At 59.5% G+C, this 55,517-nt stretch carries 59 protein-coding genes and 2 pseudogenes (2 of these 61 cut by a window edge); 33 read left to right on the top strand and 28 right to left on the bottom strand.

The window, feature by feature from the left end:
* A protein-coding gene (locus tag RT21_RS00535; RefSeq protein ID WP_046161169.1) for a CopD family protein crosses the window boundary here: on the top strand, positions 1–89 show its end. Its footprint begins 325 nt before the window's first position; only the last 89 of its 414 coding nucleotides appear in the window; its start codon lies off the left edge, out of view; it ends in the stop codon at positions 87–89.
* 74 nt (positions 90–163) lie between these two features.
* Here the strand turns inward: RT21_RS00535 and RT21_RS00530 are convergent, their stop codons facing one another.
* Positions 164–628: a DUF2231 domain-containing protein gene (locus tag RT21_RS00530; RefSeq protein ID WP_019339276.1), complete on the bottom strand. Its 465-nt coding sequence runs from the start codon at positions 626–628 to the stop codon at positions 164–166.
* A 144-nt stretch (positions 629–772) separates the two neighbouring features.
* Between RT21_RS00530 and coxB the strand changes: the two genes are divergently transcribed.
* Genes coxB through RT21_RS00515 form a run of 3 tightly spaced genes read left to right on the top strand, consistent with a single transcriptional unit; the run spans position 773 to position 4,553 of the window.
* Positions 773–1,666, top strand: coding sequence for a cytochrome c oxidase subunit II (gene coxB / locus RT21_RS00525; protein ID WP_046161429.1), 894 nt, complete (start codon positions 773–775; stop codon positions 1,664–1,666).
* The gene (gene ctaD / locus RT21_RS00520) at positions 1,663–4,194 is read left to right on the top strand and encodes a cytochrome c oxidase subunit I (protein WP_046161168.1); all 2,532 of its coding nucleotides are present in this window, start codon (positions 1,663–1,665) and stop codon (positions 4,192–4,194) included. The genes coxB and ctaD overlap by 4 nt, the downstream gene beginning before the upstream one ends.
* Positions 4,194–4,553: a hypothetical protein gene (locus tag RT21_RS00515; RefSeq protein ID WP_046161167.1), complete on the top strand. Its 360-nt coding sequence runs from the start codon at positions 4,194–4,196 to the stop codon at positions 4,551–4,553. Before ctaD ends, RT21_RS00515 begins: the two co-directional genes overlap by 1 nt.
* Before the next feature lie 27 nt (positions 4,554–4,580).
* On the opposite strand, the gene tusA is transcribed toward RT21_RS00515, so the two are convergent.
* Both tusA and rlmM read right to left on the bottom strand, forming a co-directional pair.
* On the bottom strand, positions 4,581–4,832 hold the full coding sequence (gene tusA, locus RT21_RS00510; RefSeq protein WP_045427723.1) for a sulfurtransferase TusA: 252 nt from the start codon (positions 4,830–4,832) through the stop codon (positions 4,581–4,583).
* A 50-nt stretch (positions 4,833–4,882) separates the two neighbouring features.
* Positions 4,883–5,932 carry a 23S rRNA (cytidine(2498)-2'-O)-methyltransferase RlmM gene (gene rlmM, locus RT21_RS00505; RefSeq protein ID WP_046161166.1) on the bottom strand — a complete coding sequence of 350 codons (1,050 nt, stop codon included), beginning with the start codon at positions 5,930–5,932 and terminating at the stop codon, positions 4,883–4,885.
* A 309-nt stretch (positions 5,933–6,241) separates the two neighbouring features.
* Between rlmM and acnA the strand changes: the two genes are divergently transcribed.
* From acnA to RT21_RS00495, 3 genes and pseudogenes are all read left to right on the top strand, one after another.
* Complete coding sequence (gene acnA / locus RT21_RS00500; RefSeq protein WP_046161165.1) at positions 6,242–8,917, top strand: aconitate hydratase AcnA; 2,676 nt, start codon at positions 6,242–6,244, stop codon at positions 8,915–8,917.
* A 197-nt stretch (positions 8,918–9,114) separates the two neighbouring features.
* Positions 9,115–9,486: pseudogene (locus tag RT21_RS24305) on the top strand (PAS domain-containing protein); the annotation flags it as partial.
* Positions 9,487–9,648: 162 nt separating this feature from the next.
* A complete protein-coding gene (locus RT21_RS00495) occupies positions 9,649–10,722 on the top strand; it encodes a methyl-accepting chemotaxis protein (protein WP_371263593.1) in 1,074 nt (357 codons plus the stop codon).
* Positions 10,723–10,790: 68 nt separating this feature from the next.
* On the opposite strand, the gene RT21_RS00490 is transcribed toward RT21_RS00495, so the two are convergent.
* Positions 10,791–11,480: an alpha/beta family hydrolase gene (locus RT21_RS00490; protein ID WP_046161163.1), complete on the bottom strand. Its 690-nt coding sequence runs from the start codon at positions 11,478–11,480 to the stop codon at positions 10,791–10,793.
* Positions 11,481–11,562: 82 nt separating this feature from the next.
* Here RT21_RS00490 and ccoN (RT21_RS00485) point away from each other — a divergent pair, with 82 nt between their 5' ends.
* From ccoN (RT21_RS00485) to RT21_RS00430, 12 genes are all read left to right on the top strand, one after another.
* A complete protein-coding gene (ccoN, locus tag RT21_RS00485; RefSeq protein WP_046161162.1) occupies positions 11,563–12,987 on the top strand; it encodes a cytochrome-c oxidase, cbb3-type subunit I in 1,425 nt (474 codons plus the stop codon).
* Positions 12,988–12,998: 11 nt separating this feature from the next.
* The gene (gene ccoO / locus RT21_RS00480; RefSeq protein ID WP_046161161.1) at positions 12,999–13,610 is read left to right on the top strand and encodes a cytochrome-c oxidase, cbb3-type subunit II; all 612 of its coding nucleotides are present in this window, start codon (positions 12,999–13,001) and stop codon (positions 13,608–13,610) included.
* A 99-nt stretch (positions 13,611–13,709) separates the two neighbouring features.
* Positions 13,710–14,645: a cytochrome-c oxidase, cbb3-type subunit III gene (gene ccoP, locus RT21_RS00475; RefSeq protein WP_046161160.1), complete on the top strand. Its 936-nt coding sequence runs from the start codon at positions 13,710–13,712 to the stop codon at positions 14,643–14,645.
* Between the two features lie 345 nt (positions 14,646–14,990).
* Positions 14,991–16,418, top strand: coding sequence for a cytochrome-c oxidase, cbb3-type subunit I (ccoN, locus tag RT21_RS00470; RefSeq protein ID WP_045427746.1), 1,428 nt, complete (start codon positions 14,991–14,993; stop codon positions 16,416–16,418).
* 12 nt (positions 16,419–16,430) lie between these two features.
* On the top strand, positions 16,431–17,042 hold the full coding sequence (gene ccoO / locus RT21_RS00465; RefSeq protein WP_046161159.1) for a cytochrome-c oxidase, cbb3-type subunit II: 612 nt from the start codon (positions 16,431–16,433) through the stop codon (positions 17,040–17,042).
* Between the two features lie 6 nt (positions 17,043–17,048).
* Positions 17,049–17,231: a CcoQ/FixQ family Cbb3-type cytochrome c oxidase assembly chaperone gene (locus RT21_RS00460; RefSeq protein WP_045427751.1), complete on the top strand. Its 183-nt coding sequence runs from the start codon at positions 17,049–17,051 to the stop codon at positions 17,229–17,231.
* The gene (ccoP, locus tag RT21_RS00455; RefSeq protein WP_045427752.1) at positions 17,232–18,149 is read left to right on the top strand and encodes a cytochrome-c oxidase, cbb3-type subunit III; all 918 of its coding nucleotides are present in this window, start codon (positions 17,232–17,234) and stop codon (positions 18,147–18,149) included.
* Positions 18,150–18,288: 139 nt separating this feature from the next.
* Complete coding sequence (gene ccoG, locus RT21_RS00450; RefSeq protein ID WP_046161158.1) at positions 18,289–19,701, top strand: cytochrome c oxidase accessory protein CcoG; 1,413 nt, start codon at positions 18,289–18,291, stop codon at positions 19,699–19,701.
* Positions 19,702–19,712: 11 nt separating this feature from the next.
* Entirely contained in the window at positions 19,713–20,216 is a 504-nt protein-coding gene (locus tag RT21_RS00445) for a FixH family protein (protein WP_046161157.1), read from the top strand.
* Positions 20,217–20,223: 7 nt separating this feature from the next.
* On the top strand, positions 20,224–22,653 hold the full coding sequence (locus RT21_RS00440; RefSeq protein WP_046161156.1) for a heavy metal translocating P-type ATPase: 2,430 nt from the start codon (positions 20,224–20,226) through the stop codon (positions 22,651–22,653).
* Positions 22,654–22,718: 65 nt separating this feature from the next.
* A complete protein-coding gene (gene ccoS / locus RT21_RS00435) occupies positions 22,719–22,928 on the top strand; it encodes a cbb3-type cytochrome oxidase assembly protein CcoS (protein WP_045427761.1) in 210 nt (69 codons plus the stop codon).
* Positions 22,921–23,655 (top strand): sulfite exporter TauE/SafE family protein, encoded by a 735-nt coding sequence (locus RT21_RS00430; protein ID WP_046161155.1) that lies wholly within the window; start codon positions 22,921–22,923, stop codon positions 23,653–23,655. The genes ccoS and RT21_RS00430 overlap by 8 nt, the downstream gene beginning before the upstream one ends.
* Before the next feature lie 61 nt (positions 23,656–23,716).
* Here the strand turns inward: RT21_RS00430 and nadE are convergent, their stop codons facing one another.
* Positions 23,717–24,544 (bottom strand): ammonia-dependent NAD(+) synthetase, encoded by an 828-nt coding sequence (gene nadE, locus RT21_RS00425; protein WP_046161154.1) that lies wholly within the window; start codon positions 24,542–24,544, stop codon positions 23,717–23,719.
* A gap of 194 nt (positions 24,545–24,738) precedes the next feature.
* Here nadE and hemN point away from each other — a divergent pair, with 194 nt between their 5' ends.
* The 4 genes from hemN (at position 24,739) to RT21_RS00405 (ending at position 28,141) form a co-directional block, all read left to right on the top strand.
* Positions 24,739–26,121, top strand: a complete 1,383-nt coding sequence (gene hemN, locus RT21_RS00420) for an oxygen-independent coproporphyrinogen III oxidase (protein WP_046161428.1) — start codon at positions 24,739–24,741, stop codon at positions 26,119–26,121.
* Between the two features lie 106 nt (positions 26,122–26,227).
* The gene (gene fnr, locus RT21_RS00415) at positions 26,228–26,962 is read left to right on the top strand and encodes a fumarate/nitrate reduction transcriptional regulator Fnr (protein WP_045427770.1); all 735 of its coding nucleotides are present in this window, start codon (positions 26,228–26,230) and stop codon (positions 26,960–26,962) included.
* Between the two features lie 10 nt (positions 26,963–26,972).
* On the top strand, positions 26,973–27,521 hold the full coding sequence (locus tag RT21_RS00410; protein WP_045427773.1) for an adenine phosphoribosyltransferase: 549 nt from the start codon (positions 26,973–26,975) through the stop codon (positions 27,519–27,521).
* Between the two features lie 2 nt (positions 27,522–27,523).
* On the top strand, positions 27,524–28,141 hold the full coding sequence (locus RT21_RS00405) for an SCO family protein (RefSeq protein ID WP_046161153.1): 618 nt from the start codon (positions 27,524–27,526) through the stop codon (positions 28,139–28,141).
* Between the two features lie 21 nt (positions 28,142–28,162).
* Here RT21_RS00405 and RT21_RS00400 read toward each other — a convergent pair whose 3' ends face one another.
* The 8 genes from RT21_RS00400 to pdxB all read right to left on the bottom strand — a co-directional run bounded on the left by RT21_RS00400 (position 28,163) and on the right by pdxB (position 36,076).
* Positions 28,163–28,870 carry a type 2 periplasmic-binding domain-containing protein gene (locus tag RT21_RS00400; RefSeq protein ID WP_101153228.1) on the bottom strand — a complete coding sequence of 236 codons (708 nt, stop codon included), beginning with the start codon at positions 28,868–28,870 and terminating at the stop codon, positions 28,163–28,165.
* A gap of 9 nt (positions 28,871–28,879) precedes the next feature.
* Positions 28,880–29,653, bottom strand: a complete 774-nt coding sequence (locus RT21_RS00395) for an ABC transporter permease (protein WP_045427779.1) — start codon at positions 29,651–29,653, stop codon at positions 28,880–28,882.
* Positions 29,653–30,396 (bottom strand): ABC transporter ATP-binding protein, encoded by a 744-nt coding sequence (locus tag RT21_RS00390; RefSeq protein ID WP_045427782.1) that lies wholly within the window; start codon positions 30,394–30,396, stop codon positions 29,653–29,655. Before RT21_RS00390 ends, RT21_RS00395 begins: the two co-directional genes overlap by 1 nt.
* 93 nt (positions 30,397–30,489) lie before the next feature.
* Positions 30,490–31,479, bottom strand: coding sequence for an ABC transporter substrate-binding protein (locus RT21_RS00385; RefSeq protein ID WP_046161151.1), 990 nt, complete (start codon positions 31,477–31,479; stop codon positions 30,490–30,492).
* A 204-nt stretch (positions 31,480–31,683) separates the two neighbouring features.
* Positions 31,684–32,283 carry a recombination mediator RecR gene (gene recR, locus RT21_RS00380; protein WP_046161150.1) on the bottom strand — a complete coding sequence of 200 codons (600 nt, stop codon included), beginning with the start codon at positions 32,281–32,283 and terminating at the stop codon, positions 31,684–31,686.
* A 135-nt stretch (positions 32,284–32,418) separates the two neighbouring features.
* Positions 32,419–32,745, bottom strand: coding sequence for a YbaB/EbfC family nucleoid-associated protein (locus RT21_RS00375; RefSeq protein ID WP_019339308.1), 327 nt, complete (start codon positions 32,743–32,745; stop codon positions 32,419–32,421).
* 15 nt (positions 32,746–32,760) lie between these two features.
* A complete protein-coding gene (dnaX, locus tag RT21_RS00370) occupies positions 32,761–34,818 on the bottom strand; it encodes a DNA polymerase III subunit gamma/tau (protein ID WP_046161149.1) in 2,058 nt (685 codons plus the stop codon).
* Between the two features lie 112 nt (positions 34,819–34,930).
* A complete protein-coding gene (gene pdxB, locus RT21_RS00365; RefSeq protein ID WP_046161148.1) occupies positions 34,931–36,076 on the bottom strand; it encodes a 4-phosphoerythronate dehydrogenase PdxB in 1,146 nt (381 codons plus the stop codon).
* Positions 36,077–36,196: 120 nt separating this feature from the next.
* Between pdxB and RT21_RS00360 the strand changes: the two genes are divergently transcribed.
* On the top strand, positions 36,197–37,582 hold the full coding sequence (locus tag RT21_RS00360; protein ID WP_045427798.1) for an MATE family efflux transporter: 1,386 nt from the start codon (positions 36,197–36,199) through the stop codon (positions 37,580–37,582).
* Positions 37,583–37,603: 21 nt separating this feature from the next.
* Here the strand turns inward: RT21_RS00360 and RT21_RS00355 are convergent, their stop codons facing one another.
* The gene (locus RT21_RS00355; protein WP_046161147.1) at positions 37,604–38,359 is read right to left on the bottom strand and encodes a sulfite exporter TauE/SafE family protein; all 756 of its coding nucleotides are present in this window, start codon (positions 38,357–38,359) and stop codon (positions 37,604–37,606) included.
* 101 nt (positions 38,360–38,460) lie between these two features.
* Here RT21_RS00355 and RT21_RS00350 point away from each other — a divergent pair, with 101 nt between their 5' ends.
* Entirely contained in the window at positions 38,461–39,417 is a 957-nt protein-coding gene (locus tag RT21_RS00350) for a LysR family transcriptional regulator (protein ID WP_046161146.1), read from the top strand.
* A 12-nt stretch (positions 39,418–39,429) separates the two neighbouring features.
* Here the strand turns inward: RT21_RS00350 and RT21_RS00345 are convergent, their stop codons facing one another.
* Together RT21_RS00345 and speE are read right to left on the bottom strand one after the other, a co-directional pair.
* Positions 39,430–39,771: a ribonuclease E inhibitor RraB gene (locus RT21_RS00345; protein ID WP_045427804.1), complete on the bottom strand. Its 342-nt coding sequence runs from the start codon at positions 39,769–39,771 to the stop codon at positions 39,430–39,432.
* Positions 39,772–40,144: 373 nt separating this feature from the next.
* On the bottom strand, positions 40,145–41,005 hold the full coding sequence (gene speE / locus RT21_RS00340) for a polyamine aminopropyltransferase (RefSeq protein ID WP_045427808.1): 861 nt from the start codon (positions 41,003–41,005) through the stop codon (positions 40,145–40,147).
* A 157-nt stretch (positions 41,006–41,162) separates the two neighbouring features.
* Between speE and RT21_RS23110 the strand changes: the two are divergent.
* Positions 41,163–42,097: pseudogene (locus tag RT21_RS23110) on the top strand (DNA-3-methyladenine glycosylase).
* Here the strand turns inward: RT21_RS23110 and RT21_RS00330 are convergent.
* From RT21_RS00330 to aroC, 8 genes are all read right to left on the bottom strand, one after another.
* A complete protein-coding gene (locus RT21_RS00330) occupies positions 42,054–42,644 on the bottom strand; it encodes a histidine phosphatase family protein (protein ID WP_371263589.1) in 591 nt (196 codons plus the stop codon). The pseudogene RT21_RS23110 and the gene RT21_RS00330 sit on opposite strands and share 44 nt — an antisense overlap.
* Complete coding sequence (locus tag RT21_RS00325; RefSeq protein WP_046161143.1) at positions 42,610–42,801, bottom strand: PLDc N-terminal domain-containing protein; 192 nt, start codon at positions 42,799–42,801, stop codon at positions 42,610–42,612. The genes RT21_RS00330 and RT21_RS00325 overlap by 35 nt, the downstream gene beginning before the upstream one ends.
* A gap of 3 nt (positions 42,802–42,804) precedes the next feature.
* Positions 42,805–43,014: a PLD nuclease N-terminal domain-containing protein gene (locus RT21_RS00320; RefSeq protein WP_045427813.1), complete on the bottom strand. Its 210-nt coding sequence runs from the start codon at positions 43,012–43,014 to the stop codon at positions 42,805–42,807.
* A 73-nt stretch (positions 43,015–43,087) separates the two neighbouring features.
* The gene (mtnC, locus tag RT21_RS00315; protein ID WP_046161142.1) at positions 43,088–43,771 is read right to left on the bottom strand and encodes an acireductone synthase; all 684 of its coding nucleotides are present in this window, start codon (positions 43,769–43,771) and stop codon (positions 43,088–43,090) included.
* Positions 43,771–44,319, bottom strand: a complete 549-nt coding sequence (locus RT21_RS00310) for a 1,2-dihydroxy-3-keto-5-methylthiopentene dioxygenase (RefSeq protein WP_046161141.1) — start codon at positions 44,317–44,319, stop codon at positions 43,771–43,773. The genes mtnC and RT21_RS00310 overlap by 1 nt, the downstream gene beginning before the upstream one ends.
* Before the next feature lie 77 nt (positions 44,320–44,396).
* Positions 44,397–45,017: a methylthioribulose 1-phosphate dehydratase gene (locus tag RT21_RS00305; RefSeq protein WP_046161140.1), complete on the bottom strand. Its 621-nt coding sequence runs from the start codon at positions 45,015–45,017 to the stop codon at positions 44,397–44,399.
* Positions 45,014–46,162, bottom strand: coding sequence for an MFS transporter (locus RT21_RS00300; protein ID WP_046161139.1), 1,149 nt, complete (start codon positions 46,160–46,162; stop codon positions 45,014–45,016). The genes RT21_RS00305 and RT21_RS00300 overlap by 4 nt, the downstream gene beginning before the upstream one ends.
* A 91-nt stretch (positions 46,163–46,253) precedes the next feature.
* Positions 46,254–47,345 (bottom strand): chorismate synthase, encoded by a 1,092-nt coding sequence (gene aroC / locus RT21_RS00295; protein ID WP_045427828.1) that lies wholly within the window; start codon positions 47,343–47,345, stop codon positions 46,254–46,256.
* Positions 47,346–47,499: 154 nt separating this feature from the next.
* Here aroC and RT21_RS00290 point away from each other — a divergent pair, with 154 nt between their 5' ends.
* Together RT21_RS00290 and RT21_RS00285 are read left to right on the top strand one after the other, a co-directional pair.
* Positions 47,500–48,465: an alpha/beta hydrolase gene (locus RT21_RS00290; protein ID WP_046161427.1), complete on the top strand. Its 966-nt coding sequence runs from the start codon at positions 47,500–47,502 to the stop codon at positions 48,463–48,465.
* Between the two features lie 64 nt (positions 48,466–48,529).
* Entirely contained in the window at positions 48,530–49,318 is a 789-nt protein-coding gene (locus tag RT21_RS00285; RefSeq protein ID WP_046161426.1) for a hypothetical protein, read from the top strand.
* A gap of 24 nt (positions 49,319–49,342) precedes the next feature.
* On the opposite strand, the gene prmB is transcribed toward RT21_RS00285, so the two are convergent.
* Positions 49,343–50,263: a 50S ribosomal protein L3 N(5)-glutamine methyltransferase gene (prmB, locus tag RT21_RS00280; RefSeq protein ID WP_046161138.1), complete on the bottom strand. Its 921-nt coding sequence runs from the start codon at positions 50,261–50,263 to the stop codon at positions 49,343–49,345.
* 188 nt (positions 50,264–50,451) lie between these two features.
* Here prmB and RT21_RS00275 point away from each other — a divergent pair, with 188 nt between their 5' ends.
* The 4 genes from RT21_RS00275 (at position 50,452) to folE (ending at position 52,750) form a co-directional block, all read left to right on the top strand.
* Positions 50,452–51,045 carry a cysteine hydrolase family protein gene (locus tag RT21_RS00275; protein ID WP_046161137.1) on the top strand — a complete coding sequence of 198 codons (594 nt, stop codon included), beginning with the start codon at positions 50,452–50,454 and terminating at the stop codon, positions 51,043–51,045.
* An 84-nt stretch (positions 51,046–51,129) separates the two neighbouring features.
* Positions 51,130–51,447 (top strand): hypothetical protein, encoded by a 318-nt coding sequence (locus RT21_RS00270; protein WP_046161136.1) that lies wholly within the window; start codon positions 51,130–51,132, stop codon positions 51,445–51,447.
* A 92-nt stretch (positions 51,448–51,539) separates the two neighbouring features.
* On the top strand, positions 51,540–52,097 hold the full coding sequence (locus RT21_RS00265) for a Smr/MutS family protein (protein ID WP_046161135.1): 558 nt from the start codon (positions 51,540–51,542) through the stop codon (positions 52,095–52,097).
* 107 nt (positions 52,098–52,204) lie between these two features.
* Positions 52,205–52,750 carry a GTP cyclohydrolase I FolE gene (gene folE / locus RT21_RS00260; protein WP_045427837.1) on the top strand — a complete coding sequence of 182 codons (546 nt, stop codon included), beginning with the start codon at positions 52,205–52,207 and terminating at the stop codon, positions 52,748–52,750.
* Between the two features lie 88 nt (positions 52,751–52,838).
* On the opposite strand, the gene RT21_RS00255 is transcribed toward folE, so the two are convergent.
* A complete protein-coding gene (locus tag RT21_RS00255) occupies positions 52,839–53,444 on the bottom strand; it encodes a glutathione S-transferase family protein (protein ID WP_045427839.1) in 606 nt (201 codons plus the stop codon).
* A 34-nt stretch (positions 53,445–53,478) separates the two neighbouring features.
* Positions 53,479–54,645: an aminotransferase-like domain-containing protein gene (locus RT21_RS00250; RefSeq protein ID WP_046161134.1), complete on the bottom strand. Its 1,167-nt coding sequence runs from the start codon at positions 54,643–54,645 to the stop codon at positions 53,479–53,481.
* 79 nt (positions 54,646–54,724) lie between these two features.
* Between RT21_RS00250 and RT21_RS00245 the strand changes: the two genes are divergently transcribed.
* A complete protein-coding gene (locus RT21_RS00245; RefSeq protein WP_045427844.1) occupies positions 54,725–55,168 on the top strand; it encodes a MarR family winged helix-turn-helix transcriptional regulator in 444 nt (147 codons plus the stop codon).
* Positions 55,169–55,354: 186 nt separating this feature from the next.
* On the opposite strand, the gene rpsA is transcribed toward RT21_RS00245, so the two are convergent.
* A protein-coding gene (gene rpsA, locus RT21_RS00240; RefSeq protein ID WP_045427846.1) for a 30S ribosomal protein S1 crosses the window boundary here: on the bottom strand, positions 55,355–55,517 show its final stretch. Its footprint extends 1,523 nt past the window's final position; the window shows 163 of its 1,686 coding nt (coding positions 1,524–1,686); its start codon lies off the right edge, out of view — the gene reads right to left on this strand; the stop codon is at positions 55,355–55,357.

Below are 55,517 nucleotides of genomic sequence, written 5' to 3'. Positions count from 1 at the left end.
GCGTCAGCATTCGTTGTCGTTTTCTCGGCGTAGTCGCCGCAACGTTTATCACCGCGACGCTTTGGCTAGTGCTGGCGAAGCCTTTTTAGCCCATGCCCCGAACCGCTCGATCAACTCGAAGATGCCCATGACCGAACGATCCCAAGCCCCGTCTTATTCTGGATCAGACCTTATCCAGATCGACCCCGACCGCATGCTCGTAGACCAGCCGGCCGCCGAGATACGCCGCGAGGGAAATCAGCACGGCAGTGATCGCCGACAGGTACAGCGCCCAGAGCTGCATGCTTTGGGCATCGTTCTGGTAGCGCAGCAGCCAGTTCAGCGAAGCCAGCGACAACATCATCACCGCGAGGATCGCATGGCACCACGCCGTGATCTTCTGACGGATCTCACGCACGGTCACCAGATCGATCAAACCAAAAATGCTGGCGACCCAGCCACCCAGTGCACCCACACCGGACAGCCACAAGCCGGCACGCCACCAGAAATCGTCAAGGGTCCAGAGGTGGGCGAGATCGACCGGCAGCAAGCCGGTCAGAGCGGCAACTGGAAAGTGGATCAGCATCGGGTGCAGCGGGTGGCCGGCTATCGCAGCGCGGCTGTGGATGGAGTCTCTGTATCGGGCCATTCGACGCTCCGGCAGCATTTTTCGGGAGTAGGCAGCCGAGCCAGACGAGCCGGCAACCTCTTGAAATGGACCACGCTGGCGCTATCAGTTCCTTTTTTGACCGCCTGCGGCGGTCCGCTGTCATCGCTCAACCCAGCCAGTCATATGGCACGCCAGATCGCTCATGTCTGGTGGGGCATGTTTGCCTTCGCCACGCTGGTTCTGGTGGCGGTCAGCGCCATCTGGATCTATGCCCTGGCACGCAAGCCGCGGGAGACCAGCAAAGAACAGGCAGTGAGGATCAACCGACGCTGGGTCATTGGTGGCGGTATCGTGCTGCCGAGCCTGAGCATCGTTGTTCTGCTGATCTTCGGCATCCCCACCGGGCGCAGCATGATGCCGTTGCCGGTCGAGGGTCAGCAGCCGTTGAAGATTGAAGTCACCGGTCACCAATGGTGGTGGGAGGTGCACTACCCGGACAGCGGCGTCACCACCGCGAACCAGCTGATCATCCCGGCAGGACGGCTGATAGACGTAAACGTCACCAGCGCCGACGTCATCCATTCGTTCTGGATTCCGCGACTCGGCGGCAAAATGGACATGATCCCAGGACGCACCAACGTCATTCGCCTGCAGGCGGGTCATACCGGCGTCTTCCACGGTCAGTGTTCGGAATTCTGCGGCTTGCAGCACGCGCACATGAAGCTGCATGTCGAAGCGCTGGACGATGCCGGTTTCGACAACTGGATCGCAGCGCGGGAGAACCTCAGTTTTACCCAGCGCGCACCGGGCGAAGCCGGCCAGGTATTCGATGAGCGCTGCGGTCAGTGCCATCGTGTCGCGGGGATCAGCAACGGCAGTCGCGCGCCGGACCTCTCAGACCTTGCCACACGGCCAAGCCTCGGCGCTGGCGTGATCGACAACGACCATGACGGATTGCGTCAGTGGCTCCGCGAACACAAGACGCTCAAATTCGGCAACGGTATGCCTGCGCATGACGACGTTCCGCCGCAAACCCTCGATCAGATTGCCGATTGGCTGGAGACGCTCGCTCCATGACTCAACTCGACCAAAGCAGCAAACCCAGCACGGATCCGGATCAACTGCACGACCAGTTCAACGAAGTCTGGGGCAATCCGCGCGGCTGGCGCGCGCTGACCATTGTCAACCACACCACCATTGGCCTGCGTTTTCTGGTCACCGGCGCCGTGTTCTTTTTGATTGGCGGGCTGATGGCCATGCTCATCCGCACACAACTGGCCCTGCCCGGTTATGTGCTGATGGAGCCGGAGGTTTACAACCAGGTCTTCACCATGCACGGCTCGGTGATGATGTTCCTCTTCGCCGTGCCAATGATGGAAGGCCTGGCGGTCTACCTGATCCCGAAGATGATCGGCGCACGGGACTTGATCTTCCCGCGTCTTTCGTCACTCGGCTACTTCTGCTACCTGTTCGGCGGCATCATCCTGTTGTCCAGCGTGTTTCTCGGCGTCGCGCCAAAAGCAGGCTGGTTCATGTATACGCCGCTGTCGAGTTCGGCACACATGCCGGGCGTCAACTCGGACTTCTGGCTGCTCGGCATCACCTTCGTGGAGATCTCTGCGGTCAGTGCCGGCGTCGAGCTGGTGGTCTCGATCCTGCGCACGCGTACCAATGGCATGGCGCTGCACAAGATGCCGCTGTACGCCTGGTACATCCTGGTCATGGCGTTGATGATCGTGTTCGGCTTCCCGCCACTGATCCTGGGCAGCATTCTGCTGGAGCTGGAACGTGCTGCCGGGCTGCCCTTTTTCGATGCGTCCAAAGGCGGCGACCCGGTGCTCTGGCAACACCTCTTCTGGCTGTTCGGCCATCCGGAGGTGTACATCATCTTCTTGCCCGGGGCCGGCATCGTCTCGACCCTGCTACCGGTGTTTTGTCAGCGACCACTGGTGGGGTATCGCTGGGTGGTGCTCGGCGTGCTGACCACCGGGTTCCTGAGTTTTGGGTTGTGGGTGCATCACATGTTCACCGTCGGCATTCCGGCATTGGCGCTGGGGTTCTTCTCCGCGGCGAGCATGCTCGTGGCAATACCCACTGGCGTGCAGATCTTTGCCTGGATCGCGACGTTATGGCTGGGTAAACCGGTCTATCACGTACCGATGCTCTGGCTGGTCGGCTTCCTGATCGTGTTCGTCTGTGGCGGCTTGACCGGGGTGATGGTGGCGCTGGTGCCCTTCGACTGGCAGGTGCATGACACCCACTTCATCGTCGCGCACATGCATTACGTGCTGGTGGGCGGGATGTTCTTTCCGTTGATGGCCGGGCTCTACTATTGGCTGCCGCACTTCTCCGGCCGTATGCCCTCCGTGCGTCTGGGCCGTTGGGGCTTCTGGCTGGTGTTCATCGGCTTCAACACCACGTTCCTGATCATGCACTGGACTGGCCTGCTCGGCATGCCGCGACGGGTCTACACCTACGACACCGGTCTGGGCTGGGACCTGCCCAACCTGATTTCCTCGATCGGCAGCTTCATCATGGCCATCGGCATCGGCACCATTTTGCTGGATATCGTGCTGCACTTTCGCTTCGGTCAACCGGCAAAAACCAACCCCTGGAATGCCGACACCCTGGAGTGGGCCACGTGCCTGCCGCCGAGCCCGTACAACTTCGTCAGCTTGCCAGACATCACCGACCGTCATCCGCTATGGAAAGACCCCGACCTGCCCCACAGCATCGCCCGCGGCGAGCATTCCTTGAAGGCTATCGACCATGGTCGTCGTGAAACCTGGGGCTCGGACCCGCTGAGCGGCAAAGTCCGCGAAATCATTCATTTGCCCGGCAACAGTTGGTGGCCATTCGTGGCTTCGGTGTTTCTGGCGGTGCTCTGCCTGAGTTTGCTGAACAAGTTCTATTGGGTCGCGTTGATCGCTACGGTCGCCACCTTGATCGTGCTGTTCCGCTGGTCCTGGGAGAACGGTGCCCACCCCGCCGCCGCGCCCGATGCGCAAACGCAACCTGGCGAGCCACCGCTGCACTCGCGGACCTTTGACGGACCCGGCCTCTGGGGAATGGGCGTCACCCTACTGGCCGACGGCACCCTTTACTTGTCGTTGCTGTTCGGCTGGTTCTACCTGTGGACAGTCTCACCCGAATGGATGGTACCGGAGCATTCCGACCTGAACGGCTGGCTGATGCTCGCAAGTGCGGTGCTGCTGACGATTGGGACGATGTGGATGCGACTCGTGCCCGGCCGGTTGCGTCGGGGAAGCGGCGGGCAGTTAATGCTCAACCTCGGCGCCATCACGGCGATAGGCGCCGTGCAGTGGGCAATGTTGCTGTGGCTGCTGCTGACGGCGAACCTGAAGGTGACTGAGACGGCGCACGACGCGGTGGTCTTCGTGATACTGGCCTACGGCCTGATCCATTGCGGGCTGGCGACGATTCTCACGCTACTGCAGACCCTGCGGGTGATGTACGGCTACGTCGGCGACAAAGCGCCCTATGAAGTGGTGGTCGTCGAGCAGCTCTGGTACTACAACCTCGGCGTGATATGGAGCGCGTACGCCGCGATTGTCCTGTTCCCGAATGCGTGGGGAGGTGCCTGATGAAGTACAACCGCACGTCCGTCTTTCATCCCATTCAGATTCCGTTTGGGCTGACCATCTGGAGCCTCTGGTTTGCCGCCATGTACGGATCGCACGCGGTGGTCTGCGGCATCGCACCACCGGACCCCAGCCAGGGAGTATTCAACTGGCTGAATGCAAGCTTCGGCCTGTTCACGGTGCTGGTGATTGTGCTGCTGCTGTGGCTAGGGCGCCGGACCTGGAAACTGGCACACGAACCCAACGATCTCAATGATCGGCAGGTTTTCGTGCTCAAGGTGTCGTCCGGGATTCACTTCATCGCGGCTTTGGCGACGGTCTTCGTCGGCATGCAGCTGGTGTTTCTGCCTCCCTGCGTCTGAACGAGGCGCCCGTATGTTGCGAGGCGTTCAGTCGAGCTTCTTGCGGATCCAGTACAGATAAGTGCCGTCGTCAGCCTGCTGGTCGACCAGCTCATGGCCAAGAAACACGCAAAACTTGGGAATATCGCGCTGGGTCGATGGATCGGTCGCAATGACTTTCAAGACGTCGCCCGCAGGCAGATCGCGCACCTTGTTGTGCAGCATCATGACCGGCTCAGGGCAGTTGAGGCCGCTGGCATCGAGCAGCGCATCAGCGGACAGTTCGGTAGTTCGAGACATCAGGGGCTCCAGAAAACAGGACGGTATTGTCGCGCAGCAGGCGGCAGTGGTTACAACCGACGCAGATGGCAAGTCACTTCCTCGCGGTCATGGTATAGCTGTTTGCAGCCGATGCTCGCCTTCACTCCTCGTTCGGCAAGCCCGTCGGCGATGCGTTCCAAGAGCCGCTTCACCTCGGCGTAGCGCTGCTTCATTGGAAGCTTCAGGTTGACCACAGCCTCACGGCACAAACCCTCGCCGATCCAGGTTTCAAGCAAAGCGGCATTCTTTGCGGGCTTCTCGACGATGTCGCAAACCATCCAATTCACAGGGCGCTTGGGGCGAAAGGCAAAGCCATCCGCACGGTAATGGCCGACCAGACCGGACTCGAGCAGCTCTTCGTTCATTGGCCCGTTGTCCACCGCCATTACCTCGATTTCCCGGTTGACCAGCTGCCACGTCCAGCCGCCCGGGGAGGCGCCGAGGTCAACGGCTGTCATGCCTGGGGCCAAGCGCTCATCCCACTGCTCGCGAGGAATAAAATGGTGCCACGCCTCCTCGAGTTTCAAAGTCGAACGACTCGGCGCCTGGCGGGGGAATTTCAGCCGAGGGATACCCATCGGCCACATAGCGCTGTTGTCCGCCTCGGCCAGGCCAACAAAGACCTCACGACCACTCTTGAACGTAAGCAACAGGCGCGGCCCCTGACCGCCCTCCTTCAATCTGCCGGCCTTTTCCAGCGCCTTGCGCAACGGACCCTCGAATTTTCTGCAGAAGTTGGAAAGCTCCTTGCCATCATTGGTGTCCACTACTTCCAGCCACAGGCTGCTGCACACCGGCATTGATTTGAGGCGTTCGAGCAACACACCGATCCGGTCGGTTTCCGGCAACGCCAGCCATTCGCCGCGCGCCCACTGCCGGGGAAATATCAGCCGAGCGAACCGCGCACCACGCATCATGCGCTCTGGTCCTGCTGCGTCGTTGCAGATGAACTCGGCACAGGCACTGTCGGCTTTGGCCTTGGCGTAGCCGGCCACATCGAGGCGAGCGGCCTGGTCGCTGATTTCGGCGCACACCTCGTTCTCGAAACCGGGGCGGCAATGCAGCAGCAATGTATTCATGATACGAACCCTATAAGCGGCGCAAAGCGCATCGGCGCCAGCACCCCCTACGACAAAAGGCGCACATGATAGCCGAGTGGGGAACCACGGGCTTACTGGTTCGGTCCAGTGAACAGTTGCAGGAGTCGTTTGCACCCCGGCAAGCAGCGCCTTTAGGCGGCTGCAAACACGCTGTCGCGGCCCGACTCCCGCACTCTTCGCCATTTCGATTGGCGGCCAGTTTCGTGGCGAACCCTTTCGCCAGGCGCTAGGTTCTAAAGAACGCTCCCGACTCAATCAGCCCGGCCGTGCGGGCACAAGGAGAGACCAATGCCATCCCTGGACAGCCTGAATTGCCGTCGCAGCCTCGACGTTAACGGCAAAACCTACCACTACTACAGCCTCCCCGAAGCGGCGAAGCAGCTCGGCGACATCAGCCGTTTGCCGACCTCGCTCAAGGTGCTGCTGGAAAACCTGCTGCGCTGGGAAGATGACGTGACGGTTCGCGCCGATGACTTCAACTCGCTGGCGGTGTGGCTTCAGACGCATACCTCCGAACGAGAGATCCAGTACCGCCCGGCACGTGTATTGATGCAGGACTTTACCGGCGTGCCCGCCGTGGTCGATCTGACTGCCATGCGAGATGCGGTTTCCCGTGCCGGTGCCGACCCACAGCGGATCAACCCGTTGTCGCCGGTGGATCTGGTAATCGACCACTCGGTGATGGTCGACCGCTTCGGTACCGACAAGGCGTTCGAGCAGAACGTCGATATCGAGATGCAGCGCAACGGTGAACGTTACGAGTTCCTACGCTGGGGCCAGCAGGCCTTCGACAATTTTCGCGTGGTACCGCCGGGCACCGGCATCTGTCACCAGGTGAATTTGGAATATCTAGGCCAGGTCGTCTGGACCAAGGAAGAGAACGGCGAAACCATTGCCTACCCTGACACGCTGGTGGGCACCGACTCACACACCACCATGATTAACGGCCTTGGCGTTCTGGGCTGGGGCGTGGGCGGCATCGAGGCGGAAGCGGCGATGCTCGGCCAGCCGGTCTCGATGCTGATCCCGGAAGTGATCGGCATGCGCCTGACCGGCAAGCTCAACGAAGGCGTGACGGCCACCGATCTGGTGCTGACCGTGACGCAGATCCTGCGCAAGCACGGTGTGGTGGGCAAGTTCGTCGAGTTCTTCGGGCCCGGTCTGGATCACCTCCCCCTCGCCGACCGCGCCACCATCGGCAACATGGCGCCGGAATATGGTGCGACCTGCGGCTTCTTCCCCGTCGACCAGATCACCATCGATTACCTGCGTCTGACCGGTCGTGACGAAGACCGCATTGCGCTGGTCGAGGCTTATAGCAAGGCTCAGGGCATGTGGCGCGACACCAACTCGCCGGATCCGGTATTTACCGCCACGCTGGAACTGGATCTGGCCGAAGTCAAACCATCGCTCGCCGGCCCGAAGCGTCCGCAGGACAGGGTAACGCTCGGCGATATCGGCGCGAATTTCGATCTGCTCCTGGAAACCAGCGGCAAGACGCAGCAGATCGACGCATCGTTCCCGGTTACCGGCGAAGAATACGGCCTCAAGCATGGCGCTGTGGTCATTGCAGCCATCACCTCTTGCACCAACACCTCCAACCCGAACGTGCTGATGGCCGCAGGCCTGGTGGCCAAGAAGGCGCTGGAACGTGGCTTGCAGCGAGCGCCATGGGTGAAGTCCTCGCTCGCCCCAGGCTCCAAGGTAGTCACCGATTACCTTGAACGCGCTGGGTTGACCACCTACCTCGACCAGCTGGGCTTCAATTTGGTCGGCTATGGTTGCACCACTTGCATTGGCAACTCCGGCCCACTGCCTGACGCCATTGGCCAGGCCATCACCGACAACGATCTGGTGGTGTCTTCGGTGTTGTCCGGCAACCGCAACTTCGAAGGCCGCGTGCATCCGCTGGTCAAAGCCAATTGGCTGGCTTCGCCGCCACTGGTAGTGGCTTTCGCCCTGGCCGGCACCACGCGGATCAATATGGACAAGGATCCGATCGGCTACGACAAACAGAACCAGCCGGTCTATCTCAAGGACATCTGGCCGACCAGCGCGGAGGTGGACGAAGCGGTCAGCAAGATCGACGGACAGATGTTCCGCACGCGCTACGCCGATGTGTTCAGCGGCGACGAGCACTGGCAGTCCATCGAGTTCACCGAAGGCGACACCTACACATGGAACAACAACTCCAGCTATGTGCAGAACCCGCCGTTCTTCGAAGATATTGGGCAACCCCTGACGCCGCCCGCGGACGTCGAGAATGCGCGGATTTTGGCCCTGTTCGGCGACTCCATCACCACTGACCACATTTCCCCGGCAGGCAATATCAAGGCCAGCTCTCCGGCCGGTGTTTATCTTCAGGAGCTGGGCGTGCAACCGGAGGACTTCAACTCCTATGGTTCCCGCCGCGGTAACCATGAAGTGATGATGCGTGGCACCTTCGCAAACATCCGCATCAAGAACGAGATGCTCGGCGGCGAGGAAGGCGGAAACACGCTGTACCAGCCAAACGGGGATCGCATGTCGATTTATGACGCCGCCATGCGCTACCAGGCTGAAGGCGTGCCGCTGGTGGTCATTGCCGGCAAGGAGTACGGCACCGGCTCCAGCCGCGACTGGGCCGCCAAAGGCACTAACCTGCTAGGCGTGAAAGCCGTTATTGCTGAAAGCTTCGAGCGTATCCATCGATCGAACCTGATCGGCATGGGTGTATTGGCGTTGCAGTTCGTAGGTGACCAGACTCGGCAAACGCTGGGTCTGACCGGTAACGAAAAACTATCGATCCGCGGTCTGAGCGCGGACATCAAGCCTCGCGAACTGCTGACCGTCGACATCGAGCGCGCCGACGGTGCACGCGACAGCTTCCAGGTCCTGTGCCGTATCGACACGCTCAACGAAGTGGAGTACTTCAAGGCCGGCGGCATTCTGCACTTTGTGCTTCGTCAATTGATCGAAGGTTGATCGGCGAGCCGCTACTGCGCCACACAAAACCCGCTACAGAGCCTGCAGCGGGTTTTTTTATTTCCGCCGATTGTCGGGTTGACGCTTAAGTCCTTGGTAAATCAGCCGTTACGTTGCTCAGCACACCGGTCACAGATTTGACGTCAATTTGACATCACTCTGAAGACGCCGATCAAACGGCCGGACCAGGACGATACATGTGGCTACGGCCACCTCGACTGCCAGGCGTACCCCTCATGCGAAACAACCAGCCCGTCACCCAGCGCGAGTATGCATTTCCCGATCAGCAACGGCTGATCTCAACCACCGATCTCACCGGGACCATCACCTACTGCAACGATATCTTTGCGGAAGTCAGCGGTTTTGAACGTGGCGATCTGATCGGCGCGCCGCACAACCTGATTCGCCATCCTGACGTCCCTTCGGCCGTATTCGCGCACATGTGGGCCACGCTCAAGGACGGCAAGCCGTGGATGGGGATCGTCAAGAATCGACGCAATAACGGTGACCACTACTGGGTCAACGCTTATGTCACGCCGGTACTGGATGTTCAGCGCAAGGTCATCGGGTATGAGTCGGTCCGCACCAAGCCAACCCGTGAACAAGTCGGGCGTGCCGAAGCGCTCTATGCACGACTCAACGCAGGGAAAAGTGGCGTTCCGCAGCGCGACAAGTGGCTGCCCATCGTAGTTAATTGGCTGCCTTTTATCGTCGTTAGCCAGATCGGTTTCATGATCGGCGCCTGGCACGATCATGGCTGGGGTTTCGCGCTTGCTGCTTTGCTATCGATACCACTCGGTCTCGCCGGCCGTCATTGGCAGATGCGCGGGCTACGGCGGCTGTTGCGCCTGGCCGAACAGTCGAACAGCGATCCGCTGATTGCGCAGATGTATACCGACAGCCAGGGTGACGAAGCACGGCTGGAGATGGCTCTGCTCAGCGAGCATGCACGCCTGAAGACCTGCCTGACCCGCCTGCAAGACAGCGCCGTACAACTGCAACAGCAGGCCAAGCGCGCAGAACAACTTGCCCACAGTTGCTCCGAAGGGCTTTCGCGCCAGCATCACGAGACCGAACAGGTCGCTGCGGCGATTACCCAGATGGCGGCTACCACACAAGAAGTCGCCAGCAACGTAGCACTGGCCGCAGAGGCAACCGAGCAAGCCAATCAGCTCACCGCGCATGGCCAGAAAATTGGCTCGGATACCCGCAAAGCCATCGAGCTGTTGGCCGCGGCCGTCACCGAAACCGGCGATGCCGTTTCCGCACTGGCACAGAACAGCAACGAGATCGGCACCGTGGTCGATGTGATCAAGAGCATCGCCGACCAGACCAACCTGCTCGCACTGAACGCAGCCATCGAAGCGGCACGGGCGGGTGAAAGCGGCCGTGGCTTTGCTGTGGTGGCGGATGAAGTACGTCAACTGGCCCAACGTACCGCAGCGGCCACCGGGCAGATCCATCAGTTGATTGAAAAACTGCAACACCAGGCACGCCAGGCGGTTGAGACGACAGAGCAAGGGCGCAGCCAGGCTAACCAAGGGGTCAAGCGGGTAGTCGACGCCGACAAAGCGCTGGTCGGCATCAGCGAGGCGGTGGGTCGCATCATCGACATGACCTCACAGATCGCCTCCGCTACCGAACAGCAAAGCGCAGTGGCCGACGAGATCAGCCAGAACGTCGGCAACATCGCCCGGCTCGCCGATCAGACCTCAGGCGACGCCCAGAGCTCAGCGCTGCTGTCAGAAGACCTCGCGGCCACTGCGCAGTCACAATACAGCCTGGTGGAACGCTTCAACCGGTAACTGAAGCGAGCGCCGGTGCGCCATCATCAGTGCCCGCCTACGGCATTGCAGTAGCGGGCATTCGGTGTTTACCGAGAAGGACAACCAAGGAATGCCGCAACGGCATCGGCGGCACTGTCCAGGTGTTGTCCGTGCGTGATTCCGGACCGCTTAAGCGGCTTGAGATCGTGGTCCGCCTCAGCCAGCCAATCAAGACGAATCGCCGGCGATAGGGCGTAGCCGGCCACGGTACTGCGGCAGCCCAAGGCGTCGCGTTCACCCTGAATGATCAGTGTGGGCGTTTGCAGCTCCGCCAGGTGTGCCACGCGTGGCTTTTCCGGCTTGCCTACGGCATAGAACGGATAGCCCAGGCATACCAGCGCATCAGCCGCGAGCTCATCGGCCAGCAAGCTCGCCATCCGACCACCCATCGACTTGCCGCCAACGGCCAATCGCCCTGCGGCCTGCTGTCGCACCGTTCGATAAACCGCACGCCATTGCTGCAGCAGCTGCGCCTGAGGATTGGGCGGCCGCTTGCGCCCGCTCTGACGTCGCTCAGCCATATAAGCGAACTCGAAGCGATAGACCGCGACGCCCCGCGCGACCAGCCGTTCAGTCATCTGCTCCATGAAAGGACTGTCCATCGGAGCGCCCGCTCCATGCGCCAGAATCAAGCTGGCACAAACCTCCCCTTCCGGTTGATCACGCCGGACGAATGGAATTTCGTCGCTCTGTGAGTATTGACCGGCGTCAATACCGGCCATTTGCCCAGTGCCCATCCTTGCCCCCGCTTTCTATTGAAAGAAATCTCTGCTCAGCGCAACAAAAAACATGCTCATTACCGTGGATGGAAGCCCATACATGAACACAGCAACCAGTACCGCCTATGACTACAAGGTGGTCCGCCAATTCGCCATCATGACGGTGGTGTGGGGAATCGTCGGGATGGGGCTCGGCGTTTTCATCGCAGCACAATTGGCCTGGCCGTTTCTCAACTTCGACCTCCCATGGACCAGTTTCGGTCGTCTACGCCCATTGCACACCAACGCGGTGATCTTCGCCTTCGGCGGCTGTGCATTGTTCGCGACCTCCTACTACTCGGTCCAGCGCACCTGTCAGACCACACTGTTCGCGCCGAAACTGGCCGCGTTCACGTTCTGGGGTTGGCAGCTGGTCATCCTGCTCGCCGCGATCTCCCTGCCGCTGGGTTTCACCAGCTCCAAGGAATACGCAGAGCTGGAGTGGCCGATCGACATTCTGATCACCATCGTCTGGGTATCCTACGCGGTCGTGTTCTTCGGCACGCTGGCCACGCGTAAGGTCAAGCACATCTACGTCGGCAACTGGTTCTTCGGCGCATTCATCCTGACTGTGGCGATCCTGCATCTCGTCAACAACCTGGAAATCCCGGTCACGGCGATGAAGTCCTACTCGGTGTATGCCGGTGCGACCGATGCGATGGTGCAGTGGTGGTACGGCCATAACGCCGTTGGCTTCTTCCTCACCGCTGGCTTCCTCGGAATCATGTATTACTTCGTGCCGAAGCAGGCCGAACGTCCGGTGTATTCCTATCGCCTGTCGATCGTCCACTTCTGGGCACTGATCACCGTCTACATCTGGGCCGGCCCACACCACCTGCACTACACCGCGCTGCCTGATTGGGCGCAGTCGCTGGGCATGGTGATGTCGCTGATTCTGTTGGCACCGAGCTGGGGCGGCATGATCAACGGCATGATGACCCTGTCCGGCGCCTGGCATAAGCTGCGCAGCGACCCGATCCTGCGGTTCCTGGTGGTGTCGCTGGCGTTCTACGGCATGTCGACCTTCGAAGGTCCGATGATGGCGATCAAGACCGTCAACGCTCTGTCCCACTACACCGACTGGACCATCGGCCACGTTCATGCCGGTGCGCTCGGCTGGGTTGCCATGGTGTCCATCGGTGCGCTCTATCACCTGATCCCGAAAGTGTTCGGCCGCACCCAGATGCACAGCATTGGCCTAATCAACGCGCACTTCTGGCTCGCCACCATCGGCACCGTGCTCTACATCGCCTCGATGTGGGTGAACGGTATCGCTCAGGGTCTGATGTGGCGTGCAATCAACGAAGACGGCACGCTCACCTACTCCTTCGTCGAAGCGCTTGAAGCCAGCCATCCAGGCTTTGTGGTGCGCATGATCGGTGGTGCGATCTTCTTCACCGGCATGTTGCTGATGGCCTACAACACCTGGCGCACCGTGCAGGCCTCCAAGCCGGCCGAATACGAAGCCGCCGCGCAGATCGCCTGAGGAGCTGACTGATGAAGAAGCACGAAATACTCGAAAAGAACGTCGGCCTGCTGACTCTGTTCATGATTCTGGCAGTGAGCATCGGCGGTCTGACGCAGATCGTTCCGCTGTTCTTTCAGGACGTGGTCAACGAGCCGGTAGAAGGCATGAAGCCCTACACCGCGCTGCAGCTGGAAGGCCGTGACATTTACATTCGCGAAGGCTGCGTCGGCTGCCACTCGCAGATGATCCGTCCGTTCCGCGCCGAAACCGAGCGCTACGGTCATTATTCGGTCGCCGGTGAAAGCGTTTACGACCACCCGTTCCTGTGGGGCTCCAAGCGTACCGGTCCGGACCTGGCCCGCGTCGGCGGCCGCTACTCCGATGACTGGCACCGTGCGCACCTCTACAACCCGCGCAACGTCGTGCCTGAGTCGAAGATGCCGTCCTATCCGTGGCTGGTAGAGGACACCCTTAGCGGACAGGACACCGCGGCGAAGATGAAAGCGCTGCGCACCGTTGGCGTGCCTTATAGCGAAGAGGACATCGCCACTGCGGGAGACGCCGTCAAGGGCAAGACTGAGATGGACGCTCTGGTGGCCTACCTGCAGGTGCTCGGTACCGCGCTGCAGAACAAGCGCTGAGATCGACTGCCAGCTTTCGAGAACGACGCGCTGCAGGGCAGCCGTCAGGGAATCAACATCGCGGGCAGTTCGAGCGTTCGGGCTGCCCAGGAGTAACAGATGAACGCATTCTGGAGTGGATACATCGCCCTGCTGACGCTGGGCACTATTGTCGCTCTGTTCTGGCTGATCTTCGCCACCCGTAAGGGCGAATCCGAAGGCACGACCGACAAGACCATGGGACATTCCTTCGACGGTATCGAGGAATATGACAACCCGCTACCCCGGTGGTGGTTCATGCTGTTCATCGGCACTTTGGTGTTCGGCATTTTCTATCTGGTGCTCTACCCGGGCCTGGGTAACTGGAAAGGGGTCATGCCGGGCTATGAAGACGGCTGGACGCAGGACAAGCAGTGGCAGCGTGAAGTTGATCAGGCTGACGCGAAATTCGGTCCGATCTTTGCCAAATATTCCGCCATGTCTGTGGCGCAGGTCGCTCAGGACGAGCGGGCGCTGAAGATCGGTGGCCGACTCTTCGCCAACTATTGCTCGGTTTGCCACGGATCGGACGCCAAAGGCGCGGTCGGCTTCCCGAACCTGGCGGATAGCGACTGGCGCTGGGGCGGCGATGCCGAGACCATCAAGACGACTATCCTACACGGTCGGGTTGCAGCGATGCCGGCCTGGGGCCAGGTCATCGGTGAAGAAGGCGTGAAGAACGTCGCAGCCTATGTACGCACTGGTCTGGCCGGTCTTCCCCTGCCAGAAGGCAGCGACGCAGACGCCGTAGCGGGTGGTCAGGTCTATGCTCAGACCTGCTCGGTCTGCCACGGTGCAAATGGGGAAGGCATGGCCGCCCTGGGCGCACCGAAACTGACCAACCCTGCCGGCTGGATCTACGGTTCCAGTCTGCCGCAGCTGCAGCAGACCATTCGTCACGGCCGCAACGGACAGATGCCTGCGCAGGAACAATACCTGGGCAACGACAAAGTGCACCTCCTGGCCGCCTACGTTTACAGCCTTTCGCAAAAGCCGGAACGCGTAGCCAAGCAGTAACGCTTTACAGGGCGATACCCGGTATCGCCCTGTTCCCGATCAACTTTCTGGTATATGCGACGCTCTGTCGCAGACCGTCCACTCCCTCCTCCGCTTGCCCTTCCCTCCCGCTGCTCTAATATCCTTTCCTACTCGCCGAAGTTGCGCAGAACTATAAGGCGAAGCCCTCGATTCAACACATCGGCATGATGTGCTAAACGACCCTGCAAAAAGCATGGAAACCGCTTGAAGCCAGGGTCCGAACGGCATGAGACGGCCTGGGCCTTGATTGCATTGCCCCCCTCCTTTCTCCATACTTGCCGCCGTTTTTGCCCCCTTGAAATGCCATTAGCGTGGAAGCCTTGCATGAGCACAGCAATAAGTGAGACTGCATATAACTATAAGGTGGTTCGCCAATTCGCCATCATGACGGTGGTGTGGGGAATTATCGGAATGGGCCTGGGTGTGTTTATCGCCGCACAGCTGGTATGGCCTCAACTCAACTTCGACCTGCCTTGGACCAGTTTTGGTCGTTTGCGCCCTCTTCACACCAACGCGGTGATTTTCGCCTTCGGTGGTTGTGCCCTGATGGCCACGTCCTTTTACGTGGTACAGCGCACCTCTCAGGCCCGCCTGTTCTCGGATGGCCTCGCGTCATTCGTCTTCTGGGGCTGGCAGGCGGTGATCGTTCTCGCTGTCATCACGTTGCCGCAAGGCTTCACCAGCTCGAAGGAATATGCCGAGCTCGAGTGGCCAATCGACATCCTGATCACCCTCGTATGGGTCAGCTATGCCGTGGTGTTCTTCGGCACGATCATGAAGCGCAAGGCTGCTCATATCTATGTAGGTAACTGGTTCTACGGTGCCTTCATCCTGGTCACGGCGATGTTGCATATCGTCAACAACCTGGAAGTACCGGTGAGCTGGTTCAAGTCGTACTCGATCTATTCGGGTGCAACCGATGCGATGGTTCAGTGGTGGTATGGCCACAACGCCGTAGGCTTCTTCCTGACCACCGGCTTCCTGGGGATGATGTATTACTTCGTACCCAAGCAGGCTGGCCGTCCGGTTTATTCCTACCGCCTCTCAATCGTGCATTTCTGGGCATTGATCACCCTCTACATCTGGGCGGGTCCGCACCACTTGCACTACACCGCTTTGCCGGAATGGGCACAGAGCCTGGGCATGGTGATGTCGATCATCCTGCTGGCACCGAGCTGGGGCGGCATGATCAACGGCATGATGACCCTGTCCGGCGCCTGGCATAAGCTGCGCACCGATCCGATTTTGCGCTTCCTGGTGGTTTCCCTGGCGTTCTACGGTATGTCGACCTTTGAAGGTCCGATGATGGCCATCAAGACCGTCAATGCGCTGTCTCACTACACCGACTGGACCATCGGCCACGTTCACGCTGGTGCACTTGGCTGGGTCGCGATGATCTCCATCGGTTCCCTGTACCACCTGATTCCGAAGGTCTTCGCTCGCGAACAGATGTACAGCATCGGCCTGATCAACGCTCACTTCTGGCTGGCCACTATCGGTACCGTGCTCTACATCGCCTCGATGTGGGTCAACGGCATCACTCAGGGCCTGATGTGGCGCGCAATCAACGAAGACGGCACGCTGACCTATTCCTTCGTCGAAGCACTGGAAGCCAGTCATCCGGGGTTCATCGTGCGGGCATTGGGCGGCGCTTTCTTCCTCGCCGGAATGCTGCTGATGGCTTACAACACCTGGCGCACTGTGCGTGCCGCCAAGTCGGCTGAAATCGAAGCCGCTGCGCAGATCGCCTGAGGGAACCGATAAATGAAGAATCACGAAATACTCGAAAAGAACATCGGTCTACTGACCCTGTTCATGGTCCTGGCAGTAAGCATCGGTGGTCTGACCCAGATCGTTCCGCTGTTCTTTCAGGACGTGGTCAACGAGCCCGTGGAAGGAATGAAACCCTACACAGCGTTGCAGCTCGAGGGTCGCGACATCTATATCCGCGAAGGCTGCGTTGGCTGTCATTCGCAGATGGTTCGTCCGTTCCGCGCTGAAACCGAGCGCTACGGTCATTACTCGGTAGCCGGTGAAAGTGTCTACGACCACCCGTTCTTGTGGGGCTCCAAGCGCACCGGTCCGGACCTGGCGCGTGTCGGCGGTCGCTACTCCGATGACTGGCATCGTGCGCACCTCTACAACCCACGCAACGTAGTGCCGGAATCGAAGATGCCTTCGTACCCCTGGCTGGTCGAGCACGCCCTCGACGGCAAATACACCGCCGACAAAATGGTTGCACTGCGCAGCGTTGGCGTGCCTTACACCGAAGAAGACATCGCCGACGCTAAAGAAGCGGTCAAAGGCAAATCCGAAATGGATGCCCTCGTCGCCTACCTGCAAGTGCTCGGCACTGCACTCACCAACAAACGGTAACGCACCATGGATATCGGGACTCTTCGCGGCCTGGGCACAATTCTCGTTTTCGTCGCAATGATAGCCATCATCCTTTGGGCTTATAGCAGCAAGCGCAAGAAAAGCTTCGACGAAGCGGCCAACCTGCCCTTCGCGGACGAGCCCGACGCCAACAAGCGTGATGAAGAAGCTTCCAGGAGTAAGAAATAAATGACCTCGTTTTGGAGTTGGTACATCACCCTGCTGAGCTTGGGGACCATTGCCGCACTGGTCTGGCTGCTGCTCGCAACTCGCAAGGGACAACGCCACGACAGCACCGAAGAAACCGTCGGCCATTCCTACGATGGAATCGAGGAGTACGACAACCCACTCCCGCGCTGGTGGTTCCTGCTGTTCGTTGCCACGGTGATCTTCGCTCTGGGTTACTTGGCACTGTATCCGGGGCTGGGCAACTGGAAGGGCGTGCTGCCCGGCTACGAGGGCGGCTGGACCCAAGTGAAGGAATGGCAGCGCGAAATGGACAAGGCGGACGAGCAGTACGGTCCGCTTTATGCGAAGTTCGCGGCGATGCCCGTAGAGCAAGTCGCTCAGGATCCGCAAGCCCTGAAAATGGGTGGCCGCCTGTTCGCTTCCAACTGCTCCGTCTGCCATGGTTCAGATGCCAAGGGTGCCTACGGCTTCCCCAACCTGACCGACGGCGACTGGCTGTGGGGCGGCGCGCCTGAAACCATCAAGACCACGATCATGGGCGGACGGCAGGCAGCCATGCCTGCATGGCGTGACGTGATCGGCGAAGATGGCATCCGCAATGTAACCGGTTACGTTCGCAGCCTGTCCGGTCGCGATACCCCCGAGGGTATCAACGTCGACATTGAGCAGGGTCAAAAAATCTTCGCAGCCAATTGTGTAGCTTGTCATGGTCCTGCAGGCAAAGGCACTCAGGCCATGGGCGCGCCTAATCTGACCGACAACGTCTGGCTTTACGGCTCGAGCTTCGGACAGATTCAGCAGACCTTGCGCTACGGTCGGAATGGCCGGATGCCAGCCCAGGAACACATTCTTGGCAACGACAAGGTGCATCTGCTGGCAGCGTATGTGTATAGCCTCTCGCAAGAGTCGGAGGACTGATCCAATCGGTCCAGGCGCGACCCAAGGTCGCACCTTGCTTCGACTGACGAGGCGTACCATTCGCAGCAGCAGGTAAGCAAAAGATCCCGGTCGGCATGTATCGACCGGGACACTCACCCTCCGCCGTGGTACGCACTAGATGACTGAGCAGATCCCCGTTCGCAACGTAACACCTCCCTCCAAGTCCGAAGCATCGGGCGACCTCTACGCAGCGCGCGAAAAGATCTACACCCGAGCCTTCAGCGGCCTGTTTCGCAACTTGCGACTCGTCGGTGGGGCACTGCTGTTCGTACTCTACTTTGGCACCGTGTGGCTGACCTGGAACGGTCGGCAGGCGGTTTGGTGGGACTTGCCAGAGCGCAAGTTCTACATCTTCGGCGCGACCTTCTGGCCGCAGGACTTCATCCTGCTATCGGCACTGCTGATCATCTGCGCATTCGGCCTGTTCTTCATCACTGTTTTCGCCGGGCGCGTCTGGTGTGGCTATACCTGCCCCCAAAGCGTGTTTACCTGGGTCTTCATGTGGGCAGAGAAGGTTACCGAGGGCGACCGGAACCAGCGCATGAAGCTCGACAAAGCTCCCATGAGCGCCGACAAATTCTTGCGTAAAGCGGCCAAGCATTCGATTTGGTTGGCGGTTTCCCTGGCGATCGGCATTACCTTTGTCGGCTATTTCACCCCGATCAGGGATTTGGTGCCTGATCTTGTGACGCTACAGGTGGGCGGCTGGGCGTTGTTCTGGGTCGGCTTCTTCACCCTCGCCACCTACGGTAATGCCGGCTATCTGCGCGAGCAGGTCTGTATCTATATGTGCCCGTACGCTCGTTTCCAGAGTGTGATGTTCGACAAGGACACCCTAATCGTCTCTTACGACCCACGTCGCGGCGAGCGTCGTGGCCCGCGGAAAAAGGACGCCGACTACAAAGCGATGGGCCTCGGAGATTGCATCGATTGCACCATGTGTGTGCAGGTCTGCCCTACCGGCATCGACATCCGCGACGGCCTGCAGATTGAATGCATTGGGTGCGCAGCGTGTATCGATGCATGCGACACCATCATGGACAAGATGAATTACCCGCGTGGCCTGATCAGCTATACCACCGAGCACAATCTGTCCGGACAGAAGACCCATCTGGTGCGGCCGCGGCTGATCGGTTATGCCATGGCGCTGACAGCAATGATGGGCGTGTTCGCCTATGCGGTCTCGGATCGCGCACTGGTCAAGCTCGACGTCCTAAAGGATCGCGTGCTCTATCGAGAGAATGAGCAAGGACGGATCGAGAACGTTTATACGCTCAAGGTAATGAACAAGGCTCAAACCGAGCAGACCTTCATCATTGAAGCCGTTGGCCTGGAAGGCTTGAAATACGAGGGGCGCAACGAGATTCGTGCTGAGGCAGGCGAGCTGGTTACCGTTCCAGTGGAGCTGTCAATGGCACCGGAGCAGCTACCATCGAGCACTAACGAAGTCGTCTTCCACATCAGGTCGGTGGATGATTCCTCTATTGAAGATGAAGCGGAAAGCCGCTTCATTGGCCCAAGCATCCGCTAAACAGGTAGTTCATGAGCAATTCCGAGCACGAAAGCACACGTTGGTATAAGCAGTTCTGGGCCTGGTTCGTGATCGGCATTCTGTTGATGTCGGTCATCCTCGGCACCTCAATGCTGACCATTGCGATCCGCAATGCCGATACGTTGGTCTCCGACAACTATTACGATGCTGGCAAGGGTATAAACCAGTCACTGGAACGCGAGAAGCTCGCTGAGCGCCTGCAAATGCAGGCGCAACTCAACCTCAACGACGAACGTGGACTCGCCGAGCTCCAACTGAGCGGTGCGAGCCGCCCGCAACAGGTAATACTCAACCTGCTTTCCCCTACGCAGCCAGAACGCGACCGTCGTATCGTTCTCCAGCCTCAGGGCGATGGCTTCTATCAGGGACAGATGCAGGAGCCAGTCACCGGCAGGCGTTTCGTTGAGCTGCTCGGCCGAGAGGGCGACCAGGATTGGCGACTGTTCGAGGAAGACGAAATCGCGAGCGGTCAGACGATTGATCTGAGCTACTGACCGAACGATGGCAAGCCCCATTCCCTGCTACCACTGCGGGCTGCCAGTACCTGCTGGCAGTGCATATCACGCCCGCGTGCTGAACGAGCAGCGGGCGCTATGCTGTCCTGGCTGCCAGGCGGTCGCAGAGGCGATCGTCAAGGGCGGCCTGGAAAGCTACTACTCGCATCGCAGCGATGCATCTATCAATCCAGATACCCTGCCGCAAGCGCTTAGCGAAGAGCTGGAGCTGTACGATCGCAAGGACGTGCAAGCGCCATTCGTCCGCCATGAAGGTGAGCTGGCCGACGCCTCACTGATGATCGAAGGCATCAGCTGCGCCGCTTGCGGTTGGTTAATCGAAAAACACCTGCGCCGGCTCGACGGGATTTCCGAAGCCAGCTTGAATCTCTCCAACCATCGCCTGCGTGTGCGCTGGGATGACGCCGCCTTGCCGCTCAGCGAATTGCTCGCCGAGCTTCGCCGTATCGGGTATGCCGCTCATCCCTATCAAGCGGACCAGGCGGCGGAGCGGCTTGCCCAGGACAACCGTCGCAGCATGCGCCAACTGGGCGTAGCCGGGTTGCTTTGGATGCAGGTGATGATGGCGACCATGGCTACTTGGCCCGAATTCAACATCGACCTCTCGCCAGGCATGGACAGCATTCTTCGCTGGACCGCTTTGCTGCTGACCACGCCGATCGTCTTCTATTGCTGCACCGATTTCTTCAAAGGTGCACTGCGTGATCTACGCACCCGCCATCTAACCATGGACGTTTCTGTTTCGCTGGCAATTGGTGGCGCCTATGTCGCCGGTATCTGGTCGACGGTCACCGGTCAGGGCGAGCTGTATTTCGATGCGGTGGGCATGTTCGCCCTGTTTCTTCTGGCCGGACGCTTTCTCGAGCGCCGCGCGCGGGAACGCACCGCCGCGGCGACCGCACAGCTGGTAAACCTGCTGCCGGCTTCTTGCCTGAAATTGGCCGACAATGGCCAAACTGCACGGATTCTGCTTCGAGAGTTGCAACTCGGCGATCGAGTGCTGGTGCAACCCGGCGCGCTAATCCCGGCCGATGGTCGTATCCTCAGTGGACAATCGAGCGTCGATGAGTCGGTCCTCACTGGCGAGTATCTGCCGCAGGCTCGAATGGTTGGCGATGCCGTCACTGCGGGAACCCTCAACGTCGAAGGCGCCCTGACCGTCGAGGTGCAGGCGCTCGGCGACAATACTCGGCTTTCCGCGATTGTCGGCCTACTGGAACGCGCCCAGTCGGACAAACCGCGCCTGGCCGAGCTGGCCGACCGGGTTTCGCAGTGGTTTCTGGTGATCGTACTGCTGACCGCCGCTGTGGTTGGTATCGTGTGGTGGCAGATCGACCCACAACGCGCGTTCTGGATCGTTCTTGCCTTGCTGGTAGCCACCTGTCCCTGTGCCTTGTCGCTGGCGACACCGACCGCCTTGACCACCGCCACTGGCACGCTGCACAAGCTTGGCTTGTTGCTCACCCGGGGGCATGTGCTGGAAGGCCTCACGCACATCGACACGGTGATTTTCGACAAGACCGGAACCTTGACCGAAGGTCGCCTGACCCTGAGTGAGGTGCGGCCACTGGCTGAGCTGGATGCCAACGCCTGTCTGGAGTTGGCCGCTGCCCTGGAAAACCGCTCCGAGCACCCAATTGCCCGGGCGTTCGGCCGAGCGCCCCTAGCAGCCGAAGCCGTAAACAGCGTTCCCGGCCTGGGTCTGCAAGGTTCGGTCGGGGAACGTACGCTACGTATCGGTCAGCCCGATTTCGTAGCGGCTGGCTATGCCGGCGCAGCGCCCGAGATTCCCAGCAAAGAGGGCCAATGGTTGCTGTTGGGCGACACTCAGGGGCCTCTGGCGTGGCTGGTGCTCAACGACCGCTTGCGTGATGACGCGCCAGCTCTGCTCCAAGCGTGCAAGTCCCGTGGCTGGAAAACGGTTCTGTTGTCCGGCGACAGTTCACCGATGGTAGGCGAAATCGCTCAGCGGCTCGGCATCGAAGATGCACACGGCGGCATGACCCCAACCGACAAGCTAACTCACCTGCAGCGACTGCAAGCCAAAGGTCATCGCGTGCTGATGCTCGGCGATGGCGTTAATGATGCACCGGTCCTCGCGGCAGCCGACATCAGCGTGGCCATGGGTTCAGCGACCGATCTTGCCAAAACAAGCGCTGACGCTGTCCTGCTTAGCAACCGTCTCGACAGCCTAGTGCAGGCATTCAGCGTGGCGCGTCGCAGCCGCCACATCATCATCGAAAATCTGACCTGGGCGAGCCTGTACAACGGTTTGATCTTGCCATTCGCGGCTATCGGCTGGGTAACACCGCTGTGGGCGGCACTGGGCATGTCTGCCAGTTCGCTGCTGGTGGTGCTGAACGCGTTGCGGCTGAGCCGACTGCCGAGTCAGCGACGCCCCGACAGTCTGCCCTGACTGGCGTACGATAGGTAACGCGCCTACTCGGGCTTGCCTTGACCCACCGTTACTGGAGGCATTTTTTGGCCGCACTTTACATTTTGATCCCCGTCGCCGTGGTTCTGGTCGCGTTGGCCATTTGGGTCTTTTTCTGGGCCGTCGACAGCGGCCAATACGATGACCTGGACGGCCCGGCCCACAGCATCCTTTTCGACGAGGAGGACCCTAAGCACCGGGCAGGCATTGAGCAGGCAGACAAGGGTCGCGACGAAGGGAATCCCGATCGTGAATGAGTTGTTGCCACTGCTGATATCGGCTCTGGTGCTCGGCCTGCTTGGTGGAGGCCACTGTTTAGGTATGTGTGGTGGTTTGATGGGTGCCCTGACCATGGCTATCCCTGCTGAGCAGCGCGGCAAACGACTGCGCCTGCTCGTGGCTTATAATCTGGGGAGAGTACTGAGCTACGCTTTTGCCGGTCTGCTGATCGGACTGGCTGGTTGGGCCGTGGCCAACAGCCCTGCCGCGATGGCATTGCGGATTCTAGCCGCCCTGCTGCTGATCAGTATGGGCTTGTATCTAGCCGGCTGGTGGTCGGGCCTGACCCGTGTCGAAGCGATTGGACGAGGCCTTTGGCGCCATATCCAACCATTTGCCAGTCGGCTGATGCCAGTTAAGAGTGTTCCACGAGCGTTGCTGCTCGGCGCTCTTTGGGGTTGGCTGCCGTGCGGACTTGTCTACAGCACATTGCTATGGGCGGCGAGCCAGGGCGATGCGATGGACAGCGCCCTATTGATGCTGGCATTCGGCATCGGTACCTGGCCCGTGCTTCTGGCAACCGGCCTGGCTGCCGAGCGACTTACCGCAGCGCTTCGTAAACGCGGCGTGCGAATGCTCGGCGGTGTCACCGTGATTCTTTTTGGCCTTTGGACGCTTCCAGGCCCTCATCAGCAATGGCTGATGGGCCATGGCCATGTTGGTGATGCGTCCCTGCAGCAAGCGCCCTCGCACGTTCATCAGTGAAACGCCACTGACCCAAGAGAGCCCACCGAAACGCCGGCTTCCGTTCACGCCTGCATTTCGCTCAGGGCTCTTTCGGTAGCTGGCGCTTGTGCGCCGACTTATCGTAGGTGTCGATGATGATCCGAGCCGCCTCGTCAGGTACTGCTCGGCCTTGCAGAAAGGCATCGATATTTTGATAGCTCACCCCATGAGCATCTTCGTCCGGCTTGCCGGGTGAAAGCTCTTCGAGATCGGCAGTGGGGACTTTTTTTACCAGCTGTTCAGGTGCACCCAATGCAGCCGCCAGCTCACGGACCTGATGCTTGACCAAACCGGCCAGCGGCGTCAGGTCGCAAGCCCCATCGCCAAACTTGGTGAAAAATCCCATCACTGCTTCTGCCGCATGATCGGTCCCGATAACCAGTCCTTGTCGCGCGTTGGCAATGGTGTACTGAGCCACCATGCGCATCCGCGCCTTGGTATTGCCAATCACGAAGTCGCGCTTTTCCGGAGTCAAGTCATCAAGCGCCTCGGTAGCTCGCGTCAAGCCTTGCACGGCGGCTCCGATGTTGACCGTATGGCACTCATCCGGCTTGATCGAATCGACAGCAAGCTGCGCTTCGTCTTCGTCATGCTGAACTTGATAAGGCAGCCGGACAGCAATGAATCGGTAGTCATCACCCTCGCCCGCTTCGCGCATCCCTTCGACTGCACGCTGCGCGAGCAACCCGGCGGTGGTCGAATCGACACCCCCGCTGATTCCCAACACCAGGGTCTTGAGACCGGACTCGCGCAGACATTGCTGGATGAAGGCGACTCGCCGATCAATCTCGGCCTGTATTGCTGCTGCCCCATCGAAAGGGGCGCAAACGTTAAGCGCAGCAGCGATTTCTTGCTGACGACGATGCATAGGTTTCTCCTTGCAGTTGATAAGGTTGGGAACGACCGTAGCTAATCCGACCATAATTCAGCGAATAAATCTCCTTCTGCGTACCGTCGGTCTCGGGCGCCGCAGCAGGGTCTGGACTCGCTTGATACAGGTCAAGTCTAAGCAGCGACACCCGCCCTAGAATCCGGCCACCGCAGTCAACCCGAGACCGTATGATGCTCGACGCCATTCGCTGGGATGCCGACCTGATTCATCGTTACGATCAGGACGGGCCGCGCTATACCGCTTATCCGACGCCCCTTCAGTTCAACTGCAAACTGGGCTCATTCGACCTATTGCATGCACTGCGCAGCAGCCGCCAGGCGGCCAGGCCGCTGTCACTGTACGTCCACCTGCCATTCTGTGCGGACATCTGCTATCACTGCCAGCGCAACAAAGTCATCGCCAAAGATCGTGGGCGGGCATTGCCGTACCTTACGCGGCTGGAAAAGGAAATCGAGCTGATCGGCTGCCACCTCAGCCCGGAACAGGTTGTCGAGCAACTGCATTTCGGCGGTGGCACGCCGACCTTTCTCGGCCATGCCGAGCTGCGCAGATTGATGAGTCATTTGCGTAAGCACTTCAATCTGCAAAACGACGATCACGGCGATTTCAGCATCGATATCGATCCACGCGCAGCGGACTGGCCAACGATGGGGCTATTGCGGGAGCTTGGATTCAATCGCATCAATATCGGCCTGCAGGATCTTGACCCTGACGTGCAGCGAGCCATCAACCGCACGCAGACGTTGAAACAGACACAGACGGTTATCGAGGCAGCCCGAACCCTGCAGTTCCGTTCAATACAGATCGATTTAACCTACGGTTTACCACTGCAAACGCCCGAGCGGTTTGCTCACGCGATGGCCGCCGTGATTGCCCTGCAGCCGGAGCGTGTGTCAGTTGCCAGCTATGCGCATCTACCCGAACGGTACATGGCCCAGAGAAAAATCAACCCCGCAGAGCTACCAACCCAGCCGGACAAGCTGACGATGCTGCAACACAGCGTGGAGCAGCTGACTCGTGCCGGCTATCGCTATATCGGTATGGATCTTTTCGCCCTGCCTGACGATGAGCTCGCAATGGCCCAGGAGGATGGGGCACTTCAACGTAGTTTCCATGGCTATACAACTCATGGGCATTGCGATCTGGTCGGCCTGGGTGTTTCAGCGATCAGCCAGGTCGGCGATTTGTACTGCCAGAACAACAGCGACATTACTCTCTACCAGCAGTCGCTGGGACAAGGTCAGCTCGCCACTATCCGTGGCCTGCGATGCAATGAAGACGACCAGATCCGGCGCTACACGATCCAGGCGTTATTCTGTGATTTCGAGCTGCGTTTCGACGAGATTGAAAGCATCTTCGGCGTCAGCTTCAAGAGCTATTTCGAGCAAACCTGGCCAGCCCTGGAGCAAATGGCTGCCGACGGGCTGATCCAACTGAATGCGGACGCGATGACCATTCTGCCGGCCGGACGGCTGCTTGCGCATGCCGTGTGCATGCAGTTCGACCACTGCTTGCCGCCCCGCCCTGCCTCGCGGCTTTCCCATGCTATGTGAGTAAAACGACCCGAGCCGACGACCGCACTGCGACCCTTGTACCGATTGGCCTAAGGTGCCTGCGTGAGTTAGTCTTGCGCACCGTAAGGTTTATCAGGATCCCGCAATGTCCGAGCCCATCAAGGTCCGCAAGCAGCCGCAGGCTAATTGCAAGGATTGCAGCCTCTCTGGCCTCTGCCTGCCGCTTTCGTTGAATATGCAGGACATGGAATCGCTGGACGAAATCGTCAAGCGCGGACGCCCCCTGAAGAAAGGCGAAACACTGTTTCGTCAGGGTGACGCGTTCAGTTCCGTGTTTGCCATCCGCGCCGGTGCCCTACGCACCTTCAGTGTCACGGATGCCGGCGAGGAGCAGATCACCGGTTTCCACCTGCCGAGCGAGCTGGTTGGACTGTCCGGCATGGACACCGAAACTTACCCGGTATCCGCACAAGCCCTTGAAACCACTTCGGTGTGCGAAATCCCCTTCGAACGCCTCGATGAGCTTAGCGTGCTGTTGCCGCAGCTGCGCCGCCAGCTAATGCGCATCATGAGCCGCGAGATTCGCGATGATCAGCAGATGATGATGCTGCTGTCGAAGAAGACAGCTGACGAACGCATCGCGACCTTTCTGATCAATCTGTCGGCCCGGTTCAGTGCACGCGGCTTTTCCGCCAATCAGTTCCGCCTGCCCATGTCACGCAACGAAATAGGCAACTACCTCGGTCTCGCGGTAGAGACGGTTTCACGCGTATTTACCCGCTGCCAGGCGAGTGGCCTGTTGGAAGCGGAAGGCAAGGAAGTCCGAATTCTTGATTCCATCCGGTTGTGCGCCCTGGCGGGCGGAAACATGGACGCCTAACGGAGCTCGTATGATCTTTGATGAATTCGCCATCAAAACCCTGATTAGACCGGTCCCGGACTTCCCCAAGCCTGGCGTAGTGTTCCGTGACATCACGCCGCTGTTGCAGTCGCCGAAAGCTCTCCGCATGGTGGCGGACAGCCTGATCCAGCGCTACGTCGAAAGTGATTTTAGCCATGTCGGTGCGCTGGATGCCCGCGGCTTTATCATCGGTTCGATCATTGCCTACGAGCTGAACCGGCCATTAATTCTGTTCCGCAAAAAGGGCAAGCTCCCTGCCGACGTACTGGCGGCGTCCTATCGCACCGAGTATGGCGATGCCTACCTTGAAGTGCACGCCGACAGCCTCTGCGAAGGGGATTCGGTTTTGCTGTTGGATGACCTGATCGCCACGGGCGGCACACTGGTCGCCGCTGCTCAGCTGGTCCGCCGCATGGGCGCTCAGATCCACGAAGCCGCAGCGATCATTGACCTGCCGGAGCTCGGGGGGTCTCGCAAATTGCAGGACATGGGCATTCCCACGTTCACCTTGACTGCATTCGAGCTGAACGAGCGCTAGTCTTGACCCGCAGAAGGAGCTCTGCGATACGCTGCGCAGCGCTGCTCGGCTTGCTGGCGTTCTGCTCATCTTCGCTTGCGGTCGACCGCGAAGCCATGCTGGAAGAGGCCAACCTGCTGATCCTTCCGCGCGAGCGGCAATTGCCTGATGTCGAACTCATAGACGAGCAGGGACAGACTGTTACAACCGACGAGCTACGCGACCACTGGTATCTGTTGTTTTTCGGTTTCACGGCCTGCCCAGACGTCTGCCCTACAACCTTGAGCGACATGCGCCGCCTACTCGGCCAGCTACCGCCTGACGTACGTGAACAGGTGCAGGTGGTTTTGATCAGCGCTGATCCTGCGCGCGATACGCCCGAAGCACTGCGTACCTACCTGGGTTACTACCGGGCAAATTTCAAAGGACTGACAGGCGAAATCCCAGAGCTGCAGAAAATGTCTAAAGCACTAGGGCTTCCTTTCGTTGCAGCAACGAGCATGGAAGGCGACTACAACGTCAGCCATAGTAGCAACCTGGCCATTGTCGGCCCGAATGGGACCCTGCGGGGGCATATCCGAGCGCCTTTGAAACTGGACGGGCTGCTTCAGTTCTTGCCACAGCTAATCGAGGCCAAGTGACTCCTAAGCCTGATGCAGGCCTCAGTGGCAATCAAGCGTGTCGGCTAGCACGTAGGCTTGAAAGGCAACCTCCTCGATCCAGTGTTGCGTAACCTCGGCCAACGCCCCCTCCCCTTGCTTGCTGGCGGTGAACTGTTCGATTCGCTTCTGCAGCGCTGTATCAGCTGCCTCGATTCGCAATGTCAGAGGTTTGTTCTCTAGCTTTGGCAGCAATCGATCAAAGCGACGCCATTCGGGTAGTTCCGCAATCTGCTGGAGCAACACCCTGTCTCCCACTACCGCCTGACATTCTCCGAGTTTCAGTCCGATTAGCGCTTGGGCCACGCTGGGGTAGGTTCGTGCGACACCGCCAAAGCGGGACACCACCAGGTCTGTGTGGGGGCTTTCTTCTGTCACGCAAAAAGGCTCGCCGGCAAGATCAGGCCAATCGGCAGGCCCTGCTTCGTTTCCCGCCAGCGCCGCGATTTCACTGGAATAGTAAGCCGCACCAGAATCCAGCTTACCGAAGCGAAGGTAGCCTCCTACGGAGGCATCGATCAGGGCAACCTCGCTGCCCAAGGCTTCGCCCAAACGCACAAGCCAAGCGGCCTCGAACCCTTCCCTGACCGACTCGGCTTCCGCCGCCTTGAGCGGGCGGTAAGCATCAACCGGGGCAGCTTCGATGACTCCAGCCTGGGTGCCAACCGGCACCACCAGCATGAGCATGAGCCATAACAGGCGTATCTTCACGGTGCCCTCTCAGACGTACTGGTAGCGCAGCATCCGTTGCTTGAATTTCTCCAGGACAACCTGATCGATCAATGTCGCGAGAATGGCGATGACCAGAATATTCATCATCACCCCGGCCATGTCGGCAATTTCCCCGGAGTACGCAAGCGAGCGTCCCAGCCCCTGGCCGAAGCCGATCAGCATTTCCGCCGAGATCAGTGCCCGCCAGGCATTGCCGAAGGCCAGCTGCGCGCCTGTGATCAGCTCGGGCATCACGGCCGGTAGATAAACACGTCGCACCAGTTGCCAACGCGATGCGCCCATTACCCGAGCCGCGGCAACCTGGACCGGCTGCACGCTTTCGGTGGCATTCATGACGGACAACGCCATCGGGAAGAACGCCGCAAGTGCGACCACGACGATGATCGGCAGGTTGCCGAAGCCCATCACGATCAAGAACAGCGGTACCCAGGCGATCGATGGTATTGACTGCAGTATGACGATGGCCGAACGCAGGATCTCGCGAAAGAAGAACAGTACGCCCCCCAGCAACCCAAAGCCGATACCAAAAAGCATGGCGAAGCTATAACCACTCCCCAACCGACTCATGCTGCCGTAAAGCCCTTCGCGAAAATCTGGCTCGTAAACCGTGGTCAGCAGCCTTTCGAACACAACGGGAATGCCGGGCATCAAGAACGCAGGAAGGCTCCATGCAGCGATTTGCCAGATCAGCAGAATGAACAGAATCGCCAACACCACGGCGAGGTACTTCTTCGGACCGGTCAGACGACGTCCCTGACTCATCAGTGTCCTACCTCCGTCTTAATGCCTAACAACCGAAGGATCTCGCGCCGCTCAGCGGCGAACTCGGAAAGATCGTGGCTCTTCTCGCAATGGATGAAGTTGAATGTTTTCAGCACTTTGGCTGGGCGGGCGCTGAACACCAACACGTGATCCGCCAGATACAACGCTTCATCAACGTCATGGGTGACCAGCAATACAGTAGGCTGATGCTCGTCGATCAGCTCTCGCAGAACGTCCTGCAACGCCATGCGTGTAAGCGCATCAAGCGCACCGAAAGGCTCATCGAGTAGCAACACTTCCGGCTTGGCAATAAACGCGCGAGCCAGTGCCGTGCGCTGACGCATGCCGCCGGACACCTGATGCGGGTAGTAGTGTTCGAAGCCATCCAGGCTGACCCGAGCGAGCCAGACCTTTGCCTGATCGAACGCATCAGCCTTGGCGACTCCTTGAAGCTCAAGCGCCATGGCCACATTGGCCTGTAACGAAAGCCAGGGATACAGCGCATGCTCTTGGAAAACCAGCGTACGGCGAGGGCTTGGGCCAGGAATCTTCTCGCCATCGGCGAGCACGCGCCCTGCGGTTGGCTCTTCAAGTCCGGCAACCAGGTGCAGTAAGGTTGATTTCCCACAACCAGAAGGCCCAACGAGGGCGACCAGCTCACCCTGGGCGAACTCGCCGCTGAAGCCCTTGATGACTTCTAGCTGGCCAAAACGCTTATCTACTTCTTCAAACCTGAGTTGCATATCGCTTTGAAGACCTCAAGAACTGCCCGATCAGCGGGCGGAATGACACTGCCCGGCACGGTGGCCGGGCAGTGTGGAACAATCTGCAGCGGTTTACAGCTCGCGTGCTTCTTGCCAGGACAAGTCGAGAATGGCGCTGGTATCGAATGGCTTGCCATCGCGAGTCTTGAGCGAGCCGAGCTCCTGAAGAATATCGGCCAGTTCCTGAATACGCGCCAAATCATCAGTGCCAAGCTTGGCGCCGAAGGTCTGGGTTGCGATGGCTTCTTCGATCACGACCTCACGGGGCAGCTCACCGCGATTAAGCGTCTTCAACGTCGGCTCGGCGATAAAATAATCAGCAATCAATTTGGCCGCTTCTGCCGGCTGATTCTCTAACAACTCAATCGCGTCACGCTGGGCGTCCAACGACTGCCAGACCGCCTCCTTGCGCTTTTCCAGGGTTTCCCCAGCGGTAATCACCACCATGCAGGGAAATGGCCAAACCTCGCCGATCTCGTAGATCTGTTTGACGGGTGCCACTAGCTGGGCGATCCGATCATAGGGCTCGAAGAGAAATGCCGCATCGGTGCGACCTGAGACGAGGGACTGGACCGCAACGGCCGGGCTAGTACCCATGATGTTGACATCGCTAGGTGCCAACCCCGCAGCCTTCAAGGTGACGCCGCGCAATACCGCATCGGCAGTACTGCCTTCTTTCTGCGACGCCAGAATCTTCCCTTTCAGGTCAGCGATCGTCTCAATGCCCGTTCCTTCTCGGGCCACGATAGAGTGATAGCCCTGCTGGGCGCCGCCGACCACCTTCAGATCAGCGCCCTTCGACGCCCACGCCACCGCGTTGGTGAACCCAAGAACACCGGTGTCCAACTGGCCGCCAATAATGGCCTTGATCAGATCGGTACCGGAACTGAACTCAACCAGCTCGACGTCCAGGCCGTGCTTTTTGTAGAAGCCGCCCTCGTAGGCAACCATCGCCTGGGCATCATCCATCACCCGGATATATCCGACTTTGAATTTTTCCTGGGCCTGCGCAAAAGCGCTCAGCAACAGCAGTGCGGGAACCAACCAGTGTTTTGCCTTCATTATCGACCTCAAGTAGATAGGCAGCGCCATGCATATAACCAAGCGAGCAAATGTATATTCATTTGGTTATTAGCGGATTGTGGCTTAGAACTTTACATGAAGTCCGGCTTGCTAGGCACTACCTAGGGGCGATAACCGGTAAACTAGAAGTTATAAAGCAGAAGGTTGCCGCCAGCATGACTTTCGGCCCAGATTGCCAACAAGTCAGAGGGTGATCGTCTTCCGGCCGGCCAGCGCATGTGCAAGCGTGCCCCCATCGACGAGATCAAGCTCACCGCCAAGCGGCACACCGTGCGCGATGCGGCTGAGGGTCAACCCTTTGGGTATCAAAAGCTGAGCAATGTAATGCGCAGTAGCCTCGCCTTCAACGGTGGGGTTGGTGGCTAATATCGCCTCGCTGAAATTGCCCTCCGCCACTCGTCCGAGCAGTTCGGGGATGCCTATTGCCTCTGGGCCTAGACCATCGAGCGGGGAAAGATGCCCCTTGAGTACGAAATAGCGGCCACGAAAGCCGGTCTGCTCCACTGCGAACACATCGACAGGACTTTGCACGATGCACAGCAAGGCATCGTCCCGTCGCGGATCAGCGCACTGCGGGCAGAGCTCTTCCTCACTCAATGTGCGGCACTGGCGGCAGTAGCCCACCTCCTCCATCGCACGTGCAAGCGCCTGAGCCAACCTCAGCCCGCCGCTGCGGTCGCGCTCAAGCATCTGCAATGCCATGCGCTGAGCCGTTTTTTGCCCTACGCCAGGGAGAATGCGCAATGCGTCAATGAGTTGGCGAATAAGCGGGCTGAAAGACATGGGTCACCAGGTTGAGGAGCAGTGGGCTGTAATTTGAAGCGGTACTAGAGACCGTGCCGTGAACGACGCTAATAACTCATTCACGGCGCCGATCGGCCGCGCTGGCTGAGTGCCTAGAACGGCACTCGGAAGCCATCAGAATGGCATCTTGAAGCCGGGCGGCAACTGCATTCCGTCGGTCATGCCGGACATCTTTTCTTTGCTGTTCTGCTCGATCTTGCGCACGGCATCGTTCACTGCCGCGGCGATCAGGTCTTCTAGAATTTCCTTGTCCTCCTGCATGAGGCTGTCGTCCAGGCTGACGCGTTTGACGTCGTGTCGACCGTTCATCACAACGCTCACAAGGCCGGCGCCGGACTGGCCGGTCACCTCGGCGTTGGCCAACTCTTCCTGCATTTTCTGCATCTTTTCTTGCATCTGCTGCGCCTGTTTCATCAGGCCGGCCATGCCACCTTTCATCATGGGGTCTACCTCGGATCAGGGTTCGGAATGTTCTACGGGTTCGATGGTACCGTCGCGAATGACGGCGGCGAACTGTTGCATCAGCTGTTGCACCACGGGATCGGTTTGAATCGACTGCTCAGCGGCCCGTTGACGCTCGCTCCGTCGGCGGGCCGCGGCCTGGGCCGGAGTTTCCTGCTGCGGGGTCTGCAACTCGATGTCCAGCTGCAAGGTGCGCCCATGGTACTGATTCAGCGCATCGTTCAGACGTCGATGTTGAGTCGTATTGAACAGTGCACTCTGCGCCGGGTCCAGGTGCATCAACCAGCGATCACCTTCAACGGAAATCAAAGTGCAATTGGCCGCGATACTACCGGTCAGGCCTGCCAACCCGAGTTTCAGATAAATATCCTGCCACTCGGCCGCCAGTCCGGTCGCCGGCTCGACCGCAGGAGCAGGTTCTACAGACTGCTGCTCCGACGCTGGATCATCCAGCCCGTCCAGGTAGGCTTCAGCCTGCGTTTCGACCTCGAAGTAATCCTCGTCAGTCAACGGGGGTTCTTCATCGTCAGGCTCGCTCACCTCGACGACCGCAGCGAAATGTTCAGCGGTTTCAATCGAAGCGGTCCGTTGCTCTACCGCCTCACTTTCCACCGCAACCGGTGACGATGCCGGCGGCTCATTCCACGGCACGTCGACCACCGAAGGTACCGGCTCCGACGCCACAGGTTGAGGCGTCGGAGCCGGCGTGACCTCCACGGCAGCGGCCGACGGCTCGGGAACTTGGACATGAGCTGGGGCTGTTGGTGCGGGCGCAGGTAAAGGGTTCGGCCGCGGCGGCACCGAAGAGCTGACCGCAGCGGCCGGCACTAGCGCTACGGGCTTTGCAGCCAGCTCATGATCCGGCGCGGCCGATGCCGCAGTACCGGCCACGTTGGTTGAACTGGAATCAGTCGTGGCCGGACTGACTCCCAATGTCTTTAACGGTGTTCGCGGTGCGTTATCACTGTCAGCAGGTCGGAACGCAAGCATGCGCAGCATGACCATCTCGAAGCCGCTTCGCGGATCGGGTGCCAACGGCAGATCGCGCCGGCCAATCAGACCCATCTGGTAATAGAACTGTACGTCCTCGGCCGGCAATGCCTGCGCCAGTGCAAGCACTCGGTCACGGTCGCCCTGACCATTATCTACCGCGTCCGGCAACGCCTGGGCGACAGCCACACGGTGCAAGACGTTGAGCATTTCCGCGAGTACGCCGGCCCAATCAGGGCCTTGCTCGGCCAGGTGACGAACCGCTTCCAGCAGCGCCCTGGCATCGCCTTCAAGCAACGCCTGCAGCACGCCATAGACCTGCCCGTGATCAAGGGTGCCCAGCATGCTGCGGACGTCGGCCGCGAGCACCTTGCCCTCCCCAAACGCGATCGCCTGGTCGGTCAGGCTCATCGCATCGCGCATCGATCCATCCGCGGCACGGCCGAGCAACCAGAGCGCATCTTCCTCGAACGGGACCTGCTCGACGCCAAGCACGTGGGTCAGATGCTCCACTACGCGTTCGGGCGGCATGTTTTTCAGAGAGAACTGCAGGCAGCGCGACAGGATAGTCACCGGCAGCTTTTGCGGGTCCGTCGTGGCTAGCAGAAACTTGACGTGGGGCGGTGGCTCTTCAAGCGTTTTAAGCAATGCGTTGAACGAGTGCGACGAGAGCATGTGCACCTCGTCGATCAGATAAACCTTGTAGCGCCCACGACTAGGCGCGTACTGCACGTTATCCAGCAACTCTCGAGTGTCTTCAACCTTGGTGCGGCTCGCGGCGTCCACCTCAATCAGGTCGACGAAACGCCCTTCGTCGATTTCGCGGCAGACCGAGCACTCCCCGCAAGGCATGGAGCTGATACCCGTCTCGCAATTGAGGCATTTCGCGATAATCCGCGCGATGGTGGTCTTGCCAACCCCACGCGTACCTGTGAACAGATAGGCATGGTGCAGGCGCTGGCTGTCCAGTGCGTTGATCAGAGCCTTGAGCACGTGCGTTTGGCCGACCATTTCGCGGAACGAGCGCGGACGCCATTTACGGGCTAGTACCTGATAACTCATAACACCATCGCGGGATAAAGCAGAAGACAGGTAATGCTAGCGGAGCAGGCTGCAAATTGCATCCAGCCTGACGCCTGCATGGCGGATGCAGCTTGTTATTGCAAACGCCCGGTCAGCGCCTAACAGTTGCGCCCAGAGCTCGCACGATCTGTTCCAGCTGCGGCTGGCCGCCGGTGATTTCGATCTGCAAGCTGTCTATTTCCCGACGGGGTGGGTATTGCTTTCGCAACTGGTCGAAGCCGACCCGGCGCTGGGCCTCGTCATTGCCCAGGTTGCGACGAAATGCAGCGTCGTCACGTCGCGGGTCATACACGGCCCGACACGTTATCTCCAATAAGTCGCTAGGCTTAGTCGAAGCATCGAAGGCCAGCCCTCGCAGCGGCGCTGGCGGCATTAGCTCCGCCAGTTCAACCGTTGGCTCCAAACCTCTGCTCGCGCAAAACGCCAGATAGATCTGCTCCGTTCCGCGCAACTTTCCATCCAGGCTATATCCGGCGATATGGGGGGTTGCGATCCAACACAGCTCGGCCAATTCGACATCGACCTGAGGTTCTCCTTCCCAGACATCGAGCACCGCCTGGATGTCTGTCCGCCTGGCCAGCTGTTCGCGCAAGGCGGCATTGTCGACAACCGCGCCACGGGCGGCATTGATCAGCCAGGCGCCTGGACGCAGCTGCTCCAGGCGAGACTGATCCAACAAGTGAAACGTCGAATGTTCGCCGTCCAGCGTTAACGGCGTGTGCACGCTGATGACATCGCACTCAGTGAGTATTTCATCCAGGGTGACGAACTCGCCCACTTCACGTGCCTGGCGCGGCGGATCGCAGACACGTACGTCCCAACCCAGCCCGCGCAGAACCTCTACCAGCCTGCCGCCCACTTCCCCGGCGCCGATCACGCCATAGCGGCGACCTTCCAACTCGGCGCCCTCACCTTCGGCCAAGGCCAGAAGGCTGCCGAGCACGTAATCAACGACGCCGCGAGCGTTGCAGCCCGGTGCACTAGCCCAACTGACCCCCGCCTCCTCGAAGTAATCAATGTCGAGGTGGTCGGTTCCGATCGTACAGGTGCCCACGAAACGCACAGCGCTCCCCTCGAGCAACTCGCGATCGACCCGGGTGACAGATCGAACCAAAAGCACGTCGGCCTGCTCGAGCGCAGCCCGGTTGATACTTCTCCCAGGCATACGGCGTATCTCGCCGAACTCAGCGAAGAAAGCGTCAACCAGAGGAATGTTTTCATCGGCAAGGATGCGCATTGTGGGGCTCCGTTATTGATTTCCCATTCTAGACCGTGCCGGGGTGCTCTGCCGCCTTCCCGTGCGTGCGACTCGCGGCGTAGACTAGGCGGCTTCTGTATACAATCCGGATAATCTGCAATGCCCACTGAGCTGAGACTCAGACGGGTTCGCGTTGAACTGCGCACCCTCTTCGCCCTCGCCCTGCCTATGATGATTGCTCAACTGGCGAACACCGCCATGGGCTTTGTCGACACCTTGATGGCCGGCCGCGTCAGCCCGGCAGACCTCGCAGCGGTGGCGCTAGGGAATTCCATCTGGGTGCCGGTTTTCCTTCTCGTGACGGGCGTCATCCTGGCGACCACGCCCAATGTTGCTCAATACTTTGGCCGTGACCAACACGAACGAATTGGACCGCTGGTACGCCAGGCCTTGTGGATGGGACTCGGTGTAGGATCGCTGTTCGCCCTGCTGATGTGGAACGCCGAGCCCGTGCTGCATCTGATGGAAGTCGAACCGGCACTGATCGACCCGACGATGGCCTATTTACGAGCGGTTGCCTGCGGCTTTCCCGCAGTGGCGCTGTATCAAGTGCTGCGTTGTTACAGCGATGGGCTCGGCCATACCCGGCCCAGCATGGTGGTGGGCATTCTCGCGCTGATGCTTAACATTCCGCTGAATTACATTTTCATCTACGGCAAGCTGGGCCTGCCAGCCATGGGCGGGGTCGGCTGTGGCTGGGCTACCGCGCTGGTCATGGCTTTCATGCTACTGGCAATGCTGTTCTGGGTACGCCGCGCTGATTACTACCAACCAAGCCAGCTGTTTACCCATTTCGATTGGCCGAAATGGTCGGTGCTGAGCCGCCTGCTTTCGGTGGGCGTTCCGATCGGGGTTGCGGTGTTTGCCGAAGCCAGCATCTTTTCGGTCATCGCCCTGTTGATCGGTGGCCTCGGGGCGACCGTGGTCGCCGGACACCAGATCGCGCTCAATTTTACGTCGCTGATTTTCATGATTCCGCTTTCGCTGGGCATGGCCATCACCATCCGCATCGGTCAGGCCCTGGGACGAGGTGCACCACGGGATGCACGCTTCGTTGCCGGCTTGGGCGTCATATCGAGTCTGGTCTATGCCTGCTTTTCGGCGGGTAGCATGCTGTTGTTCAGCGAGCAGATCGCACGTATCTACACACCGGATCCGGCTGTGATTGCAGTGGCCGCCAGCCTGTTCTTCTACGCTGCACTGTTCCAGTTTTCGGACGTGGTGCAAGTAACGGCGGCAGGCGCGCTGCGCGGCTACCAGGACACCCGCATGACGATGATCTTCACGCTTTTCGCCTACTGGGGGATCGGCCTGCCGGTGGGCTATGTGCTCGGCCTGACCGACAGATTCGGTGAACCCAGCGGGCCGGCAGGGCTCTGGCAGGGCTTGATTGCGGGCCTGAGCTGCGCCGCGATCCTGCTGACTATACGACTGGTGCGCAGTGCACGACGTGAAATACGCCGAGCGAGACCAGTGGCAGCCTAGGGCTGGCTCGGTGCGGGCTGTTCAGACTTCGAAGGCCAGCAAGACGGCACTCAACAGCAGAAACCCGCTGAACAAAAGGCGCAATAGCCGCTCCGGTAGCGCGTGCGCCAACTTCACGCCGAGGCTTATGCTCAATAGCCCCCCTATGGCAAGCGGCAAACCAAGCATCCAGTTCACCTGGTCATGTGTGGCATAAGTAGCCAGCGTAACAGCGGTACTCGGTGCCGCCAGCGACAACGATAGGCCCTGCGCCACGACCTGCGAGGTACCGAACACTGCCGTGAGCACCGGGGTGGCAAGCACTGCGCCACCTACGCCAAACAAGCCGCCCAGCGCACCCGCGCCAGCACCCAGCACGCCTAACCACGGCCAAGGATGGCGCAACTCGGTCCCACCGGACGGTGGCCGGAAGAACACACGCGACAAGGTGTAGACAGCCAAAGCGACGAGAAAACCGACAAAAGCGATACGCATGCGCCCAGCGTCGAGCGATACGGCAACTGCTGCACCGGCGATGGCGAAGCAGAAGCTGGCGATGCCCAATGCTGCCGCGTGGCGCAGATCGATTCGGTTGCGTTGGTGGTAGCGCCAGATTGCAAGCAGCACATTGGGCACAACCATGACCAGTGCTGTGCCCTGAGCGACCTGCTGGTCCAGATCGAACATCACCCCCAGTACCGGAATCGCGATCAACCCGCCGCCGATACCAAACAGGCCACCCAGCGTTCCCAGCGCCAAACCCAGCGCCACATTCAACACGAATCCGACCAGGTCCATAACGCCTCCCGCGAAAGCTGCAATGCTACTCAGCGGTCTCTGGTAGGGATATGCACAAGCATGCACAATGGTTTTGCGTAATCTGCAAAGCAAAGCGAACCATGGACACCAACGCGCTTACCGATCAGTTCAAGCTTTTTATCGATGTCATCGATACCGGCAGCTTCTCAGCGGCGGGTCGCCTGCGCGCACTCGCGCCCTCATCCGTTGCACGACGCATAGACGCTTTGGAGCGTTCGCTGGGTTGCCAGCTGGTCAGCCGAAGCAGCCATGCAGTCAAGCCCACAGCTGCCGGTCATGCATTTGCCGAACGCGCCAGACGCATCGTTCAGGAATTAAACCTCGCACGGGCCGAGATGACTTCACTGCAAAGCGCACCGGAAGGCCGTATCCGTATCGATGCGCCCGCACCCTTCGGACGCAGACATTTAGCGCCCGCATTGGCTGATTTTCTTTTGGCCTACCCGGGGGTCGATATCCAGCTGCGCCTGATCGACAGCTTTATCGATATGCAAGGCGAGCATCTCGGTGATGTCGATCTGGTGCTACGTATCGGGCCGCTGGCCGATACGCGCCTCGTTGCAACGCCGCTGGCCCCGATGATGCGCATCGCGTGCGCCAGCCCTGCCTACCTGAAACGCCGAGGCGTACCGCAAACAGTCGCAGAACTGCCGGAGCACGATGGGGTGGACTGGGACGCTCTGGCTCCACCCCATGCATGGCGATTCGAACATGAGGGCAAACGAAAGCTGTTGAAGCCGAAGCGGCTGCGGATGGTCGCGAATAATGCGGAAGCCTTGCTTACCGCCACTCTGGCGGGACTGGGCATCGCCCACCTACCGACCTGGCTGATCAGCGACCAGCTACTGCGGGGCGATCTGCTGCCCTTGTTCTGTGAGCGCACACTGCCGGAACCAGAACATAGCGGGATCTATGCGTTGCGCCTGACACGGGAAGCGGATTCTAGGAGCCGTTTGCTGCTGGAGTTTTTAAAGAGCCGCTTTGGCCCGATCCCACCCTGGGACCAGGCACTGCAAAGCGGACTAGTCTTTGCTTGAAAGCAATGGCAATCAGACAGCGCAGCCAGAAAGTTCCTGGGTCACGCCCCAACCATCGAGCACACCACCCAGCGGCTCGACCAGGTCCTCCAGATCCTGTTCGAAGTCACCGATACCATCGAAGGTGGCATACATCACTTTGCTGACCTGCAGGTCCCAGGCCCCATCGTCGCGGGGCGCTATCTGGGTATTGACGCATTCGCCGCGGAAATTGCTGGCGGCCGCGCAGGCACGTTCACGATCGGGAAACACAGCGTAGAACTCGATCGGATGGACGCGGGCAAAGTCGAAACCGCCCTCCTTCATCCTAAGAAGTACGTTGCTGCTTACATCCTCATGGAAGGTGGCACTCATAAAACAACCTCCTCTCACTCATGGATGACGATTTCAGGAATGGAAAAGCCTTTCTCTACCTCGTTGCGGATGCGACCGGACAGTGCCGGCGGTAAGTTGCCTGGTTGTCGGATAAGAGAAACCGTGCGGTGTTTCCAATAGGCCTCAGCGACGCCTCGGAGTTCGACCGATCATCGATCGGACGCCTGTGACCGTAACCTCAGCCAGACACACGGCAGCAGCCGATGCCCTGAACACTTCAGTGCATGCAGCTGCCCTTGGAACATACGACGTAAAAACCGCATCCGCAACGGGGACGGTGAAACGAAGCGATCACGACGGGATTGACTAGACCGATCCGCGCGCTGCAACGCGTAGCAGCGCGCGGATAGAACTAGCCGTTGCTGGGCTTGCTGATCGCCTGCAACACGTACTGAGGCAGCGCGAACGCGCCGATATGAATGTGCGGGTTGTAATAGCGAGTCACGATTCCGCTACCAGCGAAACGTTGACACAAAGTTTCCAGCGTCAGCTTGCGGCTGTCGGAATCACATGCACCCCAGGCGAACGTCATGGCGCCGCCGATATAGGTAGGGACAGCCGCCTGGTAGAAATGCCAGTCGGGAAACAAGCCGGTCATCCGCTTGGCAGTGGTCTGGACTTCGGCCAGTTGCATGAAGGGTGTGCCGTTCTGCGCGACCAGAATGCCGCCATCGTTGAGGCAGCGACGGCACGCCTGATAGAAGTTTTCCGAAAACAGTGCCTCGCCCGGCCCAATGGGGTCGGTCGAGTCGGAGATGATCACGTCAAACTTCTCGTCAGTGGTTGCCACGAAACGCATGCCGTCGTCGATCACCAGGTTCAGCCGCGGATCGGCGAACGCCCCCTTCGAATGCTCCGGTAGAAATTCCTTGCATGTCTCCACCACGGTGCGGTCGATTTCGACCATGGTGATGCTCTCGACATCGCGGTGCTTGCTCACTTCACGCAGCATGCCACCGTCACCGCCCCCGATGATCAGGACTCGCCGCGCCAGGCCATGAGCCAGAATTGGCACATGCGTGAGCATTTCGTGGTAGATGAATTCGTCTGCCTCGGTGGTCTGAATAACCCCGTCAAGTGCCATCACGCGCCCCATGCGGGCATTCTCGAATATGACCAGGTGCTGATGCTCGGTGTGCACCTCATGCAGCATCTCGTCGATCCTGAAGCGCTGGCCGTAGCCCTCGTAGAGAGTTTCCTGATAGTCACTCATGGGTGTCTCCCTGATGGATGGCGTAACAGACAGGCCCCGAAGGCTGTCCAGCTGACAAAGAGCAGCATTCTACTTTGGTCTTATGACAGGAGGAACCATCCGCTCCCAAAGCCCGTTTGGTGAAGACAACGCCATCAGCGCTGGCTATCGTCTACCGATGATCACAATCTACCTTCCTTACGTTGCCCCATGGAGCTGGCCCCAGTTCCACCAGCATTTTGCGCTGCGCTTGCTACCTGGCCTCGAGGCGCTGGAGCCCGAGCGCTACTCCCGTACCGTGCGTGTCGGTGACGATGTTGGATGGATCAGTGTGCAGCCGCTCGCCACACATCCCGTTCTTGAACTAACCCTCAGCGATTCACTAGCCGAACACACCGTGGCGTTGGTGATGCGTGTTAGGAAGATGTTCGACCTCGACACCGATCCGACAGTCATAGCTCGGCATTTTGCTGCAGACCCTCACATCGGACCTCTGGTCGCTACCACCCCAGGGCTGCGCTTGCCGAGCGCCTTCGATCCGTTCGAGCAAGCAGTGCGGGCGATCGTAGGCCAGCAGGTCAGCGTGAAGGCGGCGGTAACCATTACGCGGCGGCTGGTCGAACGGCTTGGCGAACAATGGCTTTGCCTGTCCGCAAGCAGAACGGATGGCTTAACCAAGCTGTTTCCCCGCCCTGAAACTCTAGCCAGCGCGACACTGGACAACATTGGTATGCCCGGCAAGCGGGTGGCAGCACTGCAACGGTTGTCCGCCGCTGTAGCTAACGGCGCGCTTGAGTTGCATACCGATGATGGTTCGGACGCACTGGTCAGGCGTCTTTGCGAGATTCCTGGCATTGGCCCATGGACTGCCGAGTACATAGCGTTACGAGGATTCGGCGAGGCAGATGCCTTTCCAGCCGCCGACCTAGGGCTGCTGAAGGCTCCGTTATGGGGCCGCAACGGCGTCACTACGCGGGAGTTACTTGCCCCCGATCACAAACGTGGCGCCCCTGGCGAGCCTACGCTGCCGTGTACATCTGGGATAACTACGGGATTTCCTCATTGCAGGCTAAGGCGGGGAAATCCTCGCCAGCACCTGCGGTCGGTCCTTGAGGGGCAACGCCAAGATCAAAGCCTCTCCGGACCGTGGAAATATCCCAGTTAATGCGGTGATGTTGACTTGATGACTGATGAGCACGACGGGGGGTGTCGCTGGCAATGTGCCGAGGAATTCTCGCAAAGCTTCGGTCTGCTGGCTTTTCCGGTCGGCCTGGACAAAGAACGAGTCCAGCATTGGCAAAGGTTCTACCGGAGCAAGCCCCAGCAGCTCCGCCGTTTCCAGGGCCCGGCACCAGCGACTGCTGAGCAGTCTCGGCTCATCAATACCCTTCTTGCGGAGCAAAGCGCCCCATCGCTGTGCCTGCAATCGTCCGGCTTCGTCAAGATTACGTTGAGTCGTGCAGTCCCCGAGTACGAAGCCCGGCGGGTCGCCTGTTCCGGGTGCCGAGGCGTGACGCATGAGCAATACAGCGCGCCCCTCACGCATCGCCGCCCACGCCGCCTCTTCACCAGCCCAGATGCTGCAGGTTGAAAGCAGCAACGCGACCAGAATTGCTATGCGCAATTCACAACCTGACCTTGGCGAAATGTCCAGCGGCAACAAACCACATGATTAGCCCGACGACCGGCAACAGCACGACGACAAGGCTCCAGATGGTCTTGCGGCCGACCTCGATCCGACTTCGCCAGATTTGCACGATGGCCACGATATCGGCCACCAACACGATCAAGGCCAGCAGTGTGCTCCACGCTTCCACGCGTTAGGGCCTCAGGTTGCGCTCATCTGGCCGATTGCCACGCGGCCCCATGATGCCCCAGATGATCAGGCCCAACACCGGCAGGATGACGATCAGCAATACCCAGAGAGCCTTTTTGCCAGTGCTGCTGTCGCTACGCACCACACTGATGATTGCCCAGATATCCAGTGCCAGGATAAGCAGGCCAAAAATACCGCCGAAGGCATCGGTCATGACAAGACTCCAAATTACGGTGAGTTCGTAATTAGGATGCCTGGCTGGTTTGAGGGTTCAGTATGCGATCAGCTCAGTAACGGCGCGGATCAATCGCGTCGAAGCTGGCGACCGCAGGATGACCAGCCAGCTCGCCACCCTCGCGCACCAGGCCGCAGGTGTGCATGCCCGCCTGTTCCGCGGCGTCCAGCTCTTCCACGACATCGGAAAGAAAGAGAATCTCGTCGGGTGGCAAGCCGATCGACCCGGCAATTCGCACGTAGGAAATAGGCTCGCGCTTATGCCCGCTACCGGTATCGAAATAGCCAGAAAACAACGGCGTCAGGTCGCCCACCTCAGCGCACCCGAAAATCAGCTTCTGTGCCTGTACCGACCCGGAGGAATAGACGTAGAGCGCGTAGCCCTGATCATGCCAACGACGCAGGCTGTTCACCGCATCCGCATAGACGTGTCCCTTGAGCTGTCCAGCGCGGTAGCCATCGGCCCAGACCATGCCTTGCAGTGCCTTTAGGGGCGTAGCCTTTCGATCATCGGCCATCCAACCCAGCAGAATCTCGACAATGCGCTCGATATTCGCATCCAGCTCACCGCTCTCACCGCGTACCGCCTCGATCTGTTCCGCCACCGCCGGCTCTGTCGCACGGTTGCGCACGAAATCTGGCAAGTGTTCGCGGGCATAAGGAAACAGTACGTCGAAGACGAAACTCACTGCGCTGGTGGTGCCTTCGATATCGGTAAGGATGGCTTTGACCGGCATTAGAAATCCTCCAGGCGCGGGAAACCGCCGGCGATATCTGCCCCGGTGAATTGCGCGACCCAGCCTTCTGGATTGTTGAACAGGCGAATGGCAACGAAGTGAGGGTCCTCACCCATATCGAACCAATGCCGGGTTCCGGCTGGTACCGAGATCAGGTCACTCTTCTCGCACAGCACGGCATACACCCTGTCCTCGATATGCAGCGTGAACAACCCGCGGCCGACCACAAAGAAACGCACCTCGTCCTCGGCGTGCTGGTGTTCTTCAAGAAACTTGGCGCGAAGCTCTGCCTTCTGTGGATGGTCGCGGATCAGGCTGATGACGTCGACCGTGACGTAACCGCGTTCGCTCATCAGTCGATCGATCTGCGGACGGTAGGCGGCAATCACCTCCTCTGAACTTGCGCCGGCGCGAATGGGCGCGCTGGCTTCCCAGCGTTCCAGGCGCACTCCGACGTCGGCCAGCGTGGCGGCGATGTCTTCTATATGAGTGAGCACTTTGAGTGGCTGCTCGGGCGCAGTGTCCTGATAAACGCTGAGAATGCTCATACTGTATCTCTCCGGCCGGGATAGCTGCCCCGGGGTTGTAAAAATGTCGGCGAGGTGGCGCGTAAAAAGAGTTCCCGCTACAGGCTTTGCAGCATCCGCAGCTTCAGTTCGCACTCGAAAAGGAACTCGAACGCCTCGATCTGGCGCAGTGCATCCTTCATGTGGGCGCCCCAGGTGTAGAGGCCGTGCCCACGTATCAGGTAGCCGACGCAATCAGGGTGTTCGTTCAGCCAAGGCTGAACCCGCGCGGCGAGTCGCCGGATATCCTGGTCGTTTTCAAACACGGGTACCAGCACTTGCGATTCATGCGATGAAACCCCACTGAACGCCTTCTGCAGCTCGTAATCGACCAACACCAGCGAATCACTGTGGCATATGCGCGAGAGCACCGTCGCATTGACCGAGTGGGTGTGCAGCACCGCACCGATCTCGGACTTCCAGCGGTACAACTGGGTGTGCAGCAGAGTCTCGGCGGAAGGATTCTTGTCCAGTTCCAGGCTAAGACCATTCATATCCACAGCCAGCAGATCATCCGCCGTCAGTTGTCCCTTGTGCTTGCCGGAGGCCGTCAGTAGCACTTCAGCACTCGTCAGGCGAGCCGAATAGTTGCTGCTGGTGGCCGGCGACCAACCTTTGCTATAGAGAAACTGGCCAGCTTCGATAATGGCCTGCGCCAGGTCGTCCCGGATAGCAGTCATGCCGAGTTCCTGCTTGGGATAGCGATGATAACGGCTGCGACCAGCGAGGCCAGGCTGGCGATGGCGAACGTCCATAAAGGGCCGAGACTGGCCCAGCTATAGCCGGAGTAAAGCGCACCCAACGCTCCGCCAACCCCTGCAAGGGTCGCATAGAGCGCCTGCCCCTGCCCTTGCTGGCGGTGGCCGAAGCTGCGCTGGACGAAATGAATCGCCGCTGCGTGAAAGCTGCCGAACGTGGCCGCGTGCATCAGTTGCGCAATCAACAGCACGCCCAAATGATCGGCCAGCGTACCCAGCAGCAACCAGCGTAGCGCGGCCAGTAGAAAGCTAGCGGCAAGAACCTGGCGCAACGAAAAGCGCGCCAGCAGCGAAGCCATCACCAGGAAGATCAGGATTTCCGCTACGACCCCGAGCGCCCAAAGCAGGCCGATGGTGCCACGGCCATAGCCGAGCGTTTCGAGATGAATGGTGAAAAAGGTGTAGTACGGGCCATGACTGACCTGCATCAGACCGACACACACGAAGAATGCCAATACACCCGGACGGCATAGCTGACGAAAAAAACCACCCTGCCCCTCCGGCTCAGGACGCTCCGCCGGCACCGCGTTGGGCACCCATACACTGCTGATCACGATACCGACCATGACTGTCAGCACCGCCACCGGATAAATGTCGAGACTCAGATGCTCGAACAGCGCCCCAAGTCCCACCACCGCCGCGATGAAACCGATGCTGCCCCATAGGCGAATCTGACTATAGCGAGACGCTTGTTCGTGCAGGTGCGCCAGGGTGATGACCTCGAACTGCGGTAACACCGCATGCCAGAAGAACGCATGCAGCGCCATCACCAATGCCAGCCAGGCGTAACTTTTACTGTAGAAGATCAAACTGAACGAAATCAGCGTGCAGACTGCTCCAATACGAACAATCGTCAGACGCCGGCCTGTGACATCGCCCAGCCAACCCCACAGGTTTGGTGCCAGGCAGCGCATCAGCATGGGAATGGCCACCAGCTCGCCAATGCGCTCGGCAGTAAAGCCAAGATGGTCGAAATAGAGGCCGAGAAACGGCGCTGCCGAACCGAGCAGCGCAAAGTAGAAAAAGTAGAAACCGGACAGGCGCCAGTAGGGAATCAAAGCTGCCATAGGCGAAAAAGCCAGTAGCTGGAAGCAAAGCGACTAGAGGCAGGAACGAGCGGTTTGCTCGATTTCCGGCTTCAGGCTCCCAGCCGCAAGCTTAGAGTTGCCCCAATACCGGCGTACCCACCAGCACATCGGCATTCTGCCCCCGATGGCGCAGTAGATGATCCAGCAAAACGATGGCCATCATCGCTTCGGCGATCGGCGTCGCACGGATACCCACGCAGGGGTCGTGACGACCTTTGGTGATGACATCCACGGGATTGCCGTCGACGTCGATCGAGCGGCCCGGCGTGGTGATACTGGACGTCGGCTTGAGCGCAAGATGTGCGATGATCGGTTGACCGGACGAAACGCCGCCCAGAACGCCGCCTGCATTGTTGGAAAGGAAACCGTCCGGCGTCATCTCGTCACGGTGCTCGGTGCCACGCTGGGCGACGCTGGCAAAGCCGGCACCGATTTCAACGCCCTTCACCGCATTGATGCTCATCAGGGCATGGGCCAGTTCAGCATCGAGACGGTCAAAAATCGGCTCGCCAAGCCCTGGAGGCACGCCTTCGGCGACGACACTGATTTTGGCACCAACCGAATCCTGATCACGACGCAACTGATCCATATACGCCTCCAGCTCCGGCACCTTGTCCGGGTCCGGGCTGAAAAATGCGTTCTGCTCAACGCTTTCCCAGGTCTTGAATGGAATTTCGATCGGCCCCAGCTGGCTCATGTAGCCGCGCACCTGGATGCCCAACGTTGCCAGGTATTTCTTGGCGATGGCGCCGGCAGCGACGCGCATGGCGGTTTCGCGGGCTGAGCTGCGACCACCGCCGCGGTAGTCACGCAGACCGTACTTGTGGTGATAGCTGTAGTCGGCATGAGCGGGACGGAACTGGTCCTTGATTGCCGAATAGTCCTTGGATTTCTGGTCCGTGTTACGGATCAGCAAGCCAATGGGGCAGCCGGTCGTACGGCCTTCGAATACGCCGGAAAGGATTTCAACCTCATCCGCTTCCTGACGCTGGGTGGTATGCCGGCTGGTGCCAGGCTTGCGTCGATCGAGGTCGCGCTGCAAGTCAGCGGCGCTCAGCTCCAGGCCCGGCGGACAGCCGTCGACGATCGCGACCAATGCCGGACCATGGCTTTCGCCAGCCGTGGTAACGGTGAACAGCTTGCCGTAAGTATTGCCGGACATGCAGGGCGCTCCGCGATCGACCTAAAGAGGGGGCGGAAGTATACCCGAGCCGCCGCCGGTTTCGCTGCCTACAGCGGTGGCGCATACTGCCAACCCGCACAACCGTCAGCTCGCTCCGTATCCGCCCCGCTTCGCCAATGGTTTATTGCTGCCCATGCGCCTCCTTTTAGTGTTCACGTTGCTCACCATGCTCGCTCCCTTAGTCCAAGCCCAGACGCTGCTGAATCAGAGGATGACCGTGCAGGTGCCGGACGGGCGTCTTCATGGCAGCCTGCTGCATCCAAAGTCCGATGCCCCCCTGCCGGTCGCGTTGTTGATAGCCGGCTCAGGCCCGACCGACCGCGACGGCAACAATCCAATGGGCCACAACGATAGTCTCAAGCGGCTGGCACAGGCATTGGCCAAACGCGGCATCGCCAGCGTGCGTTATGACAAGCGCGGCGTCGGCCAGAGCCGCGCGCTGGCACCTGACGAAAGCCAGCTGGATGTGAAGGATTACGTAGCCGATGCAGTAGCCTGGACGCGCCTATTGCAAGCCGATCCGCGGTTTTCGGCGGTCGTGCTGGTCGGCCACAGCGAAGGTGCATTGATTGCCAGCCTGGCTGAGCCTACCGTTAAACCCGCTGCACTGATCAGCCTTGCAGGCAGCGGTCGCCCCATCGACACGCTGCTGCGCGAGCAACTTCAGGGCCGCTTGTCGCCGCCGCTGCTGGCAACCGCGTACTACCTGATCGATGAGCTCAAGGCAGGAAGAATCCACGATCAGGTGCCCGACCCATTGCGGATTCTGTTCCGCCCGAGCGTACAGCCTTATCTCATCTCGCTGTTCCGCCAGGACCCAGCCAATGCATTCGCGGGCACCACAGCACCGGCGTTAATTATCCAGGGCACTCACGACATTCAGGTCGGGCGCGAAGATGCCCAGGCCCTGAAGCGAGCCAGAGCCGACGCGGAGTTGGCCCTGATATCAGGGATGGGGCACGTATTGCGCATTACGCCGCCGGAGCGCGGGGGACAAATGGCCTCCTATAACAGCCCCGAATTGCCTATCGCTCATGAACTGACGGAACAGATCAGCCGATTCTTGTCCGAGCACGGCATATTGCCAGCCTCCAGTTAGCCCGCTATCGGCCGATACGCTCCTTGCCTGCCGCAACGACCCGCACAGGCCCATGGACGCCGAGATGACAGACAGCACAACAGCACCTAACGACAACGAGGCCCTGACGCCCGCTGTGCCACAGCCGCATCCCTGGGCCGAACTCGTCCCGGATCGCTTCCGCCTGCTTCGCCTGTCGCCATTGCCCACTGACCGAGACACCGGGGCGCGCCCGCTACGGTTCGTGGAGTTGGCCCAGGTCGAGCGTCATACGCCTCAGCAGAGCCTTTTGAAGCTCTTCATACGGATACCAGGACAAGTGCTGTCTAAACAGCACAATCTGTTGGAAATCTGGGCCGACCACCGAGCCAAAGAAGTGCGCTTCGGCCCAGACTCTGGTCTGTATATAGAACCGGCAAACCGTGGCCTTGGACGCTTCCTGCTTGCGCAGGGGGCAGCCTGGGCTCAGAAGCGCTGGGCACATTATCTGGTCGAAGGCGGCGCGTTGCCGGTCAAAGATATAGCCGGCGACGACACACGCTTGCGGCGCGATCATTGCCTGCTCAGCCAGGGGTTCGATGTGCTGTATGCCGAGCCCCAGCAGCTCAAGGCGACCTACAGTGCAAGTCGTGTCAGTGCGTTGCGGCCTGATTGGAATATCGAAAAGGTGCAAATCATCGAACTGCAAGAGGCTGCAGCGATGCTCGAGCAGGCTGATCGCAATCTGCTCGAGCGGGAAAATCAAATTCGCGATATCCACGAACGCTTGAGCAAGCTTCGCCGGGAGGATGGCACCCTCCGATTCACCATTGCCTGCCTGATCGTCTTCGCCCTGTTTCAGGCCGGGCTACTGATCTGGATCGCAACCCGCTGACGCTCCGGGGCCGTTCGACCTCGCCTACTGCAAGAGCCGTTCACGAAACAGCGCCTGATGATCCCGGCACTGACTGGCCGCGAGCAGAAAAACACCATGTCCGCCTTCAGTGAACTCGAGCCAGGTAAAGTCGACTTCCGGATAAAGCCCTTCGACATGCACCTGACTGTTGCCGACCTCGACGATGAGGGTGCCGGTCTCGGTCAGGTGATCGGCCGCCTCCGCCAGTATTCTTCGCACCAGATTCAACCCGTCGTCACCACAGGCTAAACCCAGTGCGGGCTCATGCTGGAACTCGGCAGGCATATCGGCGAAATCTTCAGCGTCCACATAGGGTGGATTGGAGACAATGAGGTCGAAGCGCTGCTTGGGCAACCCATCGAACCCATCGCCCTGTACGGTGTAAACCCGATCGTCCAGGCCATGCTGTTCAATGTTGCGGTTGGCGACTTCCAGCGCTTCGAAAGACAAGTCGGCCAGCAGCACCTCTGCATCGAGGAATTCATAGGCGCAGGCAATGCCGATGCAACCGGAACCGGCACACAGGTCGAGAATCCGTGCGGGCTCCTTCGCCAGCCATGGCTCGAAGCGACGCTCGATCAATTGGCCAATCGGCGAGCGCGGAATCAGTACGTGATCGTTCACGATGAACGGAAGCCCGCAAAACCAGGCCTGCCCGAGCAGATAGGCGGTAGGCACGCGTTGCTCGATTCGCCGGTGCAGCAAAGCCTGTAGATGCTCACGCTCATCGTCTTCCAGCCGACAATCGAGGTAGCTGTCGGCCATCTCCCACGGCAAGTGCAAGGCACCGAGCACCAACTGGCGAGCCTCATCCCAAGCGTTGTCCGTGCCGTGGCCGAAGAACAGCTGTTCGGCGTGGAAGCGGCTGACAGCCCAGCGAATATGGTCACGCAAGGTGCGCAAACGGGAAGACGAAGCAGTCACAGGGCATCTCCTCTAAAAAGGGCGAAAGTCTAGCTGATGGCCCAGCTCGTTTCGCGAACTTTGAGGCTCCACATGATGGCATAACGCCCATAACGCCGATGTATATGACCAAATCATCGCCTATTGGCTGTTCACATCTCGCGCTACTGGCGCCACAATCATGCCCCTCTCAGAACAAGGAGTCAGTCATGTCCAAGCCACAGACCATGCTTCAGCTCAGTGGCCGCAGTTATGCACCGGCGACTTTGGCCAACGCGACCCTTGTCATCATTGACGTTCAGGAAGAATACCGGACGGGAACGCTGGCATTACCGAATCTGGATTCGTCGCTGGAGCAGATCAGCAAGCTGCTGGCCGCCGCCCGCGCGACTGGCGCACCCATCGTGCATGTTCACCACCTGGGCATCCCGGGCGGGCTGTTCGACCCCCAAGGATTGCGTGGTCAGATCATGCCGGAAGCGGCACCGCTTCCAGGCGAAACCGTGATCGGCAAGACACTGCCTAATGCGTTCGCCGGCACGAAACTACATGAGCTGCTGCAGCAGCATGGTCGCCTCGACCTCATTGTTTGCGGATTCATGACTCACTCGAGCGTGAGCACCACGGTCCGCGCGGCAAAGGACTACGGCTACCGCTGTACTCTGGTTGACAAGGCCTGCGCTACACGTGACCTGCCGATGGGAGACGGCGCGATCGCCGCGGCAGAGGTGCATCGCATGGAAATGACCATTCTCGCCGACAACTTCGCTGTTTGCGTGACTGATGCCGAAGCACTGGCATAAGGCGCAACCGCACCGAAAAGCGTCTAGCGTGCCTCGTCTACGCTTTCCAACGGCCTGATAGTCGCTCCTGAGGAGCTAACCGGAATGAAACGAACCGATGGATTCGATGCTCGCCGTCTCCGCCCTCGGCAACATCGCAGCCGGGGCTCACGCCTTGGCGCAGCACTTGGTCTGCTGCTGATCGTCGCGGGCGCGCTCTTCATTGGCACCGGTGTTGCGTCACTGTTTAGCGGTATCGGAGCCCTGGCCAGCATGCCTCTGGACAAGGAAGCCGCGGTGACGCTATTGACCTTGGGTCTGATCCTATTGCTGCTTGGCGCATTCGTGCGGCGTCGTGTGCGCCGCCACATGCATACACCGAGCGGGTTGAGTCTTTCGCCACGCCTGAAAAAACGCCGTTAGTCTGTCCGCGCTTGCCCAGCATGGCATTCGAGGGGGAAGGCAGCCCAGGACAAAAGCTTTGAGATAAAATGGCCGACTTAAGCGGAGGCCTCATGCAAGAAGATGATTTTTCCCTGTTCAGATCAGCTGTGCGTGGCGTCAAGCCTATCGAACACGACCGGGCTGAAACTGGCAAACCACGCAGCAACAAAGCACAGATAGCCACTCTACGTGCCAATGCCTCGATCAGCGACGGCGATACCAGGATCGATGGGCTTTCCGATCAGTTTGTAATTGATGTTGCGGCTGAAGATGAGCTGTACTGGGTGCGCGACGGTGTCCAGGACAGCCAGATGCGCAAACTCAAAGCCGGCCAAATTCCATTCGAGGGCAGCCTGGACCTGCATGGGCTGAGCGTTGAGAAAGCCCGCGTGCTGCTCTGGGACTTTCTCGCCGAAGCGTGCAAATTCGAGATTCGCTGCGTGCGTGTGACGCATGGCAAGGCCGCAAGAAAAGACGGTAAGCGCCCCTTGATCAAAAGCCATGTCAATACCTGGTTACGCCAGCACGCCCAGGTATTGGGCTTCACCTCTTGCCTACCAAGACATGGCGGCACCGGCGGGGTATATGTAATCCTCAAACGGACCATGCTCGAAGGCCGCGACGAATAATCCAAGCGCCGCAATCAAGCCGGTCAGCGCGACGCATGCTTGCAGCCCAGCCGTCGACCCCCTAACCTTCGCACTCGCGCTTTTTTGCAAGCCTGACAGGTAGTCACATGTCCCTGGAAACACATTACACAGCGATCCTTGGCCAACTCGGCGAGGACGTCAACCGCGAGGGCCTGCTCGATACGCCCAAGCGCGCCGCTAAAGCCATGCAGTACCTGTGCAAGGGTTACCAGCAGACGCTCGAGGACGTCACGAACGGCGCGCTGTTCAGCTCCGATAACAGCGAAATGGTACTGGTCAAGAACATCGAGCTCTATTCGTTGTGCGAACACCACATGCTGCCCTTCATCGGCAAGGCGCATGTCGCTTATTTGCCCAACGGCAAGGTGCTCGGCCTGTCGAAAGTCGCTCGCATTGTTGACATGTATGCCCGCCGACTGCAGATCCAGGAAAACCTCACCCGCGAGATTGCAGAAGCGATTCAGCAGGTTACGGGTGCATGGGGTGTCGCAGTCGTGATCGAAGCGCAGCACATGTGCATGATGATGCGCGGCGTCGAGAAACAGAACTCATCGATGGTCACCTCGGTCATGCTCGGCCAATTCCGCGAAAATGCCGCCACCCGTAGTGAATTTCTCGGCCTGGTCAAATAAGGTCAGCTATTAGCCGCAAAGCCTTTGCAGACCAAGCCTGTCAGCTTATGGCTGACCATTCAAAAAGCTCGCGGCTACGCGCTTCCTTTCAATCGAACATGCCGACATGGCGCGGATGACTGGCCACACGCTGCAGCCAGGCACTGATGGCCGGGTACCGCGCCAGGCTGAAACCGCCCTCCCCAGCAACGTGCGTATAGGCGTAGAGCGCAACATCAGCGATCGAGTAGTGCTCGCCAACCAGATAGGGCGTGCGTAGCAGCTGCTGCTCCATGACATCAAGCGCGTGATAACCGTCCAGTTGCTTGGCTGCATATTCATCGAGGCGATCGTCCGGCAAACCCAGATAAACCTTGATGAACCGCGCCACAGCGATGAAGGGTTCATGGCTGTATTGCTCGAAGAACTGCCACTGCAGAACCTGGGTCCGCAACCGGGCATCGGCCGGCAGGAATTCACTTCCTTCAGCGAGGAAGTTGAGGATTGCGTTCGATTCCCACAGGCAGCTACCGTCTTCCAGCTCGAGCACCGGTATCTTGCCGTTGGGATTCTTTTTCAGAAATGCTGCCTCACGGCTTTCACCGCGCAGGATATCCACCGGAACCCACTCATACGATCGCCCCAGCAAGTGCAGCATCAGCTTCACCTTGTAGCAATTACCGGACCGATAGTCGCCGTACACCTTGTATGTCATTTTGCCCTCCAACGGTGCATCCACCGCATCTGAACTATGCTGCCTCGACCACCAGCGCCTCGCGTATCACACTCGCTAGGCGGCGAATACCCTCATCAAGGCGCTCTGGCGCGACATGACTGAAGTTGAGCCGCAGATAGCCGAGATTTTGCTCGGGGTCGACGAAGAACGGCTCGCCAGGCATGAACACCACATCCTGCGCCAACGCGGAATCGAGCAGCGTTCGGGTGTCGATCGGTTGTTTCAGCTGCAGCCAGAAGAACAGCCCCCCCTGCGGCACCTGCCAATCGGCGAGATCGGCGAAATGATCATCCAACGCAGCCTGCATCGCATCACGGCGCAGGCGGTAGAAACTGCGCAGCTCACCCAGATGCAACCGATACTGCTCGCTGCCGAGCCACTGAAGCGCCTGCCACTGACCAACGCGATTGGTATGCAGGTCGGCTGACTGCTTCAGGCGTAACAGATAAGGGAACAGGTCCGGTGTTGCGATCAGATACCCGACACGTAGCCCTGGAAGCAGGGTCTTGGAAACTGTCCCGGTGTAGATCCAGCTTGCGTTGCGCAAGCGGCTAACGATTGGGCGAGCACGCCCTTCGTCGAATACCAGTTCGCGGTAGGGTTCATCTTCAATCAGGGTCACGCCGAACTCGTCAAGCAGCGCGGCTACCGCATCACGCTTTTCCTCGCTATAACGGACCGCCGAAGGATTCTGGAACGTTGGGATAAGGTAGGCAAAGGCCGGCTTGTGCTGTTCCAGCCGCCGACGCAGCGCGACCAGCGATGGCCCATCGGACTCCTGTGGCACCGCCAGACAGTCGGCGCCGAACAACTGAAAAGCCTGCAGGGCGGCTAGATAAGTCGGCGCCTCGAGCAGCACCTCGGTGCCCCGATCGATGAACAGCTTGGATGCGAGGTCCAGGGTCTGCTGGGAACCGCTGACGATCAGCACTTGACTGGCCGAGCAAGAAACACCGATTGCTCGGGCTTCCTCCGCGATGGCCTCGCGCAGTGCGGGCTCCCCTTCGCTCATCCCGTACTGACCCAGGCTCGCCGGCATGGGCGCCCAGTCGACCTTCGGCAGCATGGATTCAGCAGGCAGTCCACCAGCGAAAGACATCACCTCAGGACGCTGTGCAGCGGCAAGAATTTCACGGATCAGCGAGCTTTTCAGGCGGTCAATGCGTTCGGAGAAGACCATGGGGCACCAGATGCAGGAATAAGAAAAATGAGTCAAACTACTTGACCGAAATTACGCCCTCAACCGTAAATACGTCAATATGCCTGACCTAAAAAAAAGCACTGTTCAGCGCCAGATCATGGAGAGCTTCTTCCTAGGCTATCAGGCGTTTACAGCCAAGCCGGACGAGATGCTTGCCCGACGCGGACTGTCCCGAGTGCATCACAGAATCCTGTTTTTTATCGCAAGCTACCCCGACCTCAGCGTTAAAGAGCTACTCAGCTACCTGGGGGTTAGCAAGCAGGCCTTGAATACGCCATTGCGCCAGCTGATTGAAATGCATCTGGTGGAGAGCAGGACGGCCGACGAAGACAAGCGCAAGCGCATGCTGCGCTTCACTGCCGAGGGTGCAAAGCTAGAGCAGGCATTGCGACGCGAACAGGTGCGTCTTCTCGAACGGGCCTTCCAGCATGCTGGGGAAGAAGCGGTGAATGGCTGGCTGGCGGTTAACCAGGCATTGGCAACCGGCACGGTACGAACTTGAAAAATTGAAAAGCTCGACCTCGACTGGTGGGCGCTTTGCTACTGGAGATCCATAATAGATCGAAGCCCTACACCTTCCTCAGGACGGGGTAACTAAGGTCAAGGCGAATATGTAACTCTTGATCAGGACGGGACAGACACAAAAAAGGGCGACCGAAAGTCGCCCTTTTTTAATGGATCGCAGAACTTAGTTCTGGTTTTCCATCTGCGCGCGGATCAGATCACCAATGGTGGTCGGACCGGCAGTTGGCTCTACGTCCTGCTTGGTACGCAGTTCCTTCATCGCGTCCTTCTCGTCCTCAACGTCTTTCGACTTGATGGACAGGCTGATGACGCGGCTCTTACGGTCG

Origin of the sequence: Pseudomonas sp. 10B238, from assembly GCF_000970615.1 — a bacterium.
In the GTDB taxonomy this organism is placed as follows: Bacteria; Pseudomonadota; Gammaproteobacteria; order Pseudomonadales; family Pseudomonadaceae; genus Stutzerimonas.
This window is presented reverse-complemented; position numbering and strand designations above follow the sequence as displayed.

What these genes read in the sequence shown, in the direction of transcription:
- ccoN (WP_046161162.1), top strand. Translation starts at nt 11,563, where the DNA reads ATGAACACAGCAACCAGTACCGCCTATGACTACAAGGTGGTCCGCCAA.
- nadE (WP_046161154.1), bottom strand. Translation starts at nt 24,544, where the DNA reads ATGCATCGTCGTCAGCAAGAAATCGCTGCTGCGCTTAACGTTTGCGCC.
- ccoN (WP_045427746.1), top strand. Translation starts at nt 14,991, where the DNA reads ATGAGCACAGCAATAAGTGAGACTGCATATAACTATAAGGTGGTTCGC.
- tusA (WP_045427723.1), bottom strand. Translation starts at nt 4,832, where the DNA reads ATGTCTCGAACTACCGAACTGTCCGCTGATGCGCTGCTCGATGCCAGC.
- RT21_RS00320 (WP_045427813.1), bottom strand. Translation starts at nt 43,014, where the DNA reads ATGACCGATGCCTTCGGCGGTATTTTTGGCCTGCTTATCCTGGCACTG.
- RT21_RS00345 (WP_045427804.1), bottom strand. Translation starts at nt 39,771, where the DNA reads ATGAGTGCCACCTTCCATGAGGATGTAAGCAGCAACGTACTTCTTAGG.
- RT21_RS00275 (WP_046161137.1), top strand. Translation starts at nt 50,452, where the DNA reads ATGTCCAAGCCACAGACCATGCTTCAGCTCAGTGGCCGCAGTTATGCA.
- ccoP (WP_046161160.1), top strand. Translation starts at nt 13,710, where the DNA reads ATGAACGCATTCTGGAGTGGATACATCGCCCTGCTGACGCTGGGCACT.
- folE (WP_045427837.1), top strand. Translation starts at nt 52,205, where the DNA reads ATGTCCCTGGAAACACATTACACAGCGATCCTTGGCCAACTCGGCGAG.
- pdxB (WP_046161148.1), bottom strand. Translation starts at nt 36,076, where the DNA reads ATGCGCATCCTTGCCGATGAAAACATTCCTCTGGTTGACGCTTTCTTC.
- dnaX (WP_046161149.1), bottom strand. Translation starts at nt 34,818, where the DNA reads ATGAGTTATCAGGTACTAGCCCGTAAATGGCGTCCGCGCTCGTTCCGC.
- RT21_RS00445 (WP_046161157.1), top strand. Translation starts at nt 19,713, where the DNA reads ATGAGCAATTCCGAGCACGAAAGCACACGTTGGTATAAGCAGTTCTGG.
- RT21_RS00495 (WP_371263593.1), top strand. Translation starts at nt 9,649, where the DNA reads ATGATCGGCGCCTGGCACGATCATGGCTGGGGTTTCGCGCTTGCTGCT.
- RT21_RS00390 (WP_045427782.1), bottom strand. Translation starts at nt 30,396, where the DNA reads ATGCAACTCAGGTTTGAAGAAGTAGATAAGCGTTTTGGCCAGCTAGAA.
- RT21_RS00460 (WP_045427751.1), top strand. Translation starts at nt 17,049, where the DNA reads ATGGATATCGGGACTCTTCGCGGCCTGGGCACAATTCTCGTTTTCGTC.
- RT21_RS00310 (WP_046161141.1), bottom strand. Translation starts at nt 44,319, where the DNA reads ATGAGCATTCTCAGCGTTTATCAGGACACTGCGCCCGAGCAGCCACTC.
- RT21_RS00490 (WP_046161163.1), bottom strand. Translation starts at nt 11,480, where the DNA reads ATGGGCACTGGGCAAATGGCCGGTATTGACGCCGGTCAATACTCACAG.
- acnA (WP_046161165.1), top strand. Translation starts at nt 6,242, where the DNA reads ATGCCATCCCTGGACAGCCTGAATTGCCGTCGCAGCCTCGACGTTAAC.
- RT21_RS00350 (WP_046161146.1), top strand. Translation starts at nt 38,461, where the DNA reads ATGGACACCAACGCGCTTACCGATCAGTTCAAGCTTTTTATCGATGTC.
- aroC (WP_045427828.1), bottom strand. Translation starts at nt 47,345, where the DNA reads ATGTCCGGCAATACTTACGGCAAGCTGTTCACCGTTACCACGGCTGGC.
- coxB (WP_046161429.1), top strand. Translation starts at nt 773, where the DNA reads ATGGCACGCCAGATCGCTCATGTCTGGTGGGGCATGTTTGCCTTCGCC.
- fnr (WP_045427770.1), top strand. Translation starts at nt 26,228, where the DNA reads ATGTCCGAGCCCATCAAGGTCCGCAAGCAGCCGCAGGCTAATTGCAAG.
- hemN (WP_046161428.1), top strand. Translation starts at nt 24,739, where the DNA reads ATGCTCGACGCCATTCGCTGGGATGCCGACCTGATTCATCGTTACGAT.
- ccoG (WP_046161158.1), top strand. Translation starts at nt 18,289, where the DNA reads ATGACTGAGCAGATCCCCGTTCGCAACGTAACACCTCCCTCCAAGTCC.
- RT21_RS00515 (WP_046161167.1), top strand. Translation starts at nt 4,194, where the DNA reads ATGAAGTACAACCGCACGTCCGTCTTTCATCCCATTCAGATTCCGTTT.
- RT21_RS00300 (WP_046161139.1), bottom strand. Translation starts at nt 46,162, where the DNA reads ATGGCAGCTTTGATTCCCTACTGGCGCCTGTCCGGTTTCTACTTTTTC.
- RT21_RS00360 (WP_045427798.1), top strand. Translation starts at nt 36,197, where the DNA reads ATGCCCACTGAGCTGAGACTCAGACGGGTTCGCGTTGAACTGCGCACC.
- RT21_RS00395 (WP_045427779.1), bottom strand. Translation starts at nt 29,653, where the DNA reads ATGAGTCAGGGACGTCGTCTGACCGGTCCGAAGAAGTACCTCGCCGTG.
- ccoO (WP_046161161.1), top strand. Translation starts at nt 12,999, where the DNA reads ATGAAGAAGCACGAAATACTCGAAAAGAACGTCGGCCTGCTGACTCTG.
- RT21_RS00530 (WP_019339276.1), bottom strand. Translation starts at nt 628, where the DNA reads ATGGCCCGATACAGAGACTCCATCCACAGCCGCGCTGCGATAGCCGGC.
- RT21_RS00265 (WP_046161135.1), top strand. Translation starts at nt 51,540, where the DNA reads ATGCAAGAAGATGATTTTTCCCTGTTCAGATCAGCTGTGCGTGGCGTC.
- ccoP (WP_045427752.1), top strand. Translation starts at nt 17,232, where the DNA reads ATGACCTCGTTTTGGAGTTGGTACATCACCCTGCTGAGCTTGGGGACC.
- RT21_RS00285 (WP_046161426.1), top strand. Translation starts at nt 48,530, where the DNA reads ATGACAGACAGCACAACAGCACCTAACGACAACGAGGCCCTGACGCCC.
- RT21_RS00250 (WP_046161134.1), bottom strand. Translation starts at nt 54,645, where the DNA reads ATGGTCTTCTCCGAACGCATTGACCGCCTGAAAAGCTCGCTGATCCGT.
- rlmM (WP_046161166.1), bottom strand. Translation starts at nt 5,932, where the DNA reads ATGAATACATTGCTGCTGCATTGCCGCCCCGGTTTCGAGAACGAGGTG.
- speE (WP_045427808.1), bottom strand. Translation starts at nt 41,005, where the DNA reads ATGAGTGACTATCAGGAAACTCTCTACGAGGGCTACGGCCAGCGCTTC.
- RT21_RS00245 (WP_045427844.1), top strand. Translation starts at nt 54,725, where the DNA reads ATGCCTGACCTAAAAAAAAGCACTGTTCAGCGCCAGATCATGGAGAGC.
- RT21_RS00385 (WP_046161151.1), bottom strand. Translation starts at nt 31,479, where the DNA reads ATGAAGGCAAAACACTGGTTGGTTCCCGCACTGCTGTTGCTGAGCGCT.
- RT21_RS00255 (WP_045427839.1), bottom strand. Translation starts at nt 53,444, where the DNA reads ATGACATACAAGGTGTACGGCGACTATCGGTCCGGTAATTGCTACAAG.
- RT21_RS00440 (WP_046161156.1), top strand. Translation starts at nt 20,224, where the DNA reads ATGGCAAGCCCCATTCCCTGCTACCACTGCGGGCTGCCAGTACCTGCT.
- ccoO (WP_046161159.1), top strand. Translation starts at nt 16,431, where the DNA reads ATGAAGAATCACGAAATACTCGAAAAGAACATCGGTCTACTGACCCTG.
- RT21_RS00375 (WP_019339308.1), bottom strand. Translation starts at nt 32,745, where the DNA reads ATGATGAAAGGTGGCATGGCCGGCCTGATGAAACAGGCGCAGCAGATG.
- RT21_RS00305 (WP_046161140.1), bottom strand. Translation starts at nt 45,017, where the DNA reads ATGACTGCTATCCGGGACGACCTGGCGCAGGCCATTATCGAAGCTGGC.
- ctaD (WP_046161168.1), top strand. Translation starts at nt 1,663, where the DNA reads ATGACTCAACTCGACCAAAGCAGCAAACCCAGCACGGATCCGGATCAA.
- RT21_RS00410 (WP_045427773.1), top strand. Translation starts at nt 26,973, where the DNA reads ATGATCTTTGATGAATTCGCCATCAAAACCCTGATTAGACCGGTCCCG.
- RT21_RS00355 (WP_046161147.1), bottom strand. Translation starts at nt 38,359, where the DNA reads ATGGACCTGGTCGGATTCGTGTTGAATGTGGCGCTGGGTTTGGCGCTG.
- recR (WP_046161150.1), bottom strand. Translation starts at nt 32,283, where the DNA reads ATGTCTTTCAGCCCGCTTATTCGCCAACTCATTGACGCATTGCGCATT.
- mtnC (WP_046161142.1), bottom strand. Translation starts at nt 43,771, where the DNA reads ATGCCGGTCAAAGCCATCCTTACCGATATCGAAGGCACCACCAGCGCA.
- RT21_RS00270 (WP_046161136.1), top strand. Translation starts at nt 51,130, where the DNA reads ATGAAACGAACCGATGGATTCGATGCTCGCCGTCTCCGCCCTCGGCAA.
- RT21_RS00290 (WP_046161427.1), top strand. Translation starts at nt 47,500, where the DNA reads ATGCGCCTCCTTTTAGTGTTCACGTTGCTCACCATGCTCGCTCCCTTA.